Source organism: Paracoccus liaowanqingii, assembly GCF_004683865.2.
GTDB classification, from domain to species: Bacteria; Pseudomonadota; Alphaproteobacteria; order Rhodobacterales; family Rhodobacteraceae; genus Paracoccus; species Paracoccus liaowanqingii.
Genome location: NZ_CP040760.1, coordinates 115,343 through 170,285 on the forward strand (window position 1 = coordinate 115,343; position 54,943 = coordinate 170,285).

At 59.0% G+C, this 54,943-nt stretch carries 44 protein-coding genes and 3 pseudogenes (1 of these 47 only partly in view); 22 read left to right on the forward strand and 25 right to left on the reverse strand.

Annotated features, from left to right (window positions below; all coding sequences use genetic code 11):
• The 5 genes from E4191_RS17325 to E4191_RS17345 all read right to left on the reverse strand — a co-directional run.
• Positions 1 to 245: the 5' portion of a response regulator gene (locus E4191_RS17325; protein WP_139615720.1), read on the reverse strand. It extends 154 nt beyond the left edge of the window; only the first 245 of its 399 coding nucleotides appear in the window; it begins with the start codon at positions 243 to 245; its stop codon lies off the left edge, out of view.
• Positions 242 to 1,834 (reverse strand): sensor histidine kinase, encoded by a 1,593-nt coding sequence (locus tag E4191_RS17330; protein ID WP_139615721.1) that lies wholly within the window; start codon positions 1,832 to 1,834, stop codon positions 242 to 244. Before E4191_RS17330 ends, E4191_RS17325 begins: the two co-directional genes overlap by 4 nt.
• Positions 1,835 to 2,010: 176 nt before the next feature.
• Entirely contained in the window at positions 2,011 to 2,268 is a 258-nt protein-coding gene (locus E4191_RS17335; protein WP_139615722.1) for a hypothetical protein, read from the reverse strand.
• Between the two features lie 235 nt (positions 2,269 to 2,503).
• On the reverse strand, positions 2,504 to 2,809 hold the full coding sequence (locus E4191_RS17340) for a hypothetical protein (RefSeq protein ID WP_139615723.1): 306 nt from the start codon (positions 2,807 to 2,809) through the stop codon (positions 2,504 to 2,506).
• 978 nt (positions 2,810 to 3,787) lie between these two features.
• Positions 3,788 to 4,984, reverse strand: coding sequence for an IS256 family transposase (locus tag E4191_RS17345; protein WP_139615724.1), 1,197 nt, complete (start codon positions 4,982 to 4,984; stop codon positions 3,788 to 3,790).
• A gap of 505 nt (positions 4,985 to 5,489) precedes the next feature.
• Here E4191_RS17345 and istA point away from each other — a divergent pair.
• A pseudogene (istA, locus tag E4191_RS17355) lies at positions 5,490 to 6,662 on the forward strand (IS21 family transposase); the annotation flags it as partial.
• On the opposite strand, the gene E4191_RS24605 reads toward istA, so the two are convergent.
• The 3 genes from E4191_RS24605 to E4191_RS17370 all read right to left on the reverse strand — a co-directional run bounded on the left by E4191_RS24605 (position 6,652) and on the right by E4191_RS17370 (position 12,069).
• Positions 6,652 to 8,307, reverse strand: a complete 1,656-nt coding sequence (locus E4191_RS24605; protein WP_139615725.1) for a family 16 glycosylhydrolase — start codon at positions 8,305 to 8,307, stop codon at positions 6,652 to 6,654. The pseudogene istA and the gene E4191_RS24605 overlap by 11 nt on opposite strands.
• A gap of 194 nt (positions 8,308 to 8,501) precedes the next feature.
• Complete coding sequence (gene opgC, locus E4191_RS17365) at positions 8,502 to 9,773, reverse strand: OpgC domain-containing protein (protein WP_139615726.1); 1,272 nt, start codon at positions 9,771 to 9,773, stop codon at positions 8,502 to 8,504.
• 331 nt (positions 9,774 to 10,104) lie between these two features.
• A complete protein-coding gene (locus E4191_RS17370; RefSeq protein WP_139615727.1) occupies positions 10,105 to 12,069 on the reverse strand; it encodes a SpoIIE family protein phosphatase in 1,965 nt (654 codons plus the stop codon).
• 238 nt (positions 12,070 to 12,307) lie between these two features.
• Here E4191_RS17370 and E4191_RS17375 point away from each other — a divergent pair, with 238 nt between their 5' ends.
• The 4 genes from E4191_RS17375 (at position 12,308) to E4191_RS17390 (ending at position 17,720) form a co-directional block, all read left to right on the forward strand.
• Entirely contained in the window at positions 12,308 to 12,802 is a 495-nt protein-coding gene (locus E4191_RS17375) for a GAF domain-containing protein (protein ID WP_176562788.1), read from the forward strand.
• Positions 12,803 to 12,990: 188 nt separating this feature from the next.
• Positions 12,991 to 14,826, forward strand: a complete 1,836-nt coding sequence (locus E4191_RS17380) for a glycosyltransferase (RefSeq protein ID WP_139615764.1) — start codon at positions 12,991 to 12,993, stop codon at positions 14,824 to 14,826.
• Complete coding sequence (locus tag E4191_RS17385) at positions 14,823 to 16,187, forward strand: DUF3131 domain-containing protein (protein ID WP_139615729.1); 1,365 nt, start codon at positions 14,823 to 14,825, stop codon at positions 16,185 to 16,187. Before E4191_RS17380 ends, E4191_RS17385 begins: the two co-directional genes overlap by 4 nt.
• 102 nt (positions 16,188 to 16,289) lie before the next feature.
• Positions 16,290 to 17,720 carry a DUF3131 domain-containing protein gene (locus tag E4191_RS17390; RefSeq protein WP_176562789.1) on the forward strand — a complete coding sequence of 477 codons (1,431 nt, stop codon included), beginning with the start codon at positions 16,290 to 16,292 and terminating at the stop codon, positions 17,718 to 17,720.
• A gap of 12 nt (positions 17,721 to 17,732) precedes the next feature.
• Here the strand turns inward: E4191_RS17390 and E4191_RS17395 are convergent, their stop codons facing one another.
• The 5 genes from E4191_RS17395 to E4191_RS17415 all read right to left on the reverse strand — a co-directional run bounded on the left by E4191_RS17395 (position 17,733) and on the right by E4191_RS17415 (position 23,346).
• Positions 17,733 to 19,235 carry a DUF3131 domain-containing protein gene (locus tag E4191_RS17395; protein ID WP_135817189.1) on the reverse strand — a complete coding sequence of 501 codons (1,503 nt, stop codon included), beginning with the start codon at positions 19,233 to 19,235 and terminating at the stop codon, positions 17,733 to 17,735.
• An 89-nt stretch (positions 19,236 to 19,324) separates the two neighbouring features.
• Positions 19,325 to 21,448, reverse strand: a complete 2,124-nt coding sequence (locus tag E4191_RS17400; RefSeq protein ID WP_176562790.1) for a tetratricopeptide repeat protein — start codon at positions 21,446 to 21,448, stop codon at positions 19,325 to 19,327.
• Positions 21,449 to 21,502: 54 nt separating this feature from the next.
• Positions 21,503 to 21,961, reverse strand: a complete 459-nt coding sequence (locus E4191_RS17405; protein WP_176562791.1) for an ATP-binding protein — start codon at positions 21,959 to 21,961, stop codon at positions 21,503 to 21,505.
• A gap of 1 nt (position 21,962) precedes the next feature.
• Positions 21,963 to 22,301 (reverse strand): STAS domain-containing protein, encoded by a 339-nt coding sequence (locus E4191_RS17410; protein WP_168217400.1) that lies wholly within the window; start codon positions 22,299 to 22,301, stop codon positions 21,963 to 21,965.
• 208 nt (positions 22,302 to 22,509) lie between these two features.
• Positions 22,510 to 23,346, reverse strand: coding sequence for a family 16 glycosylhydrolase (locus E4191_RS17415; protein ID WP_139615733.1), 837 nt, complete (start codon positions 23,344 to 23,346; stop codon positions 22,510 to 22,512).
• A gap of 756 nt (positions 23,347 to 24,102) precedes the next feature.
• Between E4191_RS17415 and E4191_RS24610 the strand changes: the two genes are divergently transcribed.
• Together E4191_RS24610 and E4191_RS24615 are read left to right on the forward strand one after the other, a co-directional pair.
• Positions 24,103 to 24,963: a cation:proton antiporter domain-containing protein gene (locus E4191_RS24610; RefSeq protein ID WP_269436675.1), complete on the forward strand. Its 861-nt coding sequence runs from the start codon at positions 24,103 to 24,105 to the stop codon at positions 24,961 to 24,963.
• On the forward strand, positions 24,857 to 25,393 hold the full coding sequence (locus E4191_RS24615) for a cation:proton antiporter domain-containing protein (RefSeq protein WP_269436676.1): 537 nt from the start codon (positions 24,857 to 24,859) through the stop codon (positions 25,391 to 25,393). The genes E4191_RS24610 and E4191_RS24615 overlap by 107 nt, the downstream gene beginning before the upstream one ends.
• On the opposite strand, the gene E4191_RS17425 is transcribed toward E4191_RS24615, so the two are convergent.
• Positions 25,311 to 25,625 (reverse strand): SOS response-associated peptidase family protein, encoded by a 315-nt coding sequence (locus E4191_RS17425; protein ID WP_269436678.1) that lies wholly within the window; start codon positions 25,623 to 25,625, stop codon positions 25,311 to 25,313. The genes E4191_RS24615 and E4191_RS17425 overlap by 83 nt on opposite strands.
• 200 nt (positions 25,626 to 25,825) lie before the next feature.
• Here E4191_RS17425 and E4191_RS17430 point away from each other — a divergent pair, with 200 nt between their 5' ends.
• From E4191_RS17430 to E4191_RS17440, 3 genes are read left to right on the forward strand one after another with little or no spacing between them, the layout of a single operon-like run.
• Positions 25,826 to 26,584 (forward strand): ImuA family protein, encoded by a 759-nt coding sequence (locus tag E4191_RS17430; protein ID WP_139615735.1) that lies wholly within the window; start codon positions 25,826 to 25,828, stop codon positions 26,582 to 26,584.
• A complete protein-coding gene (locus E4191_RS17435; protein ID WP_139615736.1) occupies positions 26,502 to 28,022 on the forward strand; it encodes a Y-family DNA polymerase in 1,521 nt (506 codons plus the stop codon). Before E4191_RS17430 ends, E4191_RS17435 begins: the two co-directional genes overlap by 83 nt.
• Positions 28,019 to 31,387 (forward strand): error-prone DNA polymerase, encoded by a 3,369-nt coding sequence (locus E4191_RS17440; protein WP_139615737.1) that lies wholly within the window; start codon positions 28,019 to 28,021, stop codon positions 31,385 to 31,387. The genes E4191_RS17435 and E4191_RS17440 overlap by 4 nt, the downstream gene beginning before the upstream one ends.
• Positions 31,388 to 31,510: 123 nt before the next feature.
• On the opposite strand, the gene E4191_RS17445 is transcribed toward E4191_RS17440, so the two are convergent.
• The 5 genes from E4191_RS17445 to E4191_RS17465 all read right to left on the reverse strand — a co-directional run bounded on the left by E4191_RS17445 (position 31,511) and on the right by E4191_RS17465 (position 35,766).
• Positions 31,511 to 31,834 carry a type II toxin-antitoxin system RelE/ParE family toxin gene (locus E4191_RS17445; RefSeq protein ID WP_139615765.1) on the reverse strand — a complete coding sequence of 108 codons (324 nt, stop codon included), beginning with the start codon at positions 31,832 to 31,834 and terminating at the stop codon, positions 31,511 to 31,513.
• Positions 31,834 to 32,109: a hypothetical protein gene (locus tag E4191_RS17450; protein WP_139615738.1), complete on the reverse strand. Its 276-nt coding sequence runs from the start codon at positions 32,107 to 32,109 to the stop codon at positions 31,834 to 31,836. Before E4191_RS17450 ends, E4191_RS17445 begins: the two co-directional genes overlap by 1 nt.
• A 194-nt stretch (positions 32,110 to 32,303) precedes the next feature.
• Entirely contained in the window at positions 32,304 to 33,395 is a 1,092-nt protein-coding gene (locus E4191_RS17455; RefSeq protein ID WP_139615739.1) for a Fic family protein, read from the reverse strand.
• A 212-nt stretch (positions 33,396 to 33,607) separates the two neighbouring features.
• Positions 33,608 to 34,570, reverse strand: coding sequence for a ParB/RepB/Spo0J family partition protein (locus E4191_RS17460; protein ID WP_139615740.1), 963 nt, complete (start codon positions 34,568 to 34,570; stop codon positions 33,608 to 33,610).
• Entirely contained in the window at positions 34,567 to 35,766 is a 1,200-nt protein-coding gene (locus E4191_RS17465) for an AAA family ATPase (RefSeq protein WP_139615741.1), read from the reverse strand. Before E4191_RS17465 ends, E4191_RS17460 begins: the two co-directional genes overlap by 4 nt.
• Positions 35,767 to 36,342: 576 nt before the next feature.
• Between E4191_RS17465 and E4191_RS17470 the strand changes: the two genes are divergently transcribed.
• A complete protein-coding gene (locus E4191_RS17470; RefSeq protein WP_139615742.1) occupies positions 36,343 to 37,341 on the forward strand; it encodes a replication initiation protein in 999 nt (332 codons plus the stop codon).
• Between the two features lie 130 nt (positions 37,342 to 37,471).
• Positions 37,472 to 37,811, forward strand: a pseudogene (locus E4191_RS24750) (PIN domain-containing protein).
• Here E4191_RS24750 and E4191_RS17475 read toward each other — a convergent pair.
• Positions 37,795 to 38,702: pseudogene (locus E4191_RS17475) on the reverse strand (recombinase family protein). The pseudogenes E4191_RS24750 and E4191_RS17475 overlap by 17 nt on opposite strands.
• A gap of 371 nt (positions 38,703 to 39,073) precedes the next feature.
• Here E4191_RS17475 and E4191_RS17480 point away from each other — a divergent pair.
• From E4191_RS17480 to E4191_RS17510, 7 genes are all read left to right on the forward strand, one after another.
• Positions 39,074 to 39,919, forward strand: a complete 846-nt coding sequence (locus E4191_RS17480) for a helix-turn-helix domain-containing protein (protein WP_176562792.1) — start codon at positions 39,074 to 39,076, stop codon at positions 39,917 to 39,919.
• Between the two features lie 85 nt (positions 39,920 to 40,004).
• Positions 40,005 to 40,322 carry a hypothetical protein gene (locus tag E4191_RS17485; RefSeq protein ID WP_139615744.1) on the forward strand — a complete coding sequence of 106 codons (318 nt, stop codon included), beginning with the start codon at positions 40,005 to 40,007 and terminating at the stop codon, positions 40,320 to 40,322.
• Positions 40,323 to 40,496: 174 nt separating this feature from the next.
• On the forward strand, positions 40,497 to 41,387 hold the full coding sequence (locus E4191_RS17490; RefSeq protein ID WP_139615745.1) for an alpha/beta fold hydrolase: 891 nt from the start codon (positions 40,497 to 40,499) through the stop codon (positions 41,385 to 41,387).
• A gap of 129 nt (positions 41,388 to 41,516) precedes the next feature.
• Positions 41,517 to 42,008, forward strand: a complete 492-nt coding sequence (locus E4191_RS17495) for a GNAT family N-acetyltransferase (RefSeq protein WP_139615746.1) — start codon at positions 41,517 to 41,519, stop codon at positions 42,006 to 42,008.
• A 197-nt stretch (positions 42,009 to 42,205) separates the two neighbouring features.
• Positions 42,206 to 42,352: a hypothetical protein gene (locus tag E4191_RS17500; protein ID WP_407947084.1), complete on the forward strand. Its 147-nt coding sequence runs from the start codon at positions 42,206 to 42,208 to the stop codon at positions 42,350 to 42,352.
• A gap of 58 nt (positions 42,353 to 42,410) precedes the next feature.
• Positions 42,411 to 43,477, forward strand: a protein-coding gene (locus tag E4191_RS17505; RefSeq protein WP_135314351.1) for an IS630 family transposase whose coding sequence is annotated in 2 segments (ribosomal slippage) — positions 42,411 to 42,897 and positions 42,897 to 43,477 — 1,068 coding nt in all. Because the reading frame shifts where the segments join, the coding sequence is not laid out codon by codon here.
• Between the two features lie 30 nt (positions 43,478 to 43,507).
• The gene (locus E4191_RS17510) at positions 43,508 to 43,813 is read left to right on the forward strand and encodes a GNAT family N-acetyltransferase (protein ID WP_228461808.1); all 306 of its coding nucleotides are present in this window, start codon (positions 43,508 to 43,510) and stop codon (positions 43,811 to 43,813) included.
• An 80-nt stretch (positions 43,814 to 43,893) separates the two neighbouring features.
• On the opposite strand, the gene E4191_RS17515 is transcribed toward E4191_RS17510, so the two are convergent.
• The gene (locus tag E4191_RS17515; protein ID WP_176562794.1) at positions 43,894 to 44,520 is read right to left on the reverse strand and encodes a LysE family translocator; all 627 of its coding nucleotides are present in this window, start codon (positions 44,518 to 44,520) and stop codon (positions 43,894 to 43,896) included.
• A gap of 773 nt (positions 44,521 to 45,293) precedes the next feature.
• On the opposite strand from E4191_RS17515, the gene nirB reads away from it, so the two are divergent.
• The 3 genes from nirB to E4191_RS17530 are packed head-to-tail and all read left to right on the forward strand — an operon-like array spanning position 45,294 to position 48,911.
• On the forward strand, positions 45,294 to 47,723 hold the full coding sequence (nirB, locus tag E4191_RS17520) for a nitrite reductase large subunit NirB (RefSeq protein ID WP_139615749.1): 2,430 nt from the start codon (positions 45,294 to 45,296) through the stop codon (positions 47,721 to 47,723).
• On the forward strand, positions 47,720 to 48,055 hold the full coding sequence (gene nirD, locus E4191_RS17525; RefSeq protein WP_139615750.1) for a nitrite reductase small subunit NirD: 336 nt from the start codon (positions 47,720 to 47,722) through the stop codon (positions 48,053 to 48,055). Before nirB ends, nirD begins: the two co-directional genes overlap by 4 nt.
• 10 nt (positions 48,056 to 48,065) lie before the next feature.
• On the forward strand, positions 48,066 to 48,911 hold the full coding sequence (locus E4191_RS17530) for a formate/nitrite transporter family protein (protein ID WP_135819099.1): 846 nt from the start codon (positions 48,066 to 48,068) through the stop codon (positions 48,909 to 48,911).
• Between the two features lie 976 nt (positions 48,912 to 49,887).
• Here the strand turns inward: E4191_RS17530 and E4191_RS17535 are convergent.
• The 4 genes from E4191_RS17535 to E4191_RS17550 all read right to left on the reverse strand — a co-directional run bounded on the left by E4191_RS17535 (position 49,888) and on the right by E4191_RS17550 (position 54,677).
• On the reverse strand, positions 49,888 to 50,988 hold the full coding sequence (locus E4191_RS17535) for a mechanosensitive ion channel family protein (RefSeq protein ID WP_228461809.1): 1,101 nt from the start codon (positions 50,986 to 50,988) through the stop codon (positions 49,888 to 49,890).
• A gap of 661 nt (positions 50,989 to 51,649) precedes the next feature.
• Positions 51,650 to 51,865 (reverse strand): hypothetical protein, encoded by a 216-nt coding sequence (locus tag E4191_RS17540; RefSeq protein ID WP_139615751.1) that lies wholly within the window; start codon positions 51,863 to 51,865, stop codon positions 51,650 to 51,652.
• An 806-nt stretch (positions 51,866 to 52,671) separates the two neighbouring features.
• On the reverse strand, positions 52,672 to 53,952 hold the full coding sequence (locus E4191_RS17545; RefSeq protein ID WP_139615752.1) for an ATP-binding protein: 1,281 nt from the start codon (positions 53,950 to 53,952) through the stop codon (positions 52,672 to 52,674).
• On the reverse strand, positions 53,949 to 54,677 hold the full coding sequence (locus tag E4191_RS17550) for a response regulator (protein WP_139615753.1): 729 nt from the start codon (positions 54,675 to 54,677) through the stop codon (positions 53,949 to 53,951). Before E4191_RS17550 ends, E4191_RS17545 begins: the two co-directional genes overlap by 4 nt.
• Positions 54,678 to 54,943: the final 266 nt, after the last annotated feature.

The following is a 54,943-nucleotide window of genomic DNA, read 5'->3' on the forward strand; positions in this document are numbered from 1 at the left end:
AGAAACGGGATGTCCAGCAGAGTCAGTCGGTCGACGATCGGGTAGCTCTTTTCGTGCCCCAGGTTCACATCGAGTACGGCGAGATCGATCTGCTCCAGGTCAATCAGAGCGAGTGCCTTTGCCGCTGTGGCGGCAGGACCGACAACCTTGCAGCCGAACTCCTGCAGCATGTCCTCGATGTCGAGACAGATCAGCATCTCGTCCTCGACCAAGAGGATGCGGGCATCCTGGAGGATGTTGGTCATACGGTCATCTCCGGAAGGGGCATGCGGATCTCGCAGATCAAGCCTGCAGGGTCGTGGACAATCTTGACGGCGCCGTCCAACTCGTGGGCCAAGCCACGCTCCAAAAGGAGCGTCCCGAAGCCTTTGCTACTGGGTGGCACGACGGCGGGCCCCTCTTTCTCGACCCACGTGATGCAGAGCGTGTCGTCGCCGATGTCGCGCCACCGGATCTCGATCTTCCCGACATCATTTTTCATCGCACCGTATTTGACCGCGTTCGTGGCGAGTTCGTGAATGCCCATGCCAAGGGCCAATGCCAGCTTTGGTGTCAGCTGGATCGCCTCGCCTTCAAGAAGAACTCTGCCGCTCATGGCGATCTCCCCTAAAAAGGGAAGCAGGCCGGTAGACACGACAGACTCCAGGCTGACGTCCCTCCAGTTCTTCTCCATGATCAAGCTGTGGCTCTTGGAAAGAGCCAGCAGGCGACCCTCGAAGACGTTCCTGGCGGCGTCAGTGGCTTCTCCGCGGAACGTCTGCGTCGCAATGGAGCGTACAGTGGCGAGCATGTTCTTGACGCGGTGGTTAAGCTCCTGGGCCAGCAGCTTCTGGTGAGCCTCTGACCGCTCACGTTCCGCGATCTGCCGCTGTGCTGCGGTGAACAGGTTGGCGTTGTCGATCGCAATGGAGGCTTGCGCGGCGATCGACGTCACGATCCGCTCACTGCGCTTGCTGAAAATGCCTTGTTCCGCATGTCCGAAGATCAGCGCACCATGGATTTCTCCGGTCCGCGAGATGACGGGCACGGCGAGATAACTTGTCACCGGCAGATGCCCGGACGGCAGGCCATTGAACGGGACGTTCAGCCCGTAACGCGGGTCACTTCTGACATCGTCGAGCCTGATAGCTGTGCCGCCGACGAATGTGGGCCCGAAGATCGCCGTGTGCCGAGGCTGAGGGAATGCCGAGAAGGCTTCGCGAGGAGCGCCGGAGAGCGTGTAAAGGTGCATCGCTTCCCCCTCCTTCACCGTATTGTAGAAGAAGGCGCCGAATTGTGCGCCGGAAAGCTCGGTAGCGGCGTCGGTAACGGCTTGGACGATCTCTTCAAGATCAAGGGTTCCGGCAAGCATAGATCCTGTCCGGTTCAGCGTCTCCAGCGTCCGTGTTTCTTCCTCGAGGGCCCTGTGTGCTGCAAGCTCTGCGCTAATGTCCCGGACCTCAACCACCGTTCCTACAACCACGCTGTCGCGCTCGAGTGGGCTGGCCGTGTATGCGACGTCGTAGAAGTGGCCGTCCCTGTGGATGAAGACGTCGTGCCCGCGCTGCCTGCAGGACTCGGGGAAGGCCCGATCGATCGGGCAGTCTTCGATCGGGTAATGACTACCGTCAGGATGGGTGTGGTGGATGAAGTCGTGAAGCGGGCGCCCCTGAAGCTCTTCCAGCCTGTACCCTGTGAGCTCGACGGCAGCCGTGTTCATGTAGATGCAGCGCTGCTTCTCATCGAGAACGAACAGTGCGCCGCTTGCATTCTCGCACACCGCCTGGAGCAAACCGATATCGGAAGGTCTATCTGACTTGGTTTCTTTGAAGTTGCTTATGTCGTCGTTCGCCATCTTTATTCGATACTGCCTATGGCCGTTTTGAAGGATACATTTTAGCCAAAATACCGGCACCGTCGAGGCTGCTCAAGACTTTAGCCCTCAGGCTTTTATCTTCGTCAGCCTCACCGATGATTGACGTCCTATCAATGACGTCCTCAAATAAGTACCCCGGAAACTGGGCGGCTCGGTCAGTAGCCAATTGGAATGACGGCGTCGGATATTTCCAGTGGAAGCTGAGAAAGCTGAGAAAGCTGAGAAAGCTGAGAAAGCTGAGAAAGCTGAGCCGTATTCTCAAACCGAGAATATGCAAACGCTAAAGGTGCTGGAGGCGTAGGTTTCGGTAATATAGATTTAAAATAGAGTTCTACATCAAAGCTACCGTCTTCTTTAAAGATCGGTCCAGAGAGGCTCAGCATATCGAAAAAATCAGCACCAATGAGTGTCATAGTATCCCCCCCGAGATAATCAATCTTAGGTTGATAACGTCAAGATTGCAACACTTTGGATACGCTTGTTTCTGTTCTTGTAGTAGCGGTTTCTGCAAGAGCTATCATTTATCATGGAACCTCTTTTGTACGATATCGCACAGAGAGAAAATTGCACGACATGCACTAAAAGCTCTATTTGGATATAAGTTTGAGTAATAATTGCCTTACGAGGGGAAGCCGTTTTTTGCATGACCTAATTGCGATGGTTGTTGGCCAGCCACCTTTTAGCCAGATCTGCAAGACGCTTTTTATCCGCGTCAATCTCTTCCATGAGACGGGCGCTGTGGAAGAAAGGCGATGCCGTATTGAGGATCATGTTTTGCTCGTGGCTGGGGCCGAGATATTGGTCGGCGGCAGCTGGGGGTGATGCGGGTGAATGAAGATGAAGGAGTGTCCCTTCAACCGCCTGCACAAACCATCTCCGCCCACCAGTCTCAGTCGGCCCGCGGTCGGTGTATGTCAGGAAAATGAACTCATATTCTTTGCCGACTTCAAACATGGCGTTGCCTTGAGCGTTCATGGCCGGGATGCGGCTTGTTTTGATGGTATTCGCTATGCGTGGTTAATAACCTTCGCGCAATCTCAGAGCTGTGCAGATGGTAGGCAGATGCGGATGATAGATGGCGGAGATGTAGAACGTTAGCTGCGCCCATATCTTTACTCCTCGTTTTGCGGGAACTTTAGGGTAGTTAATCATCTTAAGAGTGTGTTCTTATGTCAAGAGTGGCCTCTTCCTGACGACCCCGGCGCGATCACTCGCACCGGGGTCGTCAGTGTCATACAGCCCGCTGCAGGCGGAATATGCGGGCCGTGGGTTGACCAGGCCCTGGGCAAACGCGCTTTTGATGGGACATTAGGAGGTCGGGTCGCTGCATTTCTGAGCGGCGTCTAAAAGCGATGCTGCAACGCATCTATCACCATGACATGCTTGGCCTACGAGCCTAGGAGTTCGCCGTTCATTTCAATGGTGACAAGGGCCCCACTTGGTGACCAATCATAGCTGATGGTTCCACCAAGCGAATTTTCGATAGTTGCTTGCACCAATTTGTTTCCGTACCCCCAGATGATCAACTGTCGTGTCTATCTCTGGGCCACCTTGCGCGGTCCAGACGATACGGAGGTTAGCCCCCTCCATACCGCCAGAAATGTCTAGAACTCCTTCGTCGCAAGAAAGCGAACCGTATTTAAGCGAATTAGTAGCGAGGTCATGCACCACGAGCGCCAAGGACGATGCCGCATTTTCTCCGACGCCCATCCTCGGTACTGATACGCGAATGCGGCCAGCGAATGCGCCCAAATCATCATAGGGAGCCAACAAAACCGAAAATATATCTCCCAGTAGGGCCGCGTCGCCCTCATGCCCCGGCACCGGACGGACAAGATCGTGGGCTCGTCCTAAAGCTATCAGCCTACGCGTAAGGATAGTGTCCCACAGCGTGGTGTAAGAGTGCCGACCCTCGGAGAGGTCAGGGCTTGATCAGGTGGCCACGGCGGGCAGCCTGACGTTGTGATTGTCGGTGACGCGGGCGAGCGTTTCAAGCGACATGTATCGCCGGGCGACCGCCCATTCGTCGTTGGTCTCGAGCATGAGCGCGCCGACGAGGCGAATGATGGCTTTGTCATTCGGGAAGATGCCGATGACGTCTGCGCGCCGCTTCACCTCGCGGTTCACCCGCTCCAGCGGATTCGTCGAGGCGATCTGGGTCCAGTGCTCGCGGGGAAAGGACATGTAAGCCAGCACGTCGTCGCGGGAGCTGTCCATCAGGGCGCCGAGTTTGGGCTGCTTGTCGCGAAGCGCGTCAGCCACGATCTCCCACTGGGCTTCGGCCTCGGCCTTGGTCTCCTGCGCGAAGATCGTCTTCAGCATTGCCGCAACGGCGGTGCGCTGCTTGGCCGGGGCGTGCGCCAGAGCGTTGCGCATCCAGTGAACCCGGCAGCGCTGCTGGGTGGCGTTAAACACGCGGCGTGCGGCGGCCCGCAGGCCTTTGTGATCGTCGGCGATCACCAGCTTCACGCCGCGTAGGCCGCGGTCGGCGAGGCTACGCAGGAACTCGGTCCAGAAGGTTTCAGCCTCCGAGGGACCTGTGGCCACACCCAACACCTCACGCTTGCCGTCCTCGTTGACCGCCACGGCGATTATCACGGCACGGCTGATGATCCTCCCGCCCTCGCGGACCTTGAGGTAAGTCGCATCGAGCCAGAGATAGGGCCACGCGCCCTCCAGAGGCCGGGACAGGAACGCGTTCACGCGCTCGTCGATCTCGGCGCAGAGGCGGCTGACCTGGCTCTTGGACATGCCGCCCGCGCCCATGGCCTTGACCAAATCGTCGACCGACCGCGTCGAGACGCCGTGGACGTAGGCCTCCTGAATTACAGCCACGAGGGCCTTCTCGGCCGTGCGGCGTGGCTCCAGAAAGCTCGGGAAGTAGCTGCCCTTGCGCAGCCTCGGGATTTCCAGCGCGATCCGTCCGGCGCGTGTGTCCCAGTCACGGTCGCGATATCCGTTACGCTGAACCTCACGCGTCGGCGTGCGCGCGCCTTTGGCTGCACCCGTCCGTGCCTCCACCTCGGCCTCCATGATGCGCCCGGCCGCAAAGGCCAGCATCTCGCGCACGAGGTCGCCGTCAACCTCCTTCTCAACCAGCTCGATCAGCGCCATTCTGTCGTCGGTCATCGTCATCTCCGTTGTTGGTTCCAAGTGTCGCAACCCGAACCTTTTCCGAAGATCGGCGGTGACCGCCAGCATCACCCGCGGCCGCGCGCTGCGCTACGCCGGAGGCTCCGCGCGCGGCCTCCTACACCACCACCGGGGACACTGCCCGCGTAAGCTGATTTGTCATATCTTCTACATCGGACGACGAGCGGGATGTAATCCGCGCTAGCCCGGAAGCAACGACCAAAAGGTTTTGACCCTGTGGCTCATCTCTCCGGCCATGAGCTCGCTGCTCTCTTCAGCTTGTTTACGTCCGGTTACGTCGAGAAATACGCCTATCATCGCACGGTTATAATATCGTCGTCACTGCCACGACCGCGGGCCGAAATCCAACGCACCTTTGTGCCAATCAAGTGTTGATTTCCACCCAGAACTGAGCCGGGTAGGCGCATAATTTCCACTGAGAAGTGAGCCATGTGAACCTTCCCCCATAGCGGTCAGCGGCGGGGGTAACGGAGTGATCCACATGAGACTTTTGAACATCATCCGACGCATGCATTTGCGCGAGAAGCTGTCGATCCGCGAGATTGCGCGGCGCACGGGTCTTTCGCGCAATACCGTGACAAAGCATCTGGCAGCGAACACGATCGAGCCAAGGTTTGCGACGCCCGAACGTCCAAGCAAACTTGACCCCTTCTCGGAGAAGCTGGCCGGCTGGCTGAAGACGGAGACCGGCAAGTCGCGCAAACAGCGACGAACGCTGAAGCAGATGCATGCCGATCTGGTCAAGCTTGGCTTCACTGGATCCTATAACCGCGTGGCAGCCTTTGCGCAGGACTGGCGAGCAGATCGTCAGCGTGAGCAGCACACAACAGGACGGGGGACCTTTGTTCCCTTGTCTTTCAGTCCGGGCGAGGCCTTCCAGTTCGACTGGAGTGACGACTTCGCCATTCTGAGGGGAGGGCGCACCAAGCTTCAGATGGCCCACATCAAGCTATCGCATAGCCGGGCCTTTTTGCTGCGCGCTTACCTGCTGCAGACCCACGAGATGCTGTTTGACGCCCACTGGCATGGGTTCCGGGTTTTTTGTGGCGTGCCTGCCCGGGGCATCTACGACAACATGAAGACGGCAGTGGATCGTGTCGGCCGCGGTAAGGAACGACAGGTCAACATGCGCTTCCTCGCCATGACGAACCACTATGTCTTCGAGCCCGAGTTCTGCAATCCGGCAGCAAGCTGGGAGAAGGGGCAGGTCGAGAAGAACGTGCGGGACTCCCGTCACCAGTTGCTTCATGGAATGCCTGAGTTCGCAGACCTCGCCGCGTTGAATGCCTGGCTGGAACAGCATTGTCTGGAGCTGTGGAAAAGCACGGCACATGGGACGCGGCCCGGCACGATCGCCGATGTTTGGGCCGAAGAACGGGCTGCCTTGATGCCGTTGCCCGTGGCATTTGACGGCTTCATCGAGCTGAGCAAGCGCGTCTCGCCCACCTGCCTGATCAGCTTCGAGCGCAATCGCTATAGCGTTCCCGCGTCGTTCGCCAACCGTCCCGTCAGCTTGCGGATCTATCCAGACCGACTTGTCGTGGCGGCCGAGGGAAACATCCTGTGCGAGCATCCTCGCGTGATCCAACGCAGTCACCAACTGCCACCGCGGACGATCTATGATTGGCGGCACAGACGGACAATCACAAGACAAAATCATCCATGAAGAGAGCGGTCTTCTTGGAAAGCTCAATGGAGAAGTCCGCCGCCCCGTCACCATTGGTGTCAGCATGGATCAGGGTCACGTTCTTGCTGTACTCGTAGCGCAACTCGCCCGCCGTGCCTGAGAACTTTGCCGTGCCAACAAACTGGAAGGCTTGGTCCCCGGACAGACGCAGGTTCCCGTCGATGAAAGAAAAGTCGATCTTGTCGCCTTGACTGCGGCTGAAGTCGGTCATTACGTCCCGCGTCGCAGCGGTCGGACCAGAGTCGGCAGTGCTCAAAAAGACGAAGTGATCGGCACCCATACTGCCTGTAAGAACGTCCTTGCCAAGGCCGCCGATTAGCCAGTCATTGTCCTCCCCACCCAGAAGGGTGTCGTTACCGTCACCGCCATCCAACACGTCAGTGCCCGTTCCTCCATCCAGCCGGTTGTTGCCGGGGTTGCCGGTTAGGCCGTTGTTCAGGGCGTTGCCGGTGCCATTCAGGTTGGCGCTCCCGGACAGGAGCAGGTTCTCGACGTGGTCTGGCAGGACGAAGGAGACTGAGGCGTGGACAGTGTCAGTCCCCCCGTTTGCCGTCTCAATGACCCGATCGTCCCCATTGTCGACAATGTAGGTATCGTCGCCAGCACCTCCTTCCATCGTGTCGGTCCCCAGCCCTCCGTCAAGGAGGTTGTTGCCGGCGTTGCCGGTCAGACGATTATTCAGCGTGTTACCAGTGCCGTCCACGCTGGCACTTCCGGTTAGGATCAGGTTGGTGACGTGATCTGCCAGCACGTACGAGCGCTCTGAAAAAGTAGTGATGGTCCCATCCTCTGCCACCTCTTCCATGGGATCAGGGTCTGCCGGCTCTGTCGGCATGGCTACCGGAGCTTCCGGATTAGCCTCATATATGCTGCCGTACTCGCCGGCCCGAACCTCTGCTCCCATGATGCGCGCCACCAGCGGCTCACCGGGATCGGTCCAGACCCCGGCCCATATCTCCTGCGCCGGCTGCACCGCCCAAAGGTTAATGTAGCTCTTCATCGGTCCGATATTCCAGATGCCGCCTGGCATGTCAGCGCCCGTGAACTCGCCTACGATTTTGCCGTCGATGTAGAAGACCGCCTTTTCCTCGGTTACCGTGACTTCATAGGTGTGCGCTTCCTTTGAAGCGTCAAAGCCGAGGTCGACCACCACCAAGTTGCGCCCATCATTGTCAAGCGTGACGTGCTCGCCAGCAGCGTTCTCCATGTGGATGTTGAGCTGTACGCGGGTCGTGTCGCCGCCAACAAACTCGAAATCGAATTCCACCCACGGCTGGTTCGCCCAGTCCGCCTTGTAGGTGAAGAGGCCGAAGACGGCGCCCGATACCATTTCGGGTGCCTGCACGGTCCAGCTCCAGGTGCCGGTGGTTGCGGTTTCCGCAGACTGAACCTCACCGGATTGGACAGAATAATTCGAACCTTCCGGCGCACGGCCTAAAACCAGCGCGACACTCCCGTCGGCCATGAGCCGAACGTTGTCCGGCGACCACTGCAGGATGCTGGATTGCCCGGCGGGCCAGTCCGATTTCAGCCAGCCATCTGAGGTGTAGGGCTGCGAGAACTCAAAAAGATCCAGCGCCGGATCAATTGCGGAAGTAGTAGGTGTCGTCATGCCGGTGCCCCATGCCGCCGCCTTGACCTCCGGTCTCCTCAAAAGCGGCGATGGAGGGCCCGCAGAACACCCAAATGCCGAGTGCCTAAATGGGGCATACAGCAAAATACAACTTAAGGAAGAGTTAATTTGAATAGACTTTTAGTAGCTCGCGACCACTGCCGCCGCGGTCTTGCTCATGAAACTGTCAGTTCTTAGCGCGGCACGATGCTGAACAGCACCCGGTACCGGACCATCAGCCACAGCCCGAGGATCGTGCCGATATAGAGGGCCGTGTTGAACCAGATGCGGCTAGGCAAGACATCGTGCCAGTCCGGGATGACATCGAAATAGCCCGGGATTTGATTGATCAGGGCAATGAACAGGAGGTGCATCAAGAACACGTAAAGGCTTGCCTCCCCAAGCGGTATCAGGAGCCAGCCGAGGGCTTTGTTGATCGGTCTCCAGAAATAGGTCAGCAGGATATAAAATGCGGCAAAGAAGGCTGCGACGTTCAGGAAGCGGAGCGGGCTTGGCTGTTTCTTGACGAAGTAAGTATTGTAGATGGTATCAAAGCGCTCGGGCGAGATGAGACCAAGCCGTGACCACGCTGGAAACGTTGGATTCGAGGTTGTCTGTGCAAGAACGAAATAGGCAAAGAAAATTCCTAAGCTCACCGTGACTGCCAGGCGTCTACGGGTAGGCTCTGAAAGCCATTCGGCAATCTCGTTGCGGAAGAAGCCCACCGCAAGCGCGTGCATGAACAAGGCCTGATACATGAGCAGGGGGAAAGCGTATTCCCACAGCATGGACATGAGCGGCGTGTCCAGCGGCCTCATCCAGCCGGTAAAGTAGATCCCCCAAGTCAGCGCAAAGAACACGCCCAGCAGCCGACGATGCAGCAACCACAGCGCCCCTGGCGCGATCGCCAGAAGGAGGACGTAAAGGCCGAGGATCTGGATCTGGTGGGGTGAGACGCGCATTGTCAGAACCAAGGCAATCTGATCAAGCCACGGCGCGTCTGGAGACGGGATCATCGGGTGGGTCTGCTGCGCCCACCGGTCCGTGAAGGTTGTCACGGCCGACATGTCGGAGATGCCCAGGGATCGGACCAGGATGATCAGCAGAACCGTCACCACCAGCGCGCGCCAGAGTACGAAACTGCGGCGCCAGACCCGCTCGGTCACGCCAGCCATGCCCTCCCGTTCCATCACCCGCCGATTCACCAGTCCCAGCACCAGACCAGCCGCAGCGATGAACATGCCTGCAGCCGAGATCAGGCCCAACCGTTCCCAGAACAGGAAATTGAACCAGGAAAACATCTCCAGGTGCGCCGCAACTACTGAGAGCATGGCAAAACCGCGCATGAAATCAAAACGCAAGTCCCGGGATTTGTGAGCAACCGGATAGCCGTGCCGCCCATAGAGCGACGCCATGTCCGGCGGCGCCGGGGCATCCAGGAGGGAATGGGAACGGGCCTTGGCCATAGGGTGATCCTTCTGACATTAGCGCAAGGACTGGGCCCAAAGAGTACAACTGTGGGGCGACGATGCTGAGACGCAGCATAAGTTTGAAAACCCAGTCTGCGGCGCCTGCCCTTTCCTCTGGATGAATGTCATCAGTTTGTCGCTCGAGTCCCGGTGAAACCGGCAAAAACCGCACAACCCAAAATTTATTATTTATATATTTCAGTGCGTTGCTTTAAAATTGATTGTTAAATTGTGATTGGACTTACCGGGTTTTGATAATCTGGCCGCCCCCAACGGCATCTCCGTGCCAAGAGGGGTCTGCGAGGATCCACAAAAGGGGGCGGTCACCTCATGTGTGGGTAGCCCCGGTTTTAGCGGGCTTCGCTTCGAGAATGAGCATGGTGAGATCGTCGTCAAGATCACGAGGAGCACACCAAGAGCGCACAGTGCGCTCGATTTCTGAAAGCATGTCCGGCGTGTTCTGGTGCAGCTGTTGTAGGATCAGATCATGTAGCCGTTCTTCGGAGAAGGCTTCGTCACTGTCGTTCTCGGCCTCTGTCAAACCGTCAGAGTAGACGAAAAGCCGGTCGCCGGGATTGAAGTCGAACAACACCTCTTCGAAAGGCACTTGAGAAAGCGCGCCAATTGGCAGGCCACCGTCGCCGAGGGCAGTAATCATGCCGGCCCTGCTGATCAAAAGTGGAGAAGGATGTCCGGCTTGGACCATTCGTCCTTTGCCCAGGATCGGATCCACTTCCCCGAGCACCATGGTGAAGTACGGCATGTTCTCCGGCCAGTCATCGTTCAGCGTTTCAACTGCCCTGGCAAGTCCTTCCAGCGGCTTGCGCGCAATCAAAGCTTGAACGAGACTGTAATGCGACGCGACAGAGACGAGGGCTGCCGGCGCGCCATGGCCCGCGACGTCGATCAGAAAAAAGATGACCCTCCCATCCGAGAGGCCAAACACGTTATAGGTATCGCCGGCGATGAAATGGGCGGGCTTGAAGTAGCCGTAATAGCCGACGCCATTGACCTGCCCCGGCTCAGGAAGAAGAGCTGCCTGAACTGCCGCGGCTGCCTCGAGATCTGCTTTGACCTGACCATAAGCCTCCTCCAGCTTTTCGTGCAGAATGGTTCGCTCATCTTGAAGCCGTTTCCGTCGGATGGCATTGGCCTTGAAGACCCGAAGAGCATCAGCCATCGCGCCTATTTCGTCATTTCGTGTTGCAAGCGGGAGCGGGGTGTCGAACTTGCCCTCTGCAAGCCCGAGCATCGCATGTTCCAGAGCCTCGATTGGGAACAGCACCCGGCGCTGGATCACGTAAATGCTGCCCGCCACCGCCGCCCCGCCGCACAGAAGGAGCGTGAGCCACCTCGCAGCGCTCCAGGCTGCCTCGGTAAGGTTCGCTTGCAGGCGGCCTGCCGAACGCTGAGAAAGATCGTACTGCAAGCGCTCGACCCAAGGCAGAACACGGGACGCTTCAAGAAGCCAGTCCTCTGGCTGCCTGGCCGGCCTTTGATCCCGTGCCACGGCTTGCAGGATCGTAATCTCGACGGGACGATAGGACGAGAAATAGCTGTTGGCGAGCTCCGAGAGGTGTCGACGGACGGCGGGATCATCGGCAATCAATCGGTCCCGCAACTGCCGCAGAGTGAGTTCGGTATTGGCGGCATTGCGCTGCGCCGGGTCGAGCAGGTTGGGATCGCGTCGACCGACGTTGAGCAGGGTCGGAAGACGCGCTTGATTCCGGTAGATGTAGTCGAGCAAAGTGGAACTGAGCGTTTCCATCTCAATCATCGCCGTCCAGACAGGATCGGCAGCCTGCCCTTCGGCAAGAAGATCTCGTTGCAGTGCCTCCACAGTATCAATGGCTGCAATCATTCCTTCAAACCACTGCTCGGCCACCCGTGCTCGGGTAGCCTGATCACCCTTCTGCGCTGACACCGCATTTTCACGAAGCTCCCTGATGCGCCGCGGCATGTCGAAAAAGACCCGAAGTTCGTCTCCCAGATAAGGGCTCAGTTCCCGAAGCCGGTCCATAGCGGCAGCCAATGCCTGGTCGGTCTCGCGGGGGAGATCTGGGACCACCGCTTCGGGCGGCAGCGCCTCCTGGAGGGTGAGATACACCTGACTTCGCTCGGCTGCGAGAACGGCAGCTGCTTCGCTAAGCGCCCGGCGCGCCGTATTTGACTCCACCAGAGTACTCGCGCGTCTATAGGCTTCAACCGCAGACGAGATTTGGACCGCCACTGTTGCGAGAAGCGCCAAGCCTAAAAAGCCTGTCAGTCCGATGAGCGTGCGCCGTATGGTCATTTAGAAAAGCATATATATCAACTAACGCCCTTGGCAACGTTAGATAATAGGGAAATTGGCGTCGTGGCAAGTTCGCTCAGTGTGGAACGTTTTTCAGAATAGTCGCTTCCCTAGATAACCGCTTTGCTGCACAATCCAGCTCCAATGTCCTACACTGAAGGCGCAGGCGCAATGATGGGCGCCCACGATTTCATCGGTTCGGCATGAGGGCATGGTCGCTAGAGGAAGCTGCTGCAGGATGGATCGACAGGAAATGAGTGCAAGGGCGGCAGTCGTTTCCAAGATTCTCAAGCACAGAGAAGCGCTGCAACCGCTGTTGGCTAGCGTCTGTGATCAAGCAAGGCATCGCTTTGGCGTGCCATCGGCAATGGTCAATCTGATCGACGATCATCGGCAAGTCACGGTCGCGGGTAGCGGGCACGTACTGGATGTCATCCCGCGCCAGAGAAGTTTCTGCAATACCACGATACGGTCGGATATGCCCTTGATTGTCGAGGACGCCAGCGAACATGCGGCCTTCAAAGACAATCCGCTCGTTACTGGCCCTCCCTATATTCGGTTTTACGCCGGAGTGCCGCTGTTGTTTATGCGCGAAGTAAGATTGGGCGCTCTCTGCATCTGCGATCAGAAACGCCGCCATTTTTCCCGCGGTGACATTGCGGAACTAGAGGAACTTGCTGATCAGGTGATCAGCGGGATTGCCCACGCCCAGTTTCCTAGTTTTTTGAGATAGACAGGATGTGAGCTGCGGTGACAGGCGCAACTGGTAGCCAACACGGTCCCACGGGAATTTTCGCCAAAGCTGCTTGTCTTGGAAAGGTTTCTTGTAGTTGAAACGAGGCTGGATTCATGGCCATCTTGAGTCAACTACGGAACGGCGCCTCATTGGCGGGCGGCCAAAGGATGTGGACGAAATCGACGATGGGCTACTACTTTGAGCGTTACGAACACCGAGATCCCCCTGAGCCGGTCCCGCATTCGGAGGGGCGTCAACTCCTCTACCAATTTCTTGCAGTGCTCGCTCTCGTCACCGGTGCCTGGTATCTTCATTGGCGTTGGACGGATAGCCTTAATTTCAGTGCCCTATGGTTTGCAATTCCGCTTGTGATTGCTGAGACGACGGCCTTCATCGGCTTGATCTTTTTCACGATCAATATGTGGAAGACCAGTGACCTTCCGATCCTGCCACCACCTGCTTCTATCACAGACTGCTTGGACGATCCTGAAGCTCCTGATCGCCCGGTTTCCGTTGATGTCTTCTTCACGACCTATAATGAAGATGTAGATCTCGTTCGACTCGGCGTGCGAGACGCCGCAAAGATGCGCTATCCGCACCTAATCAACCTACGAATTCACATCCTTGATGACGGCGGCCGCGTCGAAATGCAGCGAATGGCTGAGGAAGAGGGCGCCAATTACATCACGCGCGACAACAATATTGGCTTCAAGGCAGGGAACCTTCGCAACGCGCTCGAGGTCACCACCGGTGATTTCATCGTCATTTGCGATGCGGACACGCGTCCTCTTCCAACTATGCTTGAACGCACCCTTGGCTATTTCCGCGATCCTGACATGGCGTGGGTGCAGACCCCCCAATGGTTTTATGACATCCCCGAGGGCACCCCAATTGCAGAAGCGTTAAGCCGGAGGCTTGGCTGGTTCGGCCGGGCTATGGGACGAGGTCTTGAGCAGATTGCAGGCCCGATCCGGATCGGCAGTGACCCCTTCGTCAATGACCCGGAGATGTTCTACCAGATCATTCTGCGCCGGCGAAACTGGGCCAATGCTTCTTTCTGCTGCGGCGCTGGCTCAATCCATAGGCGCGAAGCGGTGATGCAAGCCGCGCTGTCTGCCTACGGCGAAACCGTTACGAAGCAAGCCGAGAAGGAGGAGGCGGCAATTCGTCGAGTGACTCACGAAAAGGTGCTTGCTGAAGATGTAAGGATCCATCTGCGCGGACAAGCGCTACTTGCGACAGAGCTTACCCCCTATAAGTTTCATGTTTCGGAAGACATTTATACTTCGATTATTCTGCATTCGGACCCCAACAGACGGTGGAAATCGGTTCTGCATCCGTGGGTCGAATCCAAGATGCTATCGCCGCAAGACCTTCTTACTTGGTCAATTCAGCGCTTTAAATATGCAGGCGGTAGCCTCGACATTCTGTTCCATGATAACCCGCTCCTGCGGTCCGGTCTCTCCTGGCCACAGCGGCTGATGTATGGCGCAACATTCTGGTCCTACTTGTCCGGCATCTGGAATGTCGTGTTCCTGCTTGCCCCCATCGTCTACCTTTTTTCTGCAATTGCACCGGTCTCAGCGTATTCCACTGATTTCTACAAGCACATCTTGCCGTTTCTGATCTTGAACGAACTCGCGACGCTGGTTGGAACCTGGGGCATCGCAGGGTACAAATCTCGGCTTTGGTATTTGTCATTCTTCCCACTTAACCTTCGCGCCATGTGGTCTGTCGTAAAAGGGGAGAAGATCAAGTTCCCGGTCACGCCGAAAAGTCGTCAGGCAGGCACCTTTCAGCGCCTGGTGATACCGCAGATCGTTGTCGTGGTTCTGACATTGGCCGCCCTGGCGTTCGCCCTGACCGCCTACTTGATGGGTTCAGACAACTACACGGCTGGCGGCCTTGTCGCTAACGCGTTCTGGGGGGCAAACAATATTCTTGCTATGAGCGGCATCATCCGAGCTGCTTTTTGGCGACCAGATGAAGAAGAACCAATCACTCAGGAGGCCATCGCATGACCTTTCGCCAAGGGTTACTGGCCGCGCGCGGCAACATTGTCTTTTTGCTGGCGCTTATCGTTGCCTTCGCTTTGATTTTTACACTTGAAGCCTGGGAGCCGAGCCCGCGGCAGCCGCCGAACAGTTGGTTGCCAGAGGAAGAGGCGGCGTATGAGCCGCCGCCCTTTCATGAGCTCACGCCGGATCAACTTGGGGCCGCGCGTTCGGCATGGGGCTATTTCGAAGCAAATATTCGTCCCGAGACTGGGCTTGCCGACTCCGTGGCGGGCTATCCGGCAACAACGCTATGGGATACCGGATCCTTCCTGCTCGGCGCAGTTTCGGCGGAGAGACTGGGTGTCCTAAACCGCCCAAGCTTCGATACGATTGTAGAGGAGGCGCTCGAAAGCCTTTTGCAGATGCCGCTTTTTGCAGGCCTTTTGCCGAACAAGTCCTATGATACTCGGACGTTGCAGATGACGAATTATGCAAACGAACCGGTCGACCAGGGGATTGGCTGGTCCGCACTTGATCTTGGACGCATGCTCGTGTCCCTGCACACGATCATGCGCCATTATCCCGAACATGCGCCTGCAGTCAGTGCGGTCCTGGACTACTGGGACATAGGTGCTGCCGTCCGACAAGGCGAGATGGTCGGAGCCGAGCCTACTGCAGAGGGCGGCTATCTGCTGCTGCAGGAGGGCCGCGTCGGTTATGAACAATATGCGGCAATGGGCTTTGCTGTCATGGGCTATGATGTGCAAGAGGCGCAGCGCGTTGAAAGGCATCTGGATTGGTTTGATGTATTCGGCGTCGAGGTTCCGGAGGATCGACGGGATCCTGAGACCTTTGGAGGGCACACCTACACCCTCAGCGATCCGTATATCCTGCACGGATTAGAATTTGGATGGGATACCCGCACCGCGGCTCTGGCCCGCCGAGTCTATGAGGCACAGGAGCGCCGCCATGCCGAGACCGGAATCATCACCGCAGTCACCGAGGATCACCTCGATCGACCACCGTACTTCGTCTACAGCACCGTCGTCGGCAACGGCAAGCCGTGGAACGTGCTGACCGACACGGGAGAGCAGGCAACGGATTATCGCACTCTGAGCACCAAGGGATCGATGGGTTGGCACGTACTCTACGGAAGTGACTACACAGCCTCTCTTTTTTCTGCCGTAGCAGATTTGCAGACACCGGAAGGTTGGATGGCCGGGCATTTTGAAACATTTGGCGAACCCAATACGGTCCTGACGGCGAACACCAACGGGGTGATCCTGTCGGCACTTCACTACTCGGTATTCGGCCCAATCTTGCATCCTCGCATGCCCGAAGACGAAGGTAGATCAGGTTTGCTGGCAGCGGAGGAAGGAAAGTGAAGTCCTTGTTAGCTTTGGAGCGCCTGTGTCCACCTGCCGCGAAGCGGTCTGAGGCTTGACTGGGGTGCTTATCAACACATTTGAACGCCGAGGTTCATGGCGATGACTAAACATTCCAGCTTAGATCAGAGGTTCAAGATGATCTGTGGCACTAAACCCGCGCTAATTCTTTTGGTCGCGCTGCTACAACCGCTGTTCATGGTCGGGGCGGGTACATCTGCTGCGGCCGACGAGCACTGGCCCGATCGGCCGCTAGCAACCACAGACCCAGTGGCGCTTCCGCGATTTGGACCGCTCACCGATGATGAACTCGAGATGGCGCGCATTGCCTGGCGCTATTTTGAGAACAACCATCAGCCGCAGAGTGGTTTGGTGAATTCTACTCACAATTACCCGTCAGTGACGTTGTGGGATACTGCCTCCTATCTTGCTGGGCTTATCGCCGCACATTCGTTTGGCCTTGTCGAGGATGCGGAGGCCGAAGAGCGTCTGCGTAGCGTCCTCTCCACTTTAGAGCATATTCAACTTTTCCGGAACGAATGTCCGAACAAGGCCTACAACACACAGACAGTCCAGCTGGTCAATTACGTGAACCAACCGGCAGAGATTGGCTGCTCGGCGATTGACATGGGCCGTATGTTGATATGGCTCCGGATCGTCCAACAACGCTATCCTCAGTTTGAAGAGGTTCCTAACCGGATCGTTCGGCGCTGGAATTTTTGTGGCCTTGTCCAAGAGCCTGGGGTGACCTACGGCACGGCCTTGGCCGAAGACGGTTCTGTCCGCTACCTTCAGGAAGGCCGGCTCGGTTATGAGGAGTATGCCGCCAAAGGTTTTTCGCTCTGGGGATTCGACGTGTCCACCGCCCTCGAGCCTGAGCCCTACGAGACCATCTGGCTTTATGGGGTGGAGGTTGCCTACGATAGCCGCGACCCGCGCATCCTTGGGGCTCATAACTACGTCGTGAGCGAAAGCTATGCGCTTGGAGGGGTGGAGTTTGGTTGGGACTATTTCGACGGCGGTCAGATCGAGGACTGGCTGCCGCGATTTGCACAGAATATCTACACGGTGCAGGAGCGCCGTTTTGAGGCAACGGGGATTGTGACGGCGAGGACCGAGCATCAGCTTTCCGAAGCGCCTTACTTTGTCTACGACACTATCTTTAGCAATGGCCGCCCGTGGGCAACGATGACGGAAGGGGGCGAGTTCATGCCCCAACTGTCCGCCGTAGCACTGAAGGGCGCCCTCGGACTATGGGCTCTTTGGGATACACCTTACACAGACATGATCTTCGATCTGATCAAGCCACAGTTCGATCCGGAACTCGGTTTCTACGAAGGAATATTCGAGGAAGGTGGAGAGCCGATCCGGACCCAGACATCGAACAACAATGGCATCATGCTTGAAACCTTGCTTTTCAAAACTGAAGGGCCGCTTCTCAAGGATTTGACTCGTGTTCCGACCGCTTGGACACAAGGAGTGGATGACAGCATGGCCAAGGCAAACTGCCTGCCTGTGCCGCAGGTGCGCTGAAGGTGTGGCCGCTCAATCCTGCGCCGCTCTGTCTGTTGCCACGGTAAACGGCAGCTGGCACATGCCCTGCGCGGCAGTTGTAACCGAGGGACCCAATACCTCCGGACGGGCAGAGGCAGGGAAAAGCGGTCCATTTTGGCGGTATGCCAAAGCTTCGAGAATGAAGGCGTTAGTTGCGCTGGTCCGAGTGCGTTCGTGCGCTCCCGACAACTCGTAGCGGCCCTCGCCCCACCCATTCTCGCTATAAAGGGGGGTCACCGCTTGCAGCAGTGTTTCAGCATATTCGCTTTCCAGCAGCGTAGACATGGCAAAGGCTGCACGGGTCGACAGGAGGGATAACCGCGGATAGGAGGCCCCGTTTGTGTCAACGGTGCTCCAAGGATAACCGTTGGTGATTACTGTGTCGTAAAGGGCAAAAGGTTCTGCACCTCGACGGTAGTCCGTTCGGGCTGTCAGGATGCCGGTGTCGCGGTAGCGTTCCTCCTGAACCGTATGCATTGTCACGAAGAGTTCTTCTGCTGTGCGCACACCGTCGATAAGTTCATCGATCTCATTGAGAGCCAGACCGTCGAAGCCGAACTCAATCCCGAGATAAGAGGGCGGAGCCGTCATTAGTGGAGGGATGCGGATCGGCGTCTCGTCGACCTGGAACCACTCTCCGTAGATCTCCAATCTATAATTCGGCACCTCGATAGCCACGGCTGGCAGATCGAGACCCCAAGCACGATAGCCTTCAACGGCATAAGCGTCGTAGCCGCGGCCGCCTTCGGGCTGAAGTTGCTGCCCGGTCTCAGTGGAACGTGCCGCGAGCAAACCTCCTTGCTCGTCGACGATATCGCAAACATTAAACCTACTGACGGTGTTCCGGATATAGATCTCGTAAAACGGATATTCGACTGCAGCAATGCGCAGCCAGATCAGCAATCGTCCCAGATCCACTCCCGACCACCCGGTCATCCCGGGTTCGAAATCAGCGCCAAGCGGGGCTCCGGTTTCGATATTATAAGTTTGGTTTGGCAGCGTATTGAATGCGAGGGGCATCGAGTTCAGGAAGCCAAGAACTGCAGTAAACCGACGATCGAATTCTACCGCGTCGATCAACTCGATCTGTCGCGCAGCCACAAGGGCTGCAACATGGTCGCCGACCGTCCACATCGAGGTGTGAGAAATTCCAGTCCTTGATGGCACAAGCCCGGTGGCTTCGGACGTCATTTCTGCGAAATAAGACCAGGCAGCCTCAGCCCACATCAGTTCGAGCTCGGTCAGCACACCAGCTTGCTGCTCGCCGCGCTCCCGACGCGGGAAATTCTCCAGTTGCGCAATTTGGAATGAAGGTCCCGAACTTCCCGCGAATAGTTCCCCATCCATGCCGGTTCTGGCCGGCGCAGCTATTCCAGGCGCCACGGAGGCGGTAATCAACATCATCGCGGCCAAAGCCACGGCGAATGGAGCCCCCAAGCGGAGTTGAATTAAGAACGGCTTACCTGCTGGATGATGCAATGGTGGGGTTCCCATACGAGAGCGTCCTTTGTTTACCTTTGTACGTCAATCGAGAGTCTTCGCCTGAAGGATGGTGGAAACCGACGCATGCTGTTCCGCTCTGTTCAGAACCTAAGCTGCAGCACAACGCCGATTTCACTGCGGTTCCACGCCGACTTCAGGGTGCCAAAGCCTTCCCCGGCTTCCCCTGTTCGGGCGAGCGAAGAGGTGTGGGAGATGCTCAATGCAATGCTTCCTTTTTTGGATATCTCTCGGCTGATCTGGCCACGTATCCCGTAAGTCACGCCCTGGTTGTCGGGCGCGCTGCGGCTGTAGCCAAGCGAGCCGTTGAGCCCATATCGCCAACCACGAGGAAGGGGACCAAAAGCCTGCATCGTCCCCAAAACATTGGCATTAGAGGATGGACTCCAATAGAAATCGCTGGTCCGGTCATATGTGAACCCTCTTAGCTCCGCACCTAGCCAGACCTGATGGTCGCCTGCAAGGACCTGCCGCGACGCGTTTGCCTCAAAGGATAAGCGGCGGTTGCCATCACTCAAACTGCTCCACATCATGCGTCCTGCCGCCCGCATCTCGGGCGAAGAAGAGAACCTAGCTGAAATGCCAAAGTCATTTGCAAAAATTCGCTCTACAATTGCACGGCTCGTGTCCCCTGCATATCGCCGGCTCAAGTGAAGCCCATACCGCCATATGTCATTTTGGTTAAACCCGATTTCTGTGTCGAAGGTAGTCGAACGGCTTCGCCCTTCCCGCGAGTCCTGGATGTTCAGGAACAGAGTACCGCGCGCTTCAAACGCATCATTGAACCTACGGCTTCCCGAAAACCTCAAACTAGCTTGGTTCACGTCCGGAAAGTTATTACCCCGGTAGCGTATCAGGGCGGTCTCAAGACTGAAGCTGGTAAGCCCGTCTTCAAACATCGTCGTCTGACGTCCGCGTAGGGTTGTTATCCGTAAGCCGTCCGACTGCCATGCATGAGCAATATCAAGCGTAATAAGAGGCGTCTGTTCAAGCCAGATGGTCTCGAGAAAGGTTGTTCCCTCTTCGACGGCTTCACCTTGAGCAACCACTGTTCGTGCCAAGTCCGCAGCTAGATCAGGTCGACCCATGCTGTGAAAGGCCCGTGCGGCGAGCAGCCGCGCGGCGGGGTCTTGTTCCTCAAGAAGAGGCGCAAGCTGTAGGAGCATCTCACGCGGGCGCTGCAGCCCCAGTGTAGTGCGGGCGCGGCCGCGGATCGCATCCGCGTTTTCGGGCTCAACAGAGAGGACACGGAGGAAGTCTTCGCGTGATCTACGGTAGTTACCCAGATCTGCCAATACTTGGCCTCGCCCAACAAGGCCGGAGGCAAAATCAGGATCTTTGGCTAAGAGAGTATCATAAATTGAAACCGCTTCGTCGGGCCGACCGCTCCAGGCGTATGTTCTGGCCAGTCCGAGCAGTGTCCCACGGCGGTCTTCTTCGGATAGTTCCGGACGCTCAAGGAGTTCACGGAAGCGTGTCTCAGCATCATTCCACAAACCGCCATTCAGAAGGAATTCAGCTTCTTGACGGGCGAACTGATCCGCACGCGCGGGGTCGACCTGCGCCGCCTCGTCAAAGAGAGCAACAGCCTGTTTGAAATCCTTCTCCTCCGCGCGAACCCTTGCTGCGCCCGCCAGGGCATCGGCGAATCCACTGCGCAGCTCTGCGTCTGCAGGGCGCTCTTCGACCAACTGCCGAAGCGCGGGAACTGCCGCCAAGTAATCGCCCTTCCAAAGCATTTCGAAACCCGCCAGCCGTTTTGCACCCGCCTCGACATCTGCAAGCGCCGTAGTTGCGCGGTTTAGCGCCTCGCGCAGATCCACGTCGTCGGGATAGTCTTCAGCAACAGCGCGGAGAGCAGGTACGGCTTCCTCGAGGTTCCAAGACCAGAACAGGGCCAGTGCGAGCCGACGCCGGGCCGACTCCCGCTTCTCCTCGGGCTGCAGGGGGGCATTCATTACTTCGCGATAAAGCGGCACCGCCGCCTCGGCCGCTCCCGAGTACGCAAGTTGGTCCGCATATTCGCTTAGCCAATCATCGCGCTTTCGCGGCGAAATTTCGATTGCCCGCCTAAACAAGCGTGCTGCGTCATCAGGACGTCCTTGGCTGGCAAGTTGACGCGCCCTTGCAGCAAACTCCTCGGCACTTTGGGCAATTGCTGGCACACCTAAGCTTATGAAGATTAAAAAGAGAAGGATTGCGCGCAATATGTCCTCGCAGGAATGCTCGACCGGAAGCATACTTTTATTATGTTCGCTCCTTTACAGGGATCCATTACGCGTGCGCAGCAGCATTCTCAGTCGGACCTCTCCATCAACCCTAACATAGGCAACTTCATCCATCAGCATTACGATCAATGACAAGCCGCGCCCGCCTTCGGATAGGGACGCGAGATTGTCGGGATCGACCTCAAGCTTGTCTGCCCCCGCCTCGTCCAGCAGGTACTGTGGCATCGGAGGTGAACTGTCTGCTATCTCGACTGCCACGAAACCTGGGCCCGTCTGGACATAGATGCCGATCTGGATGGCGCTTTGAACTGTGCCATGACGGATCGTATTTGTGAGAGCCTCGGTTAACACCAGATCTACCGCTTCCGCCTGCTCTTGTGTCAGCTCCCCCTCTAGCCTGTTTTTCACAGCCTCGGATGCACGAGAAACCTCAGCGAGATCGCGCTCAATCCAGATAGGCTCAACGCTAAGAGGATCCGTTTCACCGGTCATTCTATTCCCCAAGTGTGGCCGCGGCCGCATCGATCGTCGGATGGATTGCAAACACTTTGTCCATGCTCGTCAGCTTGAACAACCTTGCAACAACGCCATTCAAACCCACAATGGCTATACTCCCCACTGATCCCATTTTCTTTGCGGCGAAGATGAATGCTCCCAAGGCCGAACTGTCCATGAACCGAACCTCCGACAGGTCGACGATCATCGTCTTGTGTCCCGCCTCGATAGGCACTAACAGCGCTACACGGAGTTCTGGCGCCTTGCTTGCATCAAGACGAGGTTCGCCGACGTGTAGCACATACAGTCCGTCGCGGAGGGTCTCACTGGTGTTCATGTACAACATTCCCTTCAATGGTTACGTTAGCTGCATCGTATGCGCTTCATACTCCGGTCTACCTTAAAGGGCATCACTGTCAAACAATCCGAACTATGAGACTAGAACTGGCAGTTTTTAACTGGCAGTTTTTTGTCTGCATGGGCGGCTACATCATCAGAGCCGCGTGACGGTTCTATTTCGGGGCACCTTCTTCAATAGAGCTCATTTAAGGTCCCCCCGCTCGGTGGGCTGAGCTGTCGGAGCGGTTCAGGCCGGTGCCATAGCTGCTGCCATACGCGCCGGGCCGAACCTCGGCCCCCAGGATGCGGGCGACAAGCGTTGCAGGAGGGTCGGTCCAGACCCCGGCCCATATCTCCTGCTTCGGCTGCACGGCCCACAGGTTGATGTAACTGTTCATCGGGCCAATGTTCCAGATGCCGCCCGGCATGTCGCCACCACTGAACTCCCCCACTATCTTTCCGTCAATGTGGAAAATTGCCTTCTCTTCGGTCACCGTGATTTCGTAAGTATGCGCATCTTTCGAAGCGTCGAAGCCGAGGTCAATTATCACAAGATCGCGTCCGTCATTATCGAGAGTGACTTGCTGACCCGAAGCAGTTTCCATGTGGATGTTAAGCTGGACCCGCGTTGTGTCGGCGCCAACAAATTCGAAGTCGAACTCGACCCAAGGCTGGTTCTCCCAATCCGACTTGAAAGTGAAGAGGCCAAAGACGGCACCGGGCCACATCTCGGGTGTCTGGACAGTCCAGCCCCAAGTGCCCGTCGTCGCCTCCAGCGCGGACTGAACCTCGCCAGACTGGTAGGGACGTTCCGAACCCTCCGGCGCCCGTCTCAGCACCAGCTCAACACTGCCGTCGACGGCGAGCCGTACATTGTCCGGCAACCACTGCAGAATGCTTGATTGTCCTGCGGGCCAGTCAGACTTTAGCCAGCCGTCAGCCGCGTAGGGCTGCGCGAACTCGTAAAGATCAAGGGTAGGAACGTCTGATATGAATGTCATCGACAACGCTTCTTGGTTTATTCGTTTGAACTTCAGCGCCACACAAGCGGTTTTGGAGGAGCCACTGGGCCCATTGTATCTAACGTCAATAGCCACAATAGAGAGCGCTTCCTACTTATAACAACTTAAAGTTGATGTGACGATGGTTTGGGGCTCAGAATGTCGGTCAGATCGAGGAGATCCTTTTACCTTACTAAGCGGGAATTGCCCTGGAAGTGATTGTCGCCGTACATGAACGCGATCGCCGCCTGATCAGGCGTCACCAACTTCTGCGCATATCTCTCCTCTCTGGCACCCGCACCCGTAAAAATATTCAAAAGACTAGTCGTCGCGACCGGGCGCGTTGGCGCGGGGAACGATCCGGTCAAGCGCGCCCTCCCCCGATCGGCATTGAGATTGTCTCGAATTCTGTGCGTCTTCATTCAACAGTCGACTGGTCTAACTTCATGGCAGGGCGTAGATTACGCCGAGCCCTCAACATTGTCCTGTCAAGCCACAGCGGCCAACAGCACTCCATAAGGCTTTTCTTCCCAAGGCTTGGCAATTGGAAATGACAGAAGACGTAAACAACCGGTTCGAGACGATGAAGAGAGGCGGTGCCGACAGGTAAGAAAACGTGGTCGTGCCACAAGGGTCAGACGTCGCAAACCACCCGTCACGGGCCCTGGCAGGGGCCGGTGACGGGGCCAGTTTAGCAGAACCCAGATGCAGAAGGGTCAGCTCTTGACGTCGTAGATTTTGGGTCGCAATCGTGCCGCGGCGCGCCGGTAGCGGTATTTAGAAAAGGCTCTTAAGCGAATGTCAGACCATGAGCCGTTTTTTGGGCTGTCTCCCACGCATATGCTAATGGCAACCGTGGGCGCAGCCGTTTTCGTTGCCTACCTTGTCCCGCGTATCGCGTTTTTGCGCGCCGCGTCCTCCTCAGCGATTCTCATGATCCTGGGCCTGGTGACCTTTACGTTCATTCCTGGCATGCCGGCAGTGCTCGACCCAACCGTGTCGCCCCGGATTTGGGAGATTACCAGTGAAATTGCGGTCATCGTAGTGCTGTTTGCCACCGGATTACGGATCGACAATGTAGGCAGCTGGAGCCGTTGGCGGCCCACTGTCCGACTCCTGCTTATCGCGATGCCACTGACAATCGCGGCGCTGGCGATCCTCGGATGGGCGTTGGCCGGAATGACCATCGCGGGTGCCGTGCTGCTGGGTGCGGTCCTGTCGCCCACGGACCCGGTGTTGGCTGGGGATGTCCAGGTCGGACCACCTTTGGAGGGTAATGAGCATCCGGTGCGCTTCACCCTGACGGCAGAAGCCGGCCTGAACGACGGACTCGCTTTCCCTTTTGTTTACTTGGGTTTGATCATAGCCGCGGAAGGTGCTGATCCGTCGGTCTGGCTATGGGATTGGATCATGTTTGATGTGCTCTACCGGATCACGGTGGGGGCAGCGGTCGGTGCGTTCGTAGGATGGCTACTGGGGCAGTCTTTTTTCAGCTTGGGGCAGCAGTGCTATCGAGAAAAGCGGCCCCGGCGTTCTGGCCCTCGGAGCTGTCTTGCTGTGCTACGGGATTGTCGAGATAGTAGAAGGCTACGGATTTATCGGGGTATTCACGGCAGGCCTCATCTGCCGTCGCGTTCAGGAGAAACATCATTTTCATAAGCGGCTTCACGCGTTTAGTGAGGCGCTTGAACACGCGCTCACGGCGATACTGCTTGTGCTTCTCGGTAGCATCCTGCCGGCGCTTTGGCCTGCTCTGGACTGGCGGCATGCACTGATTGGCTTTGGCTTGCTGCTTATAATCAGGCCGCTTGTCGGGTGGTTGGCCCTTCTGAGAACAGGAATGACATCAGGCGACCGCTTGATTGTCGGCTTCTTTGGCGTGCGGGGTATCGGATCCGTATACTACGTCGGGTATGCGACGGGCCATATGGAGTTCGTCAATGAAGATCAGCTCTGGGCGCTGGTCGCTTACACCATTTTCGCCTCGGCCCTTATCCACGGATCGACTAGCTTTTTAGTGGACCGCCATGTGTCACCATGGGACGGAGATACTGCGCCGTCAAACAAATCGCACTCGCATCGCCTTTAGCCGGGTCAAACTGCTCGTGCCAATGCGGCGATGCCAGGTTGCGGATATTGGTGACGCCCGGATCGCGTTCAGTCTTCAGGACACTTCGCGGCGACGGCATACCCCATCGCGCTTTCACCAGTTCGGGGCCACCCTCGCCATTGCGGATGATTGGCGCCCACTGGTCAGGATAGACCCGGCCTGGTTCGAGATTGCCTGCATCGTCCGTCAGGCCCTTGAACAGGCGGCGCATGGCCTCCTGAGGCATGGTGGCGCTGTAAAGGTTGCACACGGTCCTGATCCTTTTCTCCGTCAGCCTAGCATAGCCGAACTCGCCTCGCCCGCACTCCCCGGATCACGATGAACTTCCCCCCGGTTGACACATTGCCGCAATAAGAACAAAACAGGAACTATGATTCCGCAACTTTGAGATGAAAGGCCCCCTGCCCCACCATGCCCGATGCCGTTCCCCGCCCCACCGTTGCCGCCCTGCGCGCGCGCATCGCCCATCTCGAGGGCGCGGAGACGCATGCCCGCGCAGTGCTGCCCTTCGGCGTGGACATGCTCGACCGCCGGATGCCGCAGGGTGGTCTGGCAAGGGGGTGTCTGCACGAGGTCGCGGGCGGTGGTGGCGGAGCGGTGGATGGCGCTGCAGCGGCGTGCTTCGCGGCGGGCATCGCCGCCCGGCTGCCCGGGCCGGTGCTGTGGTGCGTGACCCAGGCCGATCTGTTCGCCCCGGGGCTGGAGCAGGCGGGCCTGTCACCGGACCGGGTGATCTATGTCGAGGCGGGAGACGATACCGCGGTGCTGGCCTGCATGGAGGAAGGGTTGCGGCATGGCGGACTGGGCGCGGTGGTGGCGGATGTGGCCAAGCTGTCGATGACCGCTTCGCGGCGCCTGCATCTGGCCGCCAAGGTGTCGGGGACCACCGGCATCGCGCTCCGGCGCTGGCGGCGCCAGGCGGATGCCAGCGATTTCGGGCAGCCCACGGCGGCGATGACCCGCTGGCGGGTCTCGGTGCTGCCCTCGGCCCCCCTGCCCGTCCCGGGCGTCGGGCGGCGGCGCTGGCTGATCGAACTGATCCGGGCGCGGGCCGGCGAGTCCTTCGATCTCGAGCTGGAGGGTTGCGATGGCACGGGTCATCTCGGTCTGCCTGCCGATGTGGCCGATCGATCGGCTGCGTCGTCTGGCAGACAGCACGCCCTCGGCTGAGGCCCCGCTGATCCTGGTGGGCCGGGTCGGCAATCGCCGGGTGGTCACCGCCGCTTGCGAGGCGGCGATGGGCCTCGGCCTGCGCATCGGCATGCCGGTGAGCAAGGCGCAGGCACTGGTCCCGGACCTGCGCGTCGAGGCCGCCGATCCCCGCGCTGATCTGGAGGCGCTGGAGCGGCTTGGCCTGTGGCTGCTGCAGCGCATCGCCCCCATCGTGGAGGTCGATCCGCCCGACGGGGTGGTGATCGACGTCACCGGCGCGGATCACCTGCATGGCGGCGAGGAGGCGCTGCTGGAGATGCTGCTGGGGCGCCTGACCCTGTCGGGCATCACCGCACGCCTCGCCATCGCCGACACCTGGGGCGCAGCCCATGCGCTGGCCCGTCACCACCGCGAGAGCGCAGCCTGCATCGCCCTGCCCGGCGCCACGGCAGCGGTGCTGGCACCTCTGCCCCTGACGGCCCTGCGGCTGCCACAGGCCACCGTGGCCGGGCTGCAGGATCTGGGCTTCGCCACCATTGGCGACCTGATGGACACGCCCCGCGCGCCCTTGACCCTGCGCTTCGGCGCGGAGCTGTGCCGCAGGCTGGATCAGGCCCTGGGCGAGATGGCCGAGCCCATCGATCCCCTCCGCCCTGCGAGCTTGGTGGAAGTGCGCCGCAGCTTCGCCGAACCCATCGCCGCCGCCGAGACCATCGCCCGCTATATCGGCAAGCTGGTCGTGGATCTCTGCACCGCCCTGGAGGCCCGGGGCGAAGGGGCGCGTCGGCTCGACCTGCTCTGCTGGCGCGTCGACAACCGGATCGAGACGGTCCGCGTGGGACTGGCCGTGGCGCAACGCGACCCGAAGCGTCTGACCCGGCTGCTCTGCGACAAGATCCCCGGCATCGACCCGGGCTTCGGCATCGAGATCATCACCCTGACCGCCACCTTGGCCGAGCCGCTGGTCCCCCGGCAGGCCAGCAGCTTGCTGGAACAGGCCCCGCCCGACATCTCGGATCTGGTGGACATGCTGGCCAACCGTGTCGGCCATCGGTCTGTCTATCGCCTCAGCCCGGTGGCCAGCGACGTGCCGGAACGCTCGGTGGCGCGGATCGCCGCGCTGTCGCCGGATCAGGGCCTGGGCTGGCCCGGGCACTGGCCCCGCCCCTCCCGCCTGCTGCCCCGCCCCGAGCCGATCGACACCCTGGCGCTGCTGCCCGACCATCCTCCGAACTGGATCTCCTGGCGCGGCATCCGCCATCGGGTCCGCCGCGCCGACCGGCCGGAGCGGATCTTCGGGGAATGGTGGAAGCGCGACGCCGAGGCCCGGGCGGTGCGCGACTATTTCCGCATCGAGGACGAGGCTGGGCAGCGCTTCTGGATCTTCCGCGCCGGCGACGGCGAGGATGCCGCCACCGGCTCGCATCGCTGGTTCATCCACGGGATGTTCGGATGAGCTACGCAGAGCTGCAGGTCACCTCGCAATTCTCCTTCCTGCGCGGCGCGTCTTCAGCCGAGGAGCTGTTCGCCACCGCCGCGGCTCTCGGCATCCGCGCCATGGCGGTCACCGACCGCAACAGCCTGGCCGGGATCGTCCGCGCGCATGAGGCGGCGAAGGAGACCGGCGTGCGGCTGATCGTCGGCTGTCGGCTGGATCTGCGCTGCGGCATGTCGGTGGTGGTCTATCCCACCGACCGCCCGGCCTGGTCGCGGCTCTGCCGGCTCCTGTCCATCGGCAAGGCCCGGGCGGGCAAGGGGGCATGCCAGCTGGACTGGCCCGATCTGCAAGCCCATGCCGAGGGGCTGCTGGCCATCCTGATCCCCGACACCGGCGACGATACCTGCGCCCTGCGCCTGCGCCGGTTGCGGGACACGTTCGGCGACCGCGCGTATCTGGCGCTGACCCTGCGCCGGCGCCCGAACGACCAGCTGCGCCTGCACAAGCTGTCGACCCTCGCCGCCGGGATGGGCGTGGCCACGGTGATCACCAACGATGTGCTGTTCCACGTCCCGGACCGCCGCATCCTGCAGGACGTGGTCACCGCGATCCGCCACACCACCACCGTCGACGCCCTGGGCTTTCGCCGCGAGCGCCACGCCGACCGGTATCTGAAGGCCCCCGCCGAGATGGCGCGGCTGTTCCCACGCTACCCCGAGGCTCTGGCCCGGACCCGACAGATCGCCGACCGCTGCCGGTTCTCGCTGGACGAGCTGCGCTATCAATACCCCGAGGAACGCGACGACCCGGCCCTGACGCCTCAGGAGACGCTGGAAGCGCTGACCTGGGAGGGGGCCGCTGACCGCTACCCCGAGGGCATCCCGCCGGAGGTCACGACCAGCCTGAACCATGAACTTTCCCTGATCGCCCGCCTCGACTACGCCCCCTACTTCCTGACCGTGAACAGCATCGTCCGCTTCGCCCGCTCCCGGGGCATCCTCTGTCAGGGGCGCGGCTCGGCGGCGAACTCGGCGGTCTGCTATGTGCTGGGCATCACCTCCATCGATCCGGGCCGCAACGACCTCCTGTTCGAGCGCTTCATCAGCGAAGAGCGCCGCGAGCCGCCCGACATCGACGTGGACTTCGAGCATGAGCGCCGCGAGGAGGTCATCCAGTGGGTCTACAAGACCTATGGCCGCAGCCATGCCGCCCTGACCGCCGTGGTGATCCGCTATCGCTCCAAGGGCGCGCTGCGCGACGTGGGCAAGGCCCTGGGCCTGCCCGAGGATCTGATCCGCGCCATCTCCGGGCAGATCTGGTCCTGGGGCGAGGAGGGCATCAGCGACGATCAGCTTCGCGAGCTGGGCCTGAACCCCGGCGACCGGCGGTTGCGGCTGCTGCTCGACCTGGCCGCGCAGCTGCGCGGCGCGCCCCGGCATCTGTCCCAGCATCCGGGCGGGTTCGTGCTCACCCACGACCGTCTGGACGATCTGGTCCCCATCGAGCCCGCCGCGATGGCCGATCGGCAGATCATCGAATGGGACAAGGACGACATCGACGCGCTGAAGTTCATGAAGGTCGATGTGCTGGCGCTTGGCATGCTGACCTGCATGCGCCGCGGGCTGGACCTGATCGCCGCGCATAAAGGCATCCGTTACGACCTAGCCAGCATCCCGGCCGAGGACCCCCGCACCTATGCGATGATCCGCAAGGCCGACACGCTTGGCACCTTCCAGATCGAGTCACGTGCCCAGATGTCGATGCTGCCGCGTCTGAAGCCGCGGACCTATTACGATCTGGTGGTGCAGGTGGCCATCGTCCGCCCCGGCCCGATCCAGGGCGACATGGTCCACCCTTATCTGCGCCGCCGGGCCGGGCAGGAGCCGGTCCACTACCCCACCCCGGAGCTGGAGAAGGTGCTGGGCAAGACCCTGGGCGTGCCGCTCTTCCAGGAGCAGGCCATGCGCGTGGCCATCGAATGCGCGGGCTTCACCCCGGGCGAGGCCGACATGCTCCGCAAATCCATGGCGACGTTCAAGTTCACCGGCGGGGTGTCCAGGTTCCGCGACAAGCTGGTCGAGGGCATGGTCGAACGCGGCTACGACCGCGCATTCGCCGAGCGCACCTTCCGCCAGCTGGAGGGCTTCGGCAGCTACGGCTTTCCCGAAAGCCACGCGGCCAGCTTCGCGCTGATCGCCTATGCCTCGGCCTGGTTGAAATGTTGGCACCCCGACGCCTTCTGCGCGGCGCTGCTGAACAGCCAGCCGATGGGCTTCTACGCCCCCGCGCAGATCGTCCGCGATGCCCGCGACCATGGCGTCGAGGTGCGACCCATCTGCATCGCGACGTCGGACTGGGACTGCACGCTGGAGCCGGTGGGTGACCCCGGCGACGACCGCTTCACCGTCCGCCTCGGGCTGCGCATGGTCAAGGGGCTGGCCGAGGCTCACGCCGAGGCTATCCTGGCCGCCCGCGCCACCCGGCCCTTCGCCAACATCGCCGATCTCTGCCGCCGCGCGGGCGCGCCGATGGCCGCGCTGACCCGCATCGCCGAGGCCGATGGCTTCCTGCCCGCCTTCGATCTCGCCCGGCGCGAGGCGATCTGGGCTATCAAGGGCCTGCGCAACGATGACCTGCCACTGTTCGCGGCGGTAGAGCAGGATGCGCTGTTACCCGCCGGGCATGATGACGAGCCAGGAGCGCACCACCATCCCGCTCGGCAGGATCGCAGCCCGCGTGCCGTCGTCCCGCCCCTGCCCCATGTCGAACCCACCGTCTCCCTGCGCCCGATGGCTTCCGGGCGCGAGGTGGTCGAGGACTACAGTCATACCGGCCTATCCCTGCGCCGGCACCCGGTATCCTTCCTGCGCGCCGGCCTGACGAAGTGCCGTATCCGCACCTGCGCCGAGGCCATGGCCGCCCCGAACCGCCGCTGGATGGAGATCGCCGGCCTGGTCCTCGTTCGTCAGCGCCCCGGCTCCGCCAAGGGCACCATGTTCATCACCCTGGAGGACGAGACCGGCATCGCCAACCTCGTCGTCTGGCCAAAGGTCTTCGACGCCCAACGCCGCATCATCCTTTCCGCCGGGATGATCGCGGCAGCGGGGCGCGTGCAGCGCGACGGCGAGGTCGTGCATCTGGTCATCTACCGTCTCACCGATCTCTCGGCGGAACTGGCTAGCATCGGACAGCGCGGCGTGGCATTCCCCCTGCCCCACGGTCGCGGCGACGAGGTCCATCGCGGCGCGCCGGCGTCAGATCCACGCACCCCCGCCGCGGCGGGGGCGCAGGTTGCCCCGCCGCAAACGCCCAATCCCCGCGACATCTACATCCCGGACCTGCACATCGACAGCGTGAAGGTAAAGGCGAAGAATTTCCGGTGAACGCGCCTGTCAGCTGGAAGCGCTGATCCAAGGCCCACTGTTTCAGACGCAGACTTTTCACGGGTGCTGCTGGCTAAACCCCAAAGCCCCGTTGATCTCGGACTCGAACATCAGCGGGCCACTTTACTTGCACCAATGCCCGGCTCTCTGAGATGCTTTCGGCTCCCAGTTCTGCCTGCCAAAAGCGATGATACCAATTTGAACGCAGTCTCTGCTGTCATCCAGACCAAAAACGATTGTGATCTTCTGGCCGGCACCACCATGGCGGACGAGCCAACCATTGCCGATACGGGCGCCGGAATTTGGCGAACGCCCAATCTCCGCTACCAGGTTGTCGATTTCATCAAGTCGGCGCTCTGCAGCTGCTTTGCTGCCAGATACGGTTGCGACATGCTCTGCTATGGCCTGAAGATCCCGCCCGACATGCGGGTGATACGCGAACTGCATCACTCGGGAAGATCGAGCCCTGCGAGGTACGCCCGTGCTCCCGCGGTGAGTTGCTCGGCAGAGTCGACACGGATCCACTGACCAGGCGGAAGCTGCAGGCGCCGTTCGAGTTCTACCTCGAGCAGGGCCTTTTCGGTTTCGCGAACCCGTCGTGCGACCGCCAGCTCCCCGGATACGGCGGCACTGACATTGGGGTAATCCCCCTGCTTGACCAGATCATGAGCAAACGCAAAGGCTGCTTCCGTAAAACTGACTGTCTGCTTGTGGACGCTCATGATAGCTTCTCCCCATGGGTATTCCAACAGACTACCGCAGCGATCCTTTCTATGCAAGGTAGGAGCTGTTCTCTTGGCTTGCATGACTATGCGGGATAAAGCAGACTTCCGCACTGCAGCGGTGAAGGATGCTGTGCGGAAGATAGTGGACATTCGGCAGGAATCGCGCGGGAAGTTCTGGGACACAAGAAAGGCTATGTATCTGATACCGTCATCATCAACCGAACAAGCTCCGTGTTGATGAAGTAGTTGCTCTTTCCCGCCCGGTGTTTTTCCACAAAACCGTTTTTCGAAAGCGTATCGAGGTACCGTGCGGCTGTTTGTCGGGTGATGCCGAGTTCATTCTGAACGTATTCGATGCGCGTGTAGGGGTGCCGGAAAAGGTTGTTCAGAAGATCCTGACTGTAGAGCTTCGGAAGCTCCATTCGGAGGCGGTGCTTCACCTCATGCATCTGAGTGCCAATCCCATCAACCAGCAGTGTCGTGGTATCAGCCGTTTCGGCTACGGCCTCAAGCATGAAGATAACCCACTCCTCCCATGCGCTGTCATCTCGCACAGCTTGGAGGAGCCGATAGTAATTGCTCTTGTGACGCGTGATATGTCGCGAGAGGTAGAGGATTGGGATGTCGAGTAAGCCTGTACGGGTAAGGTAGAGCACATTCAGGATGCGTCCTATCCGTCCGTTTCCATCAGAAAATGGATGGATACTTTCGAACTGGTGATGGATCAGCGCCATCTTGATCAGTGGATCGAGATCCGAACGGTCATCATCATTTACGAACCGTTCAAGGTCCGTCATCAGCCGGATGATCTCGTTCGCATCCTGAGGTGGGATAAAGACGGTCTCTCCGCTTTTTTCGTTCCTCAAAGCAGTTCCGGGCGTCACCCTGAACGCATCGTCCCGATTCTTCAGTAGTCGGAACATGTCGATAAGCGTCGAGTTAAGAACCAGGCCGCCCGTCTCGATCAGTCTGCGGTGCCCAAGCCGCAACGCGTCGCGATAGCGCGCTACCTCTTTGGCAGCGGGTGACAGAGGATCGTCAGGGAACACATCAGCTTGAAACAGTTCGTCTTGGGTAGTGACGATGTTCTCGACCTCCGACGAGGCTTTTGCCTCCTGCAGAGCCAAGGTATCGATCAAAATACCCTGGTTCGGGATCGTTCTTGCCTGACCCTTCAGGTTTGCCAAAGCCCGTGACGCCCGGTTTAAGCTCTTTAGAACGGGCACCGTTTCCAGATCAATGGGAGGAGGCATCCGGGGAAGAATATAGGTCGGCTTTAACACGACATCACCAACGTGTTCGGTTAATCAGATTTATCTAACATGACAGCGCGCACATGTTTGGGAAAGACGCATTTTGCGAACATGACGAGAACTGGCGCGAGCTTGAAAAATGGCTGGGAGTACGCAGGCTTGGCCTTGCGATCCGCAAACACCTGCATCACAGCTTAATTACTGATAAAAAACGATAAAATAAGATAATTGCCACCTGTCAATTATTCCCGAGACTTCAGGAACAGGTCGATCGCAGCGCGCAATGATTCCTCAGACAGGCCCTCATCGAATTCCAATGTCACCTTACCGTTCCTACGCTGCATCGCGACGCCGCTTTCATGGATAATGCGCCGAGAAACAGTGGCGGACGGACGCGTGCGTTTTGGAGTGGTGACAGCAGCCTTTAGGCGGGCCAGGACCTGCGCGGCGGGAACTGGATCGCCCTTCCCTGCCCGCACAAGTTCCTGAGTCATGGCAAGATCACTCGCCACATTCATCACCGCCTCGCGCGTCTTCGGGTTGGTCAGCAAAGGCTTCAGCATCCGCGCGTGAAGCTCTTTTACGTCACGCAAAGATGCATACGCGGCGATGATTACGTCCGGCAGCTTCGCCAGTTGAAGGTAGCGCGAGAGCCAGCCCTCGGAGACCTCCAGCCGTTCCGCCATAGCTTTCTGCCGACCGCCATAATAAGTCTCCAACGCTCTTGCGTAGTCGCGGGCGCGTTCATAATCAGAAATATCCTCGCGGTCGCGGTTCTCTATGTCGGAGAGGCGGAAGGCTTCCTCGTCCGTCAATTCGCGTACATCGACCAGATACCGGAATTGTGGGTAGTTGTTTGCACGCAGCCAACTGATGGCGAAATGCCGACGTGCGCCACAGATTACCTCATACCCCCCGCCTGTCCGGCGGACGATAGCAGGAAATTCTTGCCGCCCCTGCGCCTTGATCGAGTTGATGAGGTCGGCGCAATTTTGGTCGTTTAACAGCGAATATTCGCGGTTGTGCCGTTCCCACATGACGCATTGCGCAGGATCGACCCAACGCAGCACCTTTTCCTCCCGTTCTCCGCTTTCAGCTAATGCGTTTGAACGTTTCAAAAATCGCGCCCCTGCTTTTTCCTCGGGCACGGCATTAGGCTCGAAGCTGTTCAGGATGTCGTCTATGGCGTTGTGACGTTTGCTCATAGCAGTCCCTCCTTGCGAAGCGCTTTGTGATGGCTGGGCCAAGTCTTGCGTGTAAGAAGTTCCACCTCACGTCCGACTGCATCCAAGTAGGCGCGACAGCGCTTGTGCGTTTCGGTTCTGGTTGCCGGTCCAGTCAATTCGTAAACCGTGGACAGGTTCGCAGTTGCATTGTCTATCTCGGCGCTGTCCTTCAACGTCGCTTGCAGCATATCCTGCGGGAACACCGCATCCATCATCCTTTTAATCGCAAGATGCGCAGACTTTTGATCGTTCATCTTTGAGGCAATAATTTTAACAAAACTATACTCGCGCGCGCCGCCATGTTCGGCGAGTTCCGACAAGGTCGACTCCATCATCTTCAGGAAATGTGCGGTCGATGCGAAATCAATATTGTTCGGCGGTGCCGGAATCAACAGTGCGTTCGCCGCCCGCAGAACCGAAAGCGACAACATGCCAAGCGCTGGCGGCGGGTCAAGCAGGATGATGTCGAACTGGTCAGCAATGCTTTCGACCCCATCCCTCAAGCGGTCGAGAATGAAAGTCGGCTCTCGCGCCATCCGGGCTGCAAATTCGTACTCCGCGTCGTAGAGCCCGAGGTTTGCGGGAATGAGTGCAATCCCCGGCCAATAAGTTGCCCGCAGGGCATAGTGAAGGGACTTTGGCCCACCATGGCGCAAAAATGGATAAAGCGTATCCTCCTCCTCATCTACATCGATGTCAGGATTTATCCCGAACATCGCAGTGGTGGACGCTTGGCTGTCGCAATCGATCACGCATACACGATAGCCTTTAAGCGCAAAGAACTGTGACAAGTGACTGACGATAGTAGACTTTCCGACACCGCCTTTGAAGTTCTGAACCGCAAGAACCAGCGCCGGATCATCGGTTGCGCGGTGAGGTAGCGTGCCGAACACATCCCGCATCTGGTTGACCTGCCCCAATGTGTAACCCGTTCGGCGTTTCGTTTCGGGATCTTTGTCTGGTTCCTGCAAACGACCGTCACCCTCAGCGTCACGGATTGCCTTTTCGGTGCGCCCCACCATCTCCGCAGCTGTTCGGACGTTAAAGCGAAGATTGAGCTGTTTTTCATGTCCTGGCGAGAAAACACGTTCCCGCAGGCGTTGGATAACGGTGCTTGCGCGGCTGGTGAGCTGCGTTAACTCTGTGAAACTTACGGTTGGAAGAACGGATGTCATGGCGCCTCACGTTACTTTGCGCGGATCATGCGCTATTTGGACGACACCGTAAAGTTCGGAAATTCTGAGATTGTGGTCAAAAAGCCGATAGTTGTGTTCATTGATGGCGTAGTTCGGATTTGTGGAGCCATTTATGGGGTCAGGGCAACCAATCTGTAAGATCTAGATAGGGGTTTTGGGATTCTTGAAATCTTGTAAGAATAAAAAAAACGTCTTGAGTTCAGATTCATAGATTCATTTTGTTCGTACACAGCTAAATAATTGAAAAATATTGGTTTTTGCGTATTTACCCTTACAGTTTGGGCGCCAATTCCTACGAATCGGGATGTCTGTTCTTACATATTGGGGCGGCATGCCATACGCATCGGGATGATCCGAGTCCTTACCTTTTGGGCAGCCGCCAGTTTGGTCGCGTTTCCATAAAAAAGAGCATTGTTGTCAAAGTGTTGTAGTACTGTACTGCGCTGTCCTCCAATGTAACCCTTACGTTTCGGGTGCAATCCCTCCGACCAAGCGGGAAGCGGTTGAAATCTTACGCCGCTGACGATACAAAAGTAAGAGTTGGGGAGTAAGAAAATGGCCGAGAAATCTTATCGCACCGTCGAAGTCCGCCCCAATGCCGAAAGCATTATCAAGCCGGGCGAACTAGTCGATCTAGTCGAGGTCACACCGCTGACCCTTAATGACCGTCGCATCTACAACCAGCTTCTCGAAAACGCATGGGACGCGATCGATAAACCCGTCAGCCATGTCATAGCCAAATCTGCCTTGCGTGGCTCTCATAACTCCAACGACCGTATCGGCGAGAGCATCGAGCGGCTTATGTCTGCAATCGTTAAAGTCGCCGTCACCTGGGATGGTGAATCCGCTATCGAACGCGTGCAACTTTTGGGTGGCAATGTTGAGGCAAACCGCGCCGACGGGTTGCTTGAATACGAGATTCCTTCGCGTCTGCGACGTATCATCTCCAATTCCACCGTCTTTGCTCGTCTTCAGCGCGAGGTGATGTTTGCACTATCCTCTAAGTACGCGCTTACCCTTTACGAGATGGTCCAGAAGCGCGGGAACCTTCGATGGCGCAGTTCCGAGAAATTTGCGCTTGAAGCGTTGCGTGGCGTGCTTGGCGTGCCAAAAGGCAAGCTCACTTCATGGTCGAACCTGAAGCTGCGAGCAATTGATCCGGCGGTCGCTGAGGTCAACGCGCTGTCCGATTTCATGGTCGCGATCGAGCCTATTAAGACAGGTCGCAGCGTGACGCATGTCGAACTCCGTTGGTGGCGCAAGGATGATGACGCAGCAGGAGCTGCTGACCGTGCGCTGCAGTACTCAAAAGTTGGTCGCAAAGTACGCGCCGAGGAGCGTGAGGGTAGAGCGCGACCAGCTTGGCTCGACACGCGCGGGCTGCCCCTTCGCACTGATACGTATGAGACAGCACGGATGCGTCACCCAGGTTACGACATCTACTTCATAGAAGGCGAATGGCGTGCATGGGCAAAGGGCAAGCCCGACGCTGCCAATCCCGACCGCGCCTTCCTTGCCTTTTTTCGCAAATATGCCGAGGCCAATCCATTGTAATTGCCAATTGGCAATTACTGAAAATATGTTTTGTTTACATCGACCTCCTTGCAGGATGAGCGTTCTTGTAGAGACCGAGCAAGCGTGCTGCTCGGTAGGCGAGTAAACCGGGTATAACGCGCGTTCTCGTATAGCAAATCACGTGCCAGCCCACCTCGTGCGGGGCCCGCGCTTTAGCGTGCAGGTGTTGAACGAGGCAATGATAAATTGCCGTCGCAAGGCAGGACTTGACTGGGATAAAACTGCCAGTTTTTTAGCCGGAGTCCGGGCGTTTTGCTCAGTTGAGGGTGTGATCTAGCGTACTCATGAGGTCGGTCGCGCGATGGCTGAGCGCTACGGGTTTTCGGTGTATGACGCGATGATCGTCGTCGCGGCCCTGATCTCTGGCTGCACTACCACTCTGGACTGAAGACATGCATGCGGGGCTGCTTGTCGAAGGACAGCTGCGACTGGTTAGTCCGTTCGCTTGACCGTTTTCTCGGACAGCATTCCCAACTTCTCTGCCTGTGCCAGCAGCATCTTGACCGACGAGGGTTGCCACGTTGTCCGCCCGCGTTGCGTGCGCTCGCGCATCGCCTCCAGGCGATTGCAGATGGCCTGAAGGGTAATTTGGGGGTCAGCTCCCTTTATCGAGCCACGATCGCTGGCAGACGGCTATCGCCAACACGCCGGGCGGCACGCCCGAGTACCAGTTCGGGCAGGAGACCGTCACGGACATAGGCCCGTACAGCCCTCAGAAGCCTCGGCCGCGTCCATTGTCGGCTATGGGGCAGGGAGGCGTCTATAAGCCGCAGGATATCTTCTCAGGCCATGTGTGGGCGCAGCCTGCGAACCTGTGGAACCCAATCCGCTGCAGTCTGCGCCACGCGCTCCATGTAGCCGTCACGCCGCGCCAGGCGGACCTTGCGAAGCGCCGCCGGATTTTGGGCACACAGCCCGGGATTTCTGCCGGTGCGGCCTTCGAGACGTGCGCTGACCAGTCCTGCCTTTGTGCGCTCGCGGATCAGGGACCGCTCGAATTTTGCCGCCGCCCCAAGCACCTGGAGCCTAAACTTACCCTAGGGCGATGCCGTATTGATCGGATCCTCGAGCGACCAAAGAAACCCTCCCTTTGCTTCGAGTTTCTCGATGACCTCCAGCAGATGCGAGAGGGAACGGGCTAGTCGGTCGATCCGAACGACGGCCAGCGTGTCTCCTTTGCGGATACCGTCCGGGACGCTCATCAGGACGGGGCGGGCACGATTGCCTCCGGAGCCGTGCTCCTCGCGAACGACTGAGCAGCCTAGGGCTTTCAGAGCCTGGGCTTGCGGCAGCAAGGTTTGATCATCCGTAGAGACGCGGGAATAGCCGATCAGGGACATGGGAAGGGCGATTTTGCAATCTTTATTTATGTAAATAAACGACCGTTTGTAAACAGAAGCAAGCAAGCCGGCATCGTTCTTATGCCGTGTTTCACTGGCGAATGAAGGCCGCTTGCGGGGTATTTGATGCGCACGTAGCCATTCAGGAAGATCCTGCAACCGACCCTCTGAAAATACATCAGTGCTCTTCATAAAGGTGCTAAGATGGTGCTTGAGGTTGTCTAGATACTGGGTTCAAACTGAAAAAAAAGGCTTCGCTCATCGATCAGATGCCGTCCCTCGCTGATCCCCAGCCCTGGCTTGCCGCACAGGCGGCTCAAGCCTCTGCACTGGCAGATGCGGCCCGCGATCTCGGGCGGCTAGAGGCTACGTTGCTGGCGCTGCCCGCGGCGGAGGCCGCAGGGGCCCGCGAACGCCTGATCCACATCGAGGTCGAGGCGATGCTCCGGGCGCAGGGGCTGATGCTGGGTCGAGACGAGATCGGCCGCGAACTGATGGAGGCCCGCGCGGCATCCGACCCGGAGGCGTTGCGTCTGGCGCGGTGGGCTGTCCGCCGGCTGGAAGGGCAGGGGGCTTTGATGGACCTGCCGGCCTTTCTGGGGCTACACCGCCGCGCCGCATCCGATGAGCCATCGGCGACCAGCATGGACCTGCGCCTCCAGGGCAGGGAGTTCGATGGCGCAGCCGTTGAGTTCCTGGCGGCCGTCGATGCCTTCGCGGCGTTGCATCCGCTGGCGTGTGGCCCTGCGGCTCTCGCCCTATGGCGCATGGCCGAGCTGTCTCCACCGGGGCAGGTGGTTGAGCCGGCTGTCTGGTCGGCGCGCCACATGGCGGCAGGGGCCGAGGGGTTGCGCTTCGTCCCCTTTGGCCGGCATGGGCGGCGGGTCTGGACCGGCTATGGTCCGCCCGCGGATCGGCTCACCACGCATCTTGCCGCGCTGCGCGCCGGTGCACAGGAGGCGCGGGCGCTGATCCTGCGCATCGGGGCCTGGTCCGAGCGGGCCCGGGCCGCCACTTCCGGCATCAAGGGCGACAACGCCGCCCGGGTCATCGCGGTGCTGGCAGCCCGACCCTTTGTCTCGGCCATGGAGATAGAGACGCGCGCCGGCATCAGCCGCCCCACGGCCGAGCGCATGCTGAAGCGCCTGAACGATCTCGGTCTGACCCGCGAGGTGACCGGCAATCGCAGGTTCAGGCTGTGGGCCATCGAAATATGATCGTATCATGCCTTTGCGCTGCAGCACCTCGACTGCAGCCTGGGTGCAGATACCGCCACGGGATGGCGAAACACCGGAGGGCCAGATGACACGCACGCCGGACGCGAAGACGCCCCCGCATCAAAAGCCAACCGTTCTGAAAAGCGACAGTCGTCAGACCAACTGGCGCCGGGCCAATCTGTCGAAGTATCGCGCCCATCTTGCCGTGCAACGCGCGCTCATGTCAGGCCAGTTGCAAAAGCAGCCCTGCGAGGTCTGCGGGGCGAGCGTCGTCGACGCCCATCACGACCGCTACGACCAGCCTCTCGATGTCCGCTGGCTGTGCCGAACCCATCACGTCAAGCTGCACCATTACGGCGAGGACATGTTCCCGATTGGTGGCATGTCGCGAGAGCAAGACTGATGAGATGGACGTCTGGTCCTGGTTGGATCAGCGATCGCGGTGCCCGCGATCACCATATCTCACGAAGAGCAGCGTCTCGGCGGCCTGGTAGTATTGACGCAAGGAGCCCATTGCCGCCTTTCGGCCTGTCGGCCTAGGCTTTCAGTGGTAAGGGCAATCCGGAGGAAGCAACGGATGAAGTCGATCAAGGCAGGATGCCTAGACATCCACTACCATGAGGTTGGGCCGGAGGGAGGCGAGCCGGTGATCCTGCTGCATGGGTTTCCTTATGATGCCCATGCCTACGATGCTGTAGCCGCAAACCTCGGCGGGCGGGGATATCGCTGTCTCGTCCCCTACCTGCGGGGCTATGGCCCAACCTGCTTTCTTTCGCCTCTCACGATGCGCTCAGGTCAGCAGGCGGCGCTAGGGGCCGATCTCCTGGCCTTCATGGATGCGCTATCCATTGGTACTGCTTTTCTCGGAGGATACGATTGGGGTGGGCGTGCGGCATGTATCGTCGCTGCACTCTGGCCCGAGCGGGCGCGCGGCCTTGTGAGTTGCGGACAGGGCTACAATATCCAGAACATTGCGAATGCCGCCAACCCTGCCCCCGCAGTCGTGGAGGCCCGCTACTGGTATATGTATTATTTCCATACCGAGCGGGGCCGCGCCGGATTAATTCACAGCAGGCGCGATATCTGCCGCCATATCTGGTCGCTTTGGTCGCCAAGCTGGCGGTTTAGCGATGTGGTATGGGACGCAACTGCCCCCTCCTTCGACAACCCTGACTTCGTGGAGATTGTGCTGCATTCCTATCGCCACCGATTTGGCGGCATTCCCGGTGATCCAGCCTATGATGACATCGAGACGCAGCTGGCCGCTCAGCCTGACATTTCCGTCTCTTCCATTGTTCTTCAGGGCCGGGATGATGGGGTTGATCCGCCAGTAGCAGAAGATTGCGATCATTCGCATTTCACCGGTTTCTATGAACGCAGGATTATAGACAGCGCAGGCCACAACCTGCCGCAAGAAGCACCAGAGGAATTTGCCGCTGCGATAGTGGCATTGGCAGAGAAACATTAAGCATCTGACTGCTTCGTCCCGATAGCTGCAGGCTATGCGGTGCAGAGGCATCGACGTGAAGGAGCCCTTTGCGGACGGTCAGAGGTCGTCTATAGGTGAAGGCCACGCGTTTCCAATCAAGAAATTCCTATGGTCAAAGCAAATGTCATCCGTGCCGCCCAAGAACAGGATGTGGAGGGGATGACCCGAGTCCTTAACGAGACCATATTGATCGGCGTAACAACAGCGCATGACCGCGGCTTCGACTATGACCGAATGCTCGACGTATTCATCTCGCCGCCACAAGGAATTTCCTGTTATGTCGTTTGCGAAGGTAGCTGTGTGCTTGGGTTCCAAGCGCTTAAGTGGGCCAACCAGGACTGGCCCGGCGAAAACACACTACCACAAGACTGGGCAATTATCTCCACTTACGTGAAGCAAAGCCATCATGGCAGAGGCGTAGGCGCAGCACTGTTCGTGAAGACGCTTTTGGCTGCGAGAACTGCAAGAGTCCGCTGGATAGACGCGACTGTTCGACGCAAAAATATTGAGTGTTTGGCTTTCTATGCCTCACTCGGTTTTGAGGATTATAAGTTGGAACAGCTAACGACTTCTAAGTGCCGCGTGCTTGGGGGTGGATGAGAAGATTATCCATTGAAAGCCGGGGATGATCCTTTCGTCTAACGCTCTTGAGCAGGTCTATCCGAGAGAGACTGCTTCGTCCCGCATAGCTGCCGGCGATGGGGCTGCACGCCATCGACGTGAAGAGCCCACTGCGGCCATTGCTGCGGACGTCCTGACAACTCAATATCGTCTCTGCTGTATCTCAGGAGGGCGACATGATCCGGCAGGCCACGGCCCACGATGAAGTGCAGATTAGGGAATGCGCTGAAAAGGCGTATGAGCGGTATGTTCAACTGATCGGACGAAAACCGGCACCGATGGTCGCTGACTTTGCCACTCATACCAACAGCCCTAAGCTCTGACTCACGGGATTCCCTTCGACCTGAAAATCTGAATCATTGCCATCAAGAGATGGAGGTTCTGATGGCGATTGAGATCACTCGAACGGATATGTCGACAAGTGAGCTTCGGGCGGCGGCGGCGCGCACAAAGGATGCAAAAGCGGTGCGGCGGATTTTGGCGATCGCTCTTGTTCTGGAGGGCGCGGATCGCAAGACGGCGGCGGAGGCCTGCGGCATGGACCGGCAGACCCTGCGCGATTGGGTTCATCGCTACAACGCCGAGGGGATCACCGGTCTGTCGAACCGGTATTGGGCAGGCCCGACGCCGCTCCTGAACTCTGAGCAGAAAGCGGAACTTGCCCGGATGGTCCGTGAAGGGCCTGACCTTGAGGCCGATGGGGTGGTCCGCTGGCGCTGCGTCGATCTCAAGCGCAAGATCGAAGATCGCTTCGGCGTGGTCATGCACGAGCGGACGGTCGGCAAGCAGCTGGCAGCCCTTGGCTTCCGCCGCCTTTCAGTGCGCCCACAGCACCCCAAATCCGACCCGTTGGCACAGGAGGCATTTAAAAAAACTTTGCCGCTACGGTAAAGGCCGCCCTGCCGGAGACGGCGCACGGGAAGCCATTGGAGGTGTGGTTTCAGGATGAAGCACGCGTAGGTCAACAGGGGACGCTCACCCGGACCTGGGCCGAGTGCGGAACCCGGCCTCGTGCGCCGCGCGACACCCGCTACAAATGGGCCTATATCTTCGGCGCCGTCTGTCCATCGCGCGCCACGACCGCGGCACTTGTCATGCCACGTGCCGATACCTCGGCCATGAACGCTCATCTCGCTGAAATCGCGAAAACCGTCGCGTCGGGCGCCCATGCCGTGCTCGTGATGGACGGCGCCGGCTGGCATAACTCCAGCGCTCTGCGCATCCCCGACAACATCACCATCGTGACGCTTCCGCCCTATGCGCCAGAGCTGAATCCGGTTGAGAACATCTGGGCCTATCTGCGCGCAAACTGCCTCGCCATCACCGTCTTTGACACCTACGCAGACATTGTCGACCGATGCTGCAGCGCATGGAACGCCTTCGCAAACGACCCCGAGCGCGTCCGATCGATTGCCACGCGTGAATACGCAAAAGGGGTCAGTGCTTAGGGCCGTTGGTATCAGATCGCTGACGGCGACGTGTTCGTTGCGATAGATGACCAAGGCGGATTTCAGGGCTTTATCGTTTTTTATGCCGAAGAAAGGCATATTCTTCTCGAGAATGTAGCTGTCCTTCCTCGTGCAGCTGGGCGCGGTGTAGGGAAGGAACTCGTCAATTTCTGTGAGAATGCCGCGCGAGAACGGGGTCTAGGTGCCGTTAAGCTCTACACAAACGAGAAGATGACCGAAAACCTATCGATCTACCCAAAGCTTGGATATGCCGAAGTGGGCCGCCACACCGAGGACGGCTTCAACCGAGTTTACTTCGAAAAGGTGCTCACCTAGCAACAGCAGCTCCGTCCCGCATCGCAAACGGATGAAGGCGGCGGCTGAGGGGCAGCTATGCGGGACCGAGCAGACAGTGATCAGCGCTGTTGAAATGCAAGTCGGATACCAAGAGCGCAATATAGGGTGCCCACCACTTTTCCTTGCCAACGCTGGATGGCAGGGTTGCTGCGCAAGGTTGCTCCGATAGTTCCTGCACCGACCGCTACCAAGAGCGTGGCAGCAGTCCCCATCACTACGAACAGCAGACCAAGCACCAAGAGCTGCAGGGCGACATTTCCCTGATCGGGGGCAACAAACTGCGGCAGGAACGCTAAGAAGAACATGGCCGATTTCGGGTTCAACACCTCAGCGAGACATGCCTGACGAAATGCTTTGCGCGGAGTGATCAGTGGCAAATCAGGCTGGCCCTGAAAAGAAGTCCGCTCGAAAATGCTACGGAGACCAATGTAGATCAGATATCCAGCGCCCAGCAATTTCACTGCCAGAAAAGCATTGGCAGACGCCATGACGATGGCCGACACCCCTATCACGGCCAGCAGAGTGTGGATTACATCTCCCAGGCCAATGCCGAGGCTCGTCGCTACTCCCGCCCGAGTCCCCGAGGTTGAAGCACGTGCCAAAGTCAGCAAAATCGACGGCCCCGGAAAGAAGACGAAGCCGACCAGCACTGCGAGGTAAGTCAGAAGCACAGTCATTTCGGGCATCGCCATCTCCTTTTTCACGCTGTGCAGATGCTAAGGACTAGGGCGACCGTCCGTAAAGGGCTCCTTGCGTCGATGCTACCCGGCCGCCGAGAGGCTGCTTTTCGAGAGATATGGTGATCGCGGGCACCGCGATCGCTGATCCAGCGGACAGCCGGCTTCCGCTTCGCTTTGGCACCGCTGACGATTTTTCATTTCATTGGTCAGCCCGCCACCCGGCCGGCGATCTGAGCACGGGCTCTGGTGCCGCTGCGCGTCAGCCTCCACGGAAAAATCCGGTTCCTCCCACGTGGCACCAGGCTCAAGCGTATCGGCGACCACCAAAGCCTTCACCTCAGTCGGCCACCGGCGATGGCCAGATGCATAGATCTCGACGCCTTCGGCGCAACAAGGCGGCCGCCGTTTACATATGTTGTTCAAACGGGGAGCAAAGCGGGCATTTCGACAGCAATGTTGCACGAAATTTCCGCACCTGGTTTGAATTGGGGACCGCCTGCTTGGCTCAGCCTATCTAATCGGTGAATGAGGGTGAGCAGGGTCCGGCGCAACGGCGCGTCATGGGCTTGGTCGCGACGATGCGGCAATTTTTGAAATCGTGCCTCTGCTCGATGGTCTTTCAAGGCTGTCGTTGGCGTTAGGCGCGCGTTTTTAAACTTCTCGTTTTCCCGTTCGCCACCGGAGCATCCATGTCCGCCAGCAATCCCTCCCAATCCATACACGTCAATCCTGTCCCGAAGAATGATACAGGGTTTCAAAGCGGCAATAAACACCGCGCCATGACACGCAAACTTGTGGTGATCGGCGCGGGCATGGCCTCGGGCCGGATGCTGGAGCATCTGTTCGACCAGGCCCCCGGCCAGTGGGACGTGACGCTCTTCAACGCGGAGCCGCGCGGCAACTACAACCGGCTGATGCTGTCGCCGGTCCTGTCGGGCGACAAGACCTATGACCAGATCGTCACCCATGACACGGACTGGTATCTGGCGCAGGGCGTCACCTGCCGCTTCGGCGAGGCCGTCGTGGGCATCGACCGGGGCGCGAGAATCGTCCATGGCGCGCGCGGCCCGGTCGAATATGACGCGCTGGTCATCGCCACCGGCTCGGCGCCCTTCATCATCCCGCTGCCGGGCCACAAGCTGCCCGGCGTCGTGGCCTATCGCGATCTGGAAGACACCAACGCGATGATCGAGGCCAGCCGCCCCGGCGCCACCGCCGTGGTCATCGGCGGCGGTCTGCTGGGGCTGGAGGCCGCCGCCGGCATGGCCGCGCGGGGCGCCGAGGTGACTGTCATCCACCTGATGGGCCATCTGATGGAGCGCCAGCTGGACCCCGCCGCGGGGTACCTCTTGCAACGGGATCTGGAAAAGCGTGGCATCCGCATCCATTGCAAGGGCGCTACCAAGGCGATCCTCGGCACGGATCGGGTCGAGGCCGTGCTGCTGGAGGACGGGACCACCTATCCCGCCGATCTGGTCTGCATGGCCGTGGGCATCCGCCCCGAGACGCGCCTGGCCAATGATGCGGGGCTGGAGGTCGCGCGCGGCATCACGGTCGACGACCAGATGCGGACCAGCGACCCGGCGATCTTCGCCCTGGGCGAATGCGTGGAACATGACGGGCAACTGTTCGGGCTGGTCGCGCCGCTCTACGATCAGGCCAAGGTCCTGGCCGCCACGCTGGCGGGCACGCCCGCCGCCTTCATGCCCCTGCAGACCGCGACCAAGCTGAAGGTCACCGGCTGCGACCTGTTCAGCGCGGGCGACTTCGCCGAGGGCCCGGGCCGCGAGGACATCGTCTTCCGCGATCCCGGGCGCGGCATCTACAAGCGCCTGATCCTGGAAGGCGACCGCCTGATCGGCGCCGTGATGTATGGCGACACCGCCGACGGGCCGTGGTTCTTCGACAAGATCCGCAGCGGCGCGGACATCACCGCCGACCGCGACACGCTGATCTTCGGCCCCGCCTTCGCCGGAGGTGCCCAAGCGGACCCTTTGGCAGCCGTTGCAGCCTTGCCGCCTGAGGCGGAGATCTGCGGGTGCAACGGCGTGTGCAAGGGAACCATCGTCACCGCCATCCAGGGCGGTGCCGCCACACTTGATGCCGTGCGCGGGCTGACCAAGGCCAGCGCGTCCTGCGGCACCTGCACCGGGCTGGTCGAGCAGGTCATGGCGCTGACGCTTGGCGACGGCTTTGCCGCCAACGCCAACCCGCCCATGTGCAAATGCACCGATCACACGCATGAGGACGTGCGGCGGCTGATCAAGTCGATGGGGCTGAAAACCATCCCCGCCGTGATGCAGGATCTGGGCTGGAAAACCGTGGGCGGCTGCGCCTCGTGTCGTCCGGCGCTGAACTACTACCTGATCGCGGACTGGCCGCTGGAGTACCGCGACGACCGCCAGAGCCGCTTCGTCAATGAACGAAACCACGCCAATATCCAGAAGGACGGCACCTATTCGGTCGTGCCGCGCATGTGGGGCGGCGTCACCACCAGCGCCGAGCTGCGCGCCATCGCGGATGCCGTTGACCGCTATGCCGTGCCGATGATCAAGGTCACCGGCGGCCAGCGCATCGACCTGCTGGGCGTGCGGAAAGAGGATCTGCCCGCGATCTGGTCGGACTTCAACCAGGCGGGCATGGTGTCGGGGCATGCCTATGCCAAGGGGCTGCGCACGGTGAAGACCTGCGTGGGCACGGATTTCTGCCGCTTCGGCACGCAGGATTCGACCGGTCTGGGCATCCGGCTGGAGAAACTGCTGTGGGGATCGTGGACGCCTGCCAAGGTGAAACTGGGCGTCTCGGGCTGCCCCCGCAACTGTGCCGAGGCCACCTGCAAGGATATCGGCGTCGTCTGCGTGGACAGCGGGTTTCAGATCAGCGTCGCGGGCGCTGCCGGCATGGATGTGCGCGAGACGGTGCCGCTGCTGACCGTGGAAACCGAGGACGAGGTCTGCGACGTGATCTCGGCTTTCGTGCAACTCTATCGCGAACAGGCACGCTATCTGCACCGGATCTACAAATGGGTGGACAAGGTGGGTCTGGACTGGGCCCGCGAGCAGGTCGCGGATCCCGCCACCCGCGCCGGTCTGATCGAGCGTTTCCGCCTGTCGCAGACGATCTATCAGACCGACCCCTGGGCCGAACATGCCGCCCGTCCCGACGAGTGGGCCCCCGTGGCCGACCTGCGCCTGAGGGCCGCCGAATGAGCCAGCTCATTGACATCGCCGCGCTGGAGGACATCCCCCCGCAAGGCGCCCGCGTGGTGCGCACGCCGCAGGGCTGCGTCGCCGTCTTCCGCACCGCCGACGACCGGGTCTTTGCGCTGGACGACCGCTGCCCCCACAAGGGCGGACCCCTGTCCGAGGGCATCGTGCATGGCACATCCGTCACTTGCCCCCTGCACAACTGGGTCTTCGACATGGCCACCGGGCAGGCGCAGGGCGCCGACAGCGGGGCGGTCGCCACCCATGCCGTGCGGGTGGAGGGCGGGCGGATCTTGCTGAACCACACCGTCCTGGCACAGCGCAACACAGCATGAGGAGCATATCATGACCTACGTCATCCCTTCAGAATTTGCCAAGAAGATGATCGACGCTGGAGAAGCCAAAGTCTTCATGTCGACCAAGGACACCCTGATCCGCTCCTATATGGCGGGAGCGATCCTGGCGCTGGCCGCAGCCTTCGCCGTCACGGTCACCGTCAACACCGGCAACCCCCTGCTCGGCGCTCTGTTGTTTCCGGCGGGTTTCTGCATGTTGTATCTGCTCGGGTTCGACCTGCTCACAGGCGTATTTACTCTGGTGCCGCTTGCCTTGATCGACAAGCGCCGGGGTGTCACTGTCCGTGGCATGCTGCGCAACTGGGGCCTTGTCTTCTGCGGCAATTTTGGCGGCGCTTTTACAGTCGCGCTGTTCATGGCAATCATTGTCACCTTCGGCTGGTCGGAAGCTCCTAACGAGATCGGGAAAACGATTGGCCATATCGGCGAGGGACGAACACTTGGCTACGCCGAACATGGCGCGGGCGGGATGCTGACGCTGTTTGTGCGGGCCGTCATGTGTAACTGGATGGTTTCAACCGGTGTCGTAGCAGCCATGATGTCCACCAGCGTGTCAGGAAAGATCATGGCCATGTGGATGCCGATCATGATCTTCTTCTACATGGGGTTTGAACATTCGATCGTAAATATGTTCCTGTTCCCGGCTGGTCTGCTTCTGGGCGGCGAGTTCACAATTATGGACTACATGATCTGGAACGAGATCCCGACTGTGCTAGGTAATCTTGTCGGAGGGCTGAGTTTCGTGGGGGTGATGATTTACGCCACGCATCATAAAACCTCGCCTGAACTTTCTCGGGAGGTGGCTTCGGAAGTCCGTGCCGTCCCGGCTGAGTGATCTGCCGTCAAAGTGACAGCTGGTTTTATTGAATGATCTCGGCTTTCAAGCGATTGGGAGCCGAGATCATTGCACCACAGACCCGAGTGTGCGGCGTCTGACACGGCGCGGCCACTGTTAAGGTATCGCATGCCCGCGACCTTTTCGGGTGGCGGAACCTTATAAGTATGACCAGAGCGTCGCGCTATATATACCCACCCTTTTTATCATTACGTAGCAGGCTCTCGAGGCCGCAGGACGGATGCAGAGCATCCGTCCGCCCGCATCGAGGCTTGCGTGATGGCCGTGTGCACGAACCATGAGAAAAGGACTTTAACCCCAGCCAAACAAATAGGTTTTACAACCGAAAAACAAAAATAAAGTGAACACATAAAACTATCAAAACCGCGCTGATCTAACTTGAGAGTATATAGATCAGGAATAATATGATGAAAAAAGAGGTGAAAACGCTCCCCACTAAATGACGCTTAAGAAATATACTAAGGCGACCATAAGAATTGAAGGAATGCTCGCTACGATTTTCTTTGTTCAGGATATCAAATAATCTAGAGCCATGCCGGCCCAATTCTACGTGCGATGGGCGATAGAACAGTAATGACTGGGTCGTTTCGTGACTATTGTAGTCACATCCAGTGTGACTGTTCCACCCGCACTCGCCTACATCAATCACCCGCACGGACGTGCTATCGCTCTCTTCCATGACAGACCCCGAATTTATGTGACGGAATACTAGCATGTATCTTGAAGAGCCAATTTTATTTTTTGTTTCTAAGGGAACGGCTTTTTTGTAACCCCTATGTTTCCGAGCCAACATTTCACGTTACGCGCTCAGTAGGATTCGTTTGGCTAATTTTTAACCAACCGAGAAAGGCTGACGCGCTCTCCCCATGTGCCGATGCGTAACAACATGGCCGAACCCATTAGAACCGGCCTTCTAATCGCCGGTAGCGGTTACTTTTTGTCCGTCTTCTTAATCTTACGCCTCATCAACAAACCAGGCGGCGAGCGAGTCGGTCAAACGGCTTCGATCAGCCGAATCTAAAGTGGAGACATCCACATTCATACTTCCACGCCGGCGCGGCATGGCCCGAGGCTGGGTATTCTGGAGATATGCCAGAAGATGCTCGCGGACTTCGCAACGCAGATCGAAGGCGCGGCCAGCATTGCGGGCGCTGGCAAGGATACGCACCTCGGTCACGGTTTCGCGGAAATCTGTGACCTGCAGGGCAAAGACGTCCCGGTCCCAAAGCGGTGAGTCGCGGACGATCCGCTCTGCTTCCGTGCGCAGGGCAGGGATGTCAGTGGCGTAATCGACATAGATCATTACAACCCCAATCAGCGCCGCGTCAGAGCGTGTCCAGTTTTGGAAGGGCTGATCCATAAAATAGCTCAAGGGCACGATCAGGCGGCGCTTGTCCCAGATGCGGATGACGACATACGTGCCGCCAATTTCTTCGACATTACCCCACTCGCCTTCGACGATCACCGCGTCGTCGATGCGAATGGGCTGGGTGATCGCCAGCTGGATGCCCGCGAACAGGTTGCGCAGCACCGGCTGCAGCGCGAGACCAGCGACCAGGCCCGCAGCGCCAGCTGAGGCCAGCAAACTGACACCATACTGGCGGACCCCTTCGAAAGACATCAGGGCGGCACTGATCCCGATAGTAACGATCAGTATGCTTCCCACTTGCTGGAGAATTCGGGACTGGGTGACATGCTTGCGGGCCAGCAGGTTGTCCTCGACGTCGATGCGAAAGCGACGCAGGTGCAGCGCGACCCAGATCTGCAAGGCAGAGCGTGCCACCAGCGTGAAGCAGGCCACGAAACACAAGAACAGCGCATGGCGCAACATCGTCCCTTCTTCCGGGGTCAACGGCGCGCCGCGGGCGGCGACCGAGAGGGCGACGATAACCAGCGCCAACTGCACAGGACCGCGCGAGCGTGCCAGCAGGGGGCGCCAAAAATCGCTGCGCCGCGAAATCAGCCTCAACGCGAAGCGATCAATCAGCATCCAGCCCACCCAAGACACGACCACGGCGGTAACGAAAATCAGGGCGGTATCAGTCCAGCGGCTCATGCTAACCTCGTGCTTCACGTACATAGATCTGAGGCGCGGTTCGATCACTGCGCTCGTTGGAAAGTTTGGGGCGGCTACGGCGCACCGGCAGGGTTGCATGAACCTTTTGGCCAGCGATTCACTCCGGTTGGGCGTCAGGCATCTCAGGCCCACCGGCTCACACGAGGTGAAAATGTTTTTGTTTGTAATACCTTACGAAGGTCCGGCTCCTTCAAGACATCGATAAGTCTTCACTCTAGACTAGTGCTGCCCGTCTGACAGTGGATTCCCCGTCTGGAGTGTGTGGGCAACGCTCTGACCATGAGCGGGACAACGTCGCCGCATCCGCGATGGGATTCATGCGTCAGGTGTGGAACACTAGGGCTTTGGTTCTCTTGAGCCGACCTAGGTTTAATTCGCGGAGAGGCCACGGTTTCGCACGCCCCCCTCTGGTTCCGAACGTCTATCGCTCAGCGATCGCCGAACCGCCGTTTCTGCTATTCGATCAACAAGGTAGCGAAAGGTCATATTGGTGCAGGCATGCAAAGCCATCTGAAAGTATACCGCCGAGTATTTGAATTGTGTGAATTGAACACAAAGCAGCTGCATAAGCATGAGTTGTCACTCTCGCGTCGGGAAGCTTCCTCCAAAGCCTGTTGCACGGCACCAGTCCGGTGTATGGTCAGCTTAAATGGTTCATCGACGGAGGCATCGAGGCCAAGCCAATGACTTCGTATTTACCGGTGAGAGGGTTCAACACGAATAAACCGTTATGGCGCACTTCAATTTCAAGGATGCAGATGTCGCCCAGGCTGGCAAAAATCAATAGGATGGCTTCCAACATGTCTCGGGTGATTTCAACTTTGGCGACGTTGTTACTCTCCGTAATAGGGAACATTGATTTGACCCTCCGTTGTCACTAAATCTGCTGATAATCTTCTAGGTTGTTTAGACGTTTCTGCAGTTTTGCGCTGAGCTCGAACTTGGGGATGAAGTACTAAATCGTCCCTGATATCCTTAATAACTGCCGCGCTTCAAAGCGATACTGGCCTACTGGGAGTAAAGATCCCAAACTGGATCCGAAAAACTATGATCCCGAATTGATCGCGCTCACGGGTCTCTGTGATGCATACGTTATTTTATAACCAGCCCATGCACTCCACGTGTATAATGATTAACGCTCGATGCGATCAGGCATAAGCCATGCGCGTGTCTTGTGTTGGTCCGGAGTGTTACAAATGTTTGCTGACGGAGAGTCTTTTGTAAACGAAGTTTGCTCATGAGCGCCTCCCGGCGATCAGCGGCTTTCCTACGTCGAATTTGCTGACCTCAACCGCTTTTTTCACCTCGAATCAATAAAATGAGTCATAATTCACCTGTCAGCACTTATGTTTTAAGCGGCTGCTTTATCAGGGAGCATTCTAGAATTTTGGAATGTGAATCAGCGGAATTGGCACGGGGTCAATAAGTTTATTTGGCCTTTGACGCGCGTGTTCACGACCGACAATAAGCCGGCCGATGGTTATAACCGGAGTTCATGCCAGAGATTGTAAGCGAAAATCATTCCAAGCGTTGAACGTAACTACACTAGTGTTCCACACCTGACGCATGAATCCCATCGCGGATGCGGCGACGTTGTCCCGCTCATGGTCAGAGCGTTGCCCACACACTCCAGACGGGGAATCCACTGTCAGACGGGCAGCACTAGCCCTCTTGTCGATGAACCATGTCGGCTGCGCATTCCAGGGTGATGTGTTGGACCAATCCGCGCGGTTGCAGGTTCGCGATGGTGATGCGCCCGCCAAACCGCTCGATGATCTCGCGAGCAATGGCCAATCCCAGGCCGGCGCCGGGGATCGTCTTGCGGCGGGCCGGATCGGCGCGAAAGAAGGGTTCGAACACCTGGCCGAGGAGCGCTTCCGGTATGCCGGGACCATCATCGCGGATCGACAGGACCGCCTGCCGCCCCTGTTGCATCAGATTGACCGAGGCGCCTCCGCCGTGCGTGGCAGCATTCACGATCAGGTTGCGCAGCGCCCGCTTGAGCGCCAGCGGATCGGCGCGCACCTCAAGAGGTGCCAGATCGCCCACAGCAATGTTGTGCCGCGTCTCAGTCAACTCGGCGGCGATGTCCGATATGAGCACGTCCAGCCGGAGGGGTCTGGGGGCCTCGCCACCGGCCGCTTCCTCCCGCACCAGGCGAATGGCGCTATCTGCGATCAGGTCGAGTTCGTGAAGATCGATGAGCCATTTGGCGCGGTCATCGTCATCCTCGATGAACTCGGCGCGCAGCCGCATCCTGGTCATCGGTGTCCGCAGGTCGTGACCTGCCGCCGCGATGAGTCGCATCCGGCTGTCCATGGCGGATCGCACCTGATCGGACAGATGGTTCAAGGCGCGGGCGGTGGCCCGGATCTCTGCCGGACCGCTTTCCGCCATATGCGGCAGAATGCCATCCGCGCCAATCTGGCTGGTGGCCGCCTCGAGCAGTTCCAGCGGACGGCCAAGGCTGCGTGCGGCCCAGAGCGATACCGCCATGGCCCCAATAACGATCATGGCGATCCAGACCGTGAAGATTTTCCAGCCATCCTCTGGGGGTGACAGATCCGGCATCTCGGCAAGCAGCCAGCGCGCGTCCTCGAGCTCGATCGAAATCGTCAGTACACGACCGCCGTCAGGGCGGGACACGGTCAGGGGAATACCGAGGCCCATCTCGGCCAGCGCGTTGCTCAGCAATTCCGTTGTGCGCGGGACCTGCTCACCGGACGCCGGGCTTTCGCTGATCACCGCCCCTGCCGCGACCATCTGCTCCGGCATGTCTTGCGCCAGCGTTGCTATCAGGCGGATCTGTCCAGCAACTGCATCGATGCCGCCCTCCGGGTCGGGGTGTTGCAGGGCGCGACTGGCCGCAAGAGTGGCCAGTCCCACGACCGTCAGAATGGCGACGATCAGCAGCGCCGCCATCCGTGCGCGCAGCGACTTCATCGTGTCACCACATGACTGGACACAGGCAGGGTCAGTTGATACCCGCCGTTGCGTACCGTCTTGAAGGCCGGACCATCCAGCTTTTCCCCCAGCTTGCGGCGCAGTCTGCTCATCAGCACGTCGATCGATCGATCCATGGGATCCCGGTTACGCCCCTGCGTCAAATCCAGCAGCTGATCGCGTGATAGAAGACGCCCGGCGCGGTCCAAAAAGACTGTCAGCAGATCGAATTCCGCCCCTGTCAGATCCACGTCGCTTCCGTCGGGTGCGATGACGCTTCGCATCTCTATATCAATGGTAAAGCCCGCCATTACATAGCTGCGGGCGGGCTCCGGTGCAGGAACTGGCTCGAGTTCGGTCCGGCGCAGGACGGCCTTGATCCGGGCCACCAGCTCCCGCGGATTGAAGGGCTTGCCCAGATAGTCGTCGGCGCCGATCTCCAGCCCGATGATGCGGTCAACGTCTTCCTTCAAGGCTGTCAACATGATGATCGGCAAGTGTCGATGGCGGGCACGCAGATCGCGGCAGATCTCCAGCCCCGATCCGTCAGGCAGCATGACGTCCAGCACCACCAGATCCGGAAGGCCTTGCGTGATACTGGTCATGCAGTCGCGCCGGTTTCCCGCGCCCTCGACCCGGAAGCCCTGCCCGGACAGGTAGCGCACCAGAAGATTTCGAATTTCAGGGTCGTCGTCGACGATCAGGATGGAGGGCAGGTTTTGCATGGCGGTCAGCTTTCCTGGATGAACCGGTCATAGCAGGCAATGACGCATCAGGGGACAAGCATTGTTGCCCAATCTTGCCGCTTCGCCCGTGGCAACCTTCAGTTACAAATTTCCTGTTGTCAGAAACCTTTCGAAACCTCCCGGACCAATGCCAGACACGCATCTCACCCATGGTCGATCCTGACGGAACTGACGTCGAGAGGATTCGGAATGATGATGGGTGTCCCCCTGGATTGGTCTGCCGGCGGGCAGCACAGCCTGCGTGC

Bases quoted from the DNA above. Each gene is read 5' to 3' on its own strand.
- E4191_RS17485 (WP_139615744.1), top strand. From the start codon at position 40,005: ATGACACGCACGCCGGACGCGAAGACGCCCCCGCATCAAAAGCCAACC.
- E4191_RS17500 (WP_407947084.1), top strand. From the start codon at position 42,206: ATGATCCGGCAGGCCACGGCCCACGATGAAGTGCAGATTAGGGAATGC.
- E4191_RS17370 (WP_139615727.1), bottom strand. From the start codon at position 12,069: ATGACCATACGGCGCACGCTCATCGGACTGACAGGCTTTTTAGGCTTG.
- E4191_RS17440 (WP_139615737.1), top strand. From the start codon at position 28,019: ATGAGCTACGCAGAGCTGCAGGTCACCTCGCAATTCTCCTTCCTGCGC.
- E4191_RS17530 (WP_135819099.1), top strand. From the start codon at position 48,066: ATGACCTACGTCATCCCTTCAGAATTTGCCAAGAAGATGATCGACGCT.
- E4191_RS17405 (WP_176562791.1), bottom strand. From the start codon at position 21,961: ATGACCGGTGAAACGGATCCTCTTAGCGTTGAGCCTATCTGGATTGAG.
- E4191_RS17470 (WP_139615742.1), top strand. From the start codon at position 36,343: ATGGCCGAGAAATCTTATCGCACCGTCGAAGTCCGCCCCAATGCCGAA.
- E4191_RS17425 (WP_269436678.1), bottom strand. From the start codon at position 25,625: ATGCGCCGCCTGTTCAAGGGCCTGACGGACGATGCAGGCAATCTCGAA.
- E4191_RS17495 (WP_139615746.1), top strand. From the start codon at position 41,517: ATGGTCAAAGCAAATGTCATCCGTGCCGCCCAAGAACAGGATGTGGAG.
- E4191_RS17395 (WP_135817189.1), bottom strand. From the start codon at position 19,235: ATGGGAACCCCACCATTGCATCATCCAGCAGGTAAGCCGTTCTTAATT.
- E4191_RS17460 (WP_139615740.1), bottom strand. From the start codon at position 34,570: ATGAGCAAACGTCACAACGCCATAGACGACATCCTGAACAGCTTCGAG.
- E4191_RS24610 (WP_269436675.1), top strand. From the start codon at position 24,103: ATGTCAGACCATGAGCCGTTTTTTGGGCTGTCTCCCACGCATATGCTA.
- E4191_RS17335 (WP_139615722.1), bottom strand. From the start codon at position 2,268: ATGACACTCATTGGTGCTGATTTTTTCGATATGCTGAGCCTCTCTGGA.
- E4191_RS17430 (WP_139615735.1), top strand. From the start codon at position 25,826: ATGCCCGATGCCGTTCCCCGCCCCACCGTTGCCGCCCTGCGCGCGCGC.
- E4191_RS17535 (WP_228461809.1), bottom strand. From the start codon at position 50,988: ATGAGCCGCTGGACTGATACCGCCCTGATTTTCGTTACCGCCGTGGTC.
- E4191_RS17390 (WP_176562789.1), top strand. From the start codon at position 16,290: ATGACTAAACATTCCAGCTTAGATCAGAGGTTCAAGATGATCTGTGGC.
- E4191_RS17450 (WP_139615738.1), bottom strand. From the start codon at position 32,109: ATGAGCGTCCACAAGCAGACAGTCAGTTTTACGGAAGCAGCCTTTGCG.
- E4191_RS17465 (WP_139615741.1), bottom strand. From the start codon at position 35,766: ATGACATCCGTTCTTCCAACCGTAAGTTTCACAGAGTTAACGCAGCTC.
- E4191_RS17490 (WP_139615745.1), top strand. From the start codon at position 40,497: ATGAAGTCGATCAAGGCAGGATGCCTAGACATCCACTACCATGAGGTT.
- E4191_RS17445 (WP_139615765.1), bottom strand. From the start codon at position 31,834: ATGCAGTTCGCGTATCACCCGCATGTCGGGCGGGATCTTCAGGCCATA.
- E4191_RS17385 (WP_139615729.1), top strand. From the start codon at position 14,823: ATGACCTTTCGCCAAGGGTTACTGGCCGCGCGCGGCAACATTGTCTTT.
- opgC (WP_139615726.1), bottom strand. From the start codon at position 9,773: ATGGCCAAGGCCCGTTCCCATTCCCTCCTGGATGCCCCGGCGCCGCCG.
- E4191_RS17545 (WP_139615752.1), bottom strand. From the start codon at position 53,952: ATGAAGTCGCTGCGCGCACGGATGGCGGCGCTGCTGATCGTCGCCATT.
- E4191_RS17410 (WP_168217400.1), bottom strand. From the start codon at position 22,301: ATGAACACCAGTGAGACCCTCCGCGACGGACTGTATGTGCTACACGTC.
- E4191_RS17345 (WP_139615724.1), bottom strand. From the start codon at position 4,984: ATGACCGACGACAGAATGGCGCTGATCGAGCTGGTTGAGAAGGAGGTT.
- E4191_RS24605 (WP_139615725.1), bottom strand. From the start codon at position 8,307: ATGACGACACCTACTACTTCCGCAATTGATCCGGCGCTGGATCTTTTT.
- E4191_RS17340 (WP_139615723.1), bottom strand. From the start codon at position 2,809: ATGTTTGAAGTCGGCAAAGAATATGAGTTCATTTTCCTGACATACACC.
- E4191_RS17550 (WP_139615753.1), bottom strand. From the start codon at position 54,677: ATGCAAAACCTGCCCTCCATCCTGATCGTCGACGACGACCCTGAAATT.
- E4191_RS17540 (WP_139615751.1), bottom strand. From the start codon at position 51,865: ATGTTCCCTATTACGGAGAGTAACAACGTCGCCAAAGTTGAAATCACC.
- nirB (WP_139615749.1), top strand. From the start codon at position 45,294: ATGACACGCAAACTTGTGGTGATCGGCGCGGGCATGGCCTCGGGCCGG.
- E4191_RS17380 (WP_139615764.1), top strand. From the start codon at position 12,991: ATGGGCTACTACTTTGAGCGTTACGAACACCGAGATCCCCCTGAGCCG.
- nirD (WP_139615750.1), top strand. From the start codon at position 47,720: ATGAGCCAGCTCATTGACATCGCCGCGCTGGAGGACATCCCCCCGCAA.
- E4191_RS17515 (WP_176562794.1), bottom strand. From the start codon at position 44,520: ATGCCCGAAATGACTGTGCTTCTGACTTACCTCGCAGTGCTGGTCGGC.
- E4191_RS17375 (WP_176562788.1), top strand. From the start codon at position 12,308: ATGGATCGACAGGAAATGAGTGCAAGGGCGGCAGTCGTTTCCAAGATT.
- E4191_RS17330 (WP_139615721.1), bottom strand. From the start codon at position 1,834: ATGGCGAACGACGACATAAGCAACTTCAAAGAAACCAAGTCAGATAGA.
- E4191_RS17435 (WP_139615736.1), top strand. From the start codon at position 26,502: ATGGCACGGGTCATCTCGGTCTGCCTGCCGATGTGGCCGATCGATCGG.